Here is a 55,565-nt window from a genome sequence, read left to right on the forward strand (position 1 = left end):
CGCACAGCCCGAGGCAATAGACCGGCTCCAGTGTAACAGAATTGTCCTTGGCCGTCTCGTGGAAGCCGATGCCAAGCGCCTGCTTGACCTTGGCGGCGATCACGTCCGAACCCATCGACTGGCAGGCCTCGGCCTGGCAGAGCTTCAGCACATGGCGGCCGGCCGGCTGCTTGCGGTAATCGTGGTAGAAGGTGGCGACGCCGTGAACTTCGGCGCGGGAGAGGTTGAGCGCCTCGGCGATCACCGGCAGCGCTTCCTGCGGCACGTAGCCGAACTCTTCCTGGATGCCGTGCAGGATAGGCAGGAGCGGCCCCTCGAGGCTCTTCATTTCGCCGATCAGCGCGGCGGTGCGTGCCGCTATCTCGGTACTTGCAGGCTGCATCGTCATGCAGCGCCCTCCCTGACACGACGCCCTTTGGGCGCCTTTGGTCTATTAAACGCGATGCAAACCCTTGGAATCAATAAAGCTGTTTCGTCGTATGATAAAAATTTTCTATCGATTGCGGGTCGGCTGAACCTTAGCCGCGGCCTCGCGGCGCAGATCGCCTGCCAGCGCCGTCGCCTCGTCCAGCAGCGCCTGCACCAGCGGTGTCTGTGGATCGCGTGGCGCCGTCACCAGCCCGACGGCATGGCGTGCGTCCGGCTCGACGATCGGGATCGCCCGGATCGGTTCGGAAAAGCCGAATGTTTCCGCGAGGTTGAGCGGCATGATCGACGACCATTTGCCGGTCCGGATATGCGAGAACAGCACGATCATGGAGTTGCTCTCCAGCGTCGGGCGCACCTGCACGCCGGCATCCGCCAGATGCTGGTCGATGATGCGGCGGTTCTGCATGTCGGGCGTCAGCAGGCAGAGCGGCAGGCTCGACACCTCTTCCCAGGTCACCTTTTCGCGATCGGAATATTCGGTCCCGGCTGCCGTGATCAGCTGATAACGCTCGTCATAGAGCGGCACGCTTGTCACACGGCCGAGCGGCTCGTTGTCGAGATAGGTGATGCCGGCATCGATATCGAGATTGCCGAGCAGCGACAGCACTTCGATCGAGGTGCGCGACAGCACCGAGAAGGTGACGCCGGGATGCTTTTCGCGGAACGGTGTGGTCAGCCTCGCCACCATGGCGAGCGCGGTCGGAATGGCTGCGATGCGGATGCGGCCGGACAGACCGTGCTTGGCCGCACGCATCTCTTCCTTCATCGAGCGCGTGTCGCTGACGATGCGCCGCGCCCAGGTCAGCACCTGTTCGCCTTCCGGCGTCAGGCCCTGGAAGCGCGAGCCGCGCTTCACCAGCATGACGCCGAGCTGGTCTTCCAGCTGCTTGATGCCGGCCGACAGGGTCGGCTGTGTCACCCCGCACATCTCGGCCGCACGGCCGAAATGCTCCTCGCGAGCAAGGGCGATGAAAAATTCCAGCTTGTCGATCATGCGGTGTGTTTAATGTGAACCATCATTGAAACTCTTGTTTAAAGCAATTCCAGGAAAAGTGCGCAGCGGTTTTCCGTCCGGAATTGCGTGAAAACAAAGAGCTGGAGCGTTTCCGCGTTTCCTTCAAAAACGGAAACGCTCTAGTCGTGGACGACACCATCTTTGAAGGCAAGCGGGGGCTGCCAGGGGATAAGGTTGCCGGCATGTGCCGTGCGGGCGACCTTTGATGAACGGGAGCCCGAGAATGGATGCAGTGCAGGCCGATCTGGACATGCGCGAGGCGGCACGCCTGGCAGCACTTGACCGGTATGATTTCCTCGACACGCCGCGTGAAGCCTCCTTTGATCGCATCGTGCGGTTGATCCGGACGATCCTGGACATTCCGGTCGCCATCGTTTCCGTCATCGACGCTCATAGACAATGGTACAAGGCCTGCGACGGCCTGGGCGGCTCGGAGGCAGGCCGACGCAACACGTTCTGCCGCTATACGATCCTGCAGGATGAACCCCTGGTCGTGCCGGATGCCCGGCTCGATCCCCGATTCGCCGAAAATCCCTATGTCGTGGGCGATCCCCATGTCCGCAGCTATGCCGGCGTACCGCTGCGCACCAGCGATGGCCACAACATCGGCAGCGTCTGCGCCATCGGCTTCGAGCCGCGTGGTTTCAGCGAAAAGGAGCTTGGCATCCTGGTTGATTTCGCGGCCATGGCGATGAACGAGATCGAGCTGCGCCAGCGCGTTTCGACAGACATGCTGACAGGCATCCTGTCGCGTCGTGCTTTCATGGAGGTCGCCAGGCGGGATTTCGCGCTGGCGCAGCGCCAGTATGGCAATGTCGCCGTGATTGCCTTCGACATCGATCATTTCAAATCGATCAACGACACGCTCGGTCACAGCGCCGGCGACACCATGTTGCAAAGCGTGGCCGAGCATTGCGCCAACACGCTGCGCGAAACCGATGTCTTCGGCCGGATCGGTGGTGAGGAATTCGCACTGCTGGCCCATGCCGGCCGCAATGGCGCTTTCGAGACGGCTGAGCGTCTGCGCACGACCATCGAACGGATGCGTGTCCGGCACGGCGATATCATGCTTCAGGCGACGGCAAGCTTCGGCATAGCCCTGCTCGATCCGGCCGCGCCGAACCTCGAGGCGCTCATCGAACGGGCGGATGCAGCCATGTACCAGTCCAAGCAGGCAGGGCGTAACCGCTGCACGCTTTGGCAGTCCGCCCAAGCGCACGCCTCGCGCCGGCGTGTCCTGAAGGCCGGGTCGATCATCTTCAACAACCGCTCATCGACCATCGACTGCACCGTGCGCGGCATTGGCGAGGATGGCGCCACATTGGATATCTCCAGCGCCATCGGTATCCCCAACCGTTTCCATCTGGCCATCGCGTCCGACAGGTTCGAGGCCCAATGCCGGATCCTGTCGCAACAGGAAAAGCGGCTGGAGGTCGCCTTCGTCTAGGGCTCACGACCGCCGCCGTGCCGGTTACTGGTCTATGAGGTTCAGGATGTTGCCGTCCGGATCCTTGAACCAGGCGACCTTCATGCCGTGGCCGACATGGATGTCGCCGTCCAAAGTGGTGCCCGGCATGTCGTAGTGCTCGAACGATACGCCTTTCGACCTCAGCTCCTTGACGATGTCGTCGATCTGCGGGCCGACGGCCCATGTCACGGAAGTCGCCTTGTTGGTGCCGGCGAATTCGGAACGGTAGACCACGAGCACAGTCTCGCCGCTCTTCAGCACGACGACGTCGTCGTCCATGTGCGAGACCTCTTCCAGCCCCAGTATGCCCTGGTAGAAGGCGCGCGCGGCCTTGACGTCGCGGACAGCGATGTTGGCGGCTGCATTGTTGTTGGCAAGCATCTGCAATCTCCCTTGCTCTGGTTGGTTCGCCAAAAGCATGCCGGCGAACTGATTGTGTGCTTCCCGAGGACGCATGAACTGGCCCTATCCCGACGGAACGGGCCGAATTATGTGTTGGTCTGGTGCAGGAAGTGCACTATTTCAGGCCCAGGCAACAGACAGAAGAAGCAGCGCATGTCCGTAACCAAGGAAGCCGTCATCGATCGCCTGAAGACGATCAGCGGGCCGGATTTCTCCGGCAACATCGTCGATCTCGGCATGGTATCGGAGATCTTCATCGCCGATGCCAAGGTCTTCTTCTCCATCACGGTCCCGGCTGCCCGCGCCCAGGAGATGGAGCCGCTGCGTGCGGCGGCCGAGCGCGTCGTGAAAGCCATTCCAGGTATTGCCGGTGCGGTCGTGGCGCTGACAGCCGAGAAAAAGAGCGGCGGCATGGAAGCGCCGGTGCCGCAGCGTCCAGTCCCGCCCCGTCCTGCCGCGCCGCCCGCCGCGGCAGCGCCCGCACCGCGACAGGCGCCGCCGTCGCAGAGCTCCGGCAAGCGCGGCGTTCCCGGCATCGAGGCGATCATCGCGGTCGCTTCCGGCAAGGGCGGCGTCGGCAAGTCCACCACCGCTGTCAACATTGCGCTCGGCCTCGCCGCCAACGGCCTGAAGGTCGGTGTTCTCGACGCCGACATCTATGGACCTTCCATGCCGAAGCTGCTCGGCATCCACGGCAAACCCGAGACGGTCGATGGCAAGGTGTTGAAGCCGAAGGAAAATTACGGCCTCAAGGTGATGTCGATGGGCTTCCTCGTCGATGAGGAAACGCCGATGATCTGGCGCGGTCCGATGGTGATGTCAGCGCTCACCCAGATGCTGCGCGAGGTCGAATGGGGGCCGCTCGACGTGCTGGTGGTGGACATGCCGCCCGGCACCGGCGACGCCCAGCTGACCATGGCGCAGCAGGTGCCGCTGGCCGGCGCGGTGATCGTCTCGACGCCGCAGGACCTGGCCCTGATCGACGCCCGCAAGGGTTTGAACATGTTCAGGAAGGTTGACGTGCCGTTGCTCGGCATCGTCGAGAACATGAGCTATTTCATCGCCCCCGACACCGGCAAGCGCTATGACATCTTCGGCCATGGCGGTGCGCAGAAGGAAGCCGAGCGGCTCGGTGTGCCGTTCCTCGGCGCGGTGCCGCTGGAAATGGGCATTCGCGAGAGCTCGGATGCCGGCGCGCCGGTGGTCGCTGCCAAGCCCGATGGCGCGGAAGCGAAGATCTACAAGGATATTGCCGCGAGGACCTGGGCGCAGCTGCAGGCTGGAAAGAGCGCTGCCGAAGCCGGGCCCAGCATCGTTTTCGAGTAGGCAGCCAGTCGCGCTACAGGCGCGAAAGACTGCTGCAGGACACCTCGCGTTCGTTGTCCTGGAACGAGGCATCGCCGACACGGTAGGGGCCGTCGCTGCCCAGTTCCTTCGCTGCCCAGGCTTTCAATTGCTCGGTGTCGGCTTTGGTGACGAAGCTAAGCTCCGTTCCCGGCGACGTGCCGGGTCCGCGATAATAGAGCTTGGGGAACAGGTCGATCAGCAGTGGATCTTCGGCCGACGCGCAGACATGCGTGAAAGACAGGCCGCGGATATCGAGGGCCGGCTTCAGCGCCCAGCAGGTCTGGCTGTCGACGCGGTCTCCGGCACTCAGCTGGATGTGCTTGTATTTGTTGAGGTAGAGCAGCGTCGCGGTCGGTTCGGGATCGCTCTTGCAGGACAGTTGCCCTACGACATGGTCGGCGAACACCTCGTTGTCTTGCGCAGCCACCGCCGGCAGCGCTGCCGTCAATGACAAAGCGACAAGCCATTGGCGTTTCATAGCTCAGCCGGCAGCCCCTACCTTCTTGCCGAAGGTGGAGAAGAATTCACCGGCGAGTTTCTTGGACGTCGAGGTGATCAGGCGGCTGCCCAGTTGCGCGATCTTGCCGCCGACATCGGCCTTGGCGGCATATTTCAGCAATGTCGCGCCGTCACCGTCGGCGGTCAGCGTCACATCCGCGCCGCCTTTGGCGAAACCGGCGATGCCGCCCTTGCCTTCGCCCTGGATGGTATAGGAGTGCGGCGGGTTGAGGTTCTTCAGCGTCACTTCGCCATTGAAGGTCGCCTTGATCGGTCCGATCTTCAGCACCACGGTCGCAGCCATGTCGGTGGGGGACTTCATTTCCAGGCTCTGGCAGCCGGGAATGCTTCCCTTCAGCACCGCCGGATCGTTGAGCGCGGCCCACACCTTCTCCACCGGGGCCGCGATGCGCTCTTCGCCTTCGATCACCAGAGCCATGAAATCCTCCCGCTGTGACGGCCTGAACGGCCCTCATTCCTTGTGGAGCATGGTCTTTTCGCAAAACCGGTGGCCACTTTTTGGGATCATGCTCTGGTCAAAGCCGTAACGCAGTGCATCAATGCTGTCCATCGCACCAAAGTCCGGGTCATGGCCTTGCCCGAACGCGCGCGATGACATATCCAATTGTCGGACAAATGCGGAGACAGCCATGGCAGGCGTGCCTAGCGATAAGAAGAAGTTCCGGTCGCAGGAATGGTTCGACAATCCCGACAATCCGGGCATGACCGCGCTCTATCTGGAGCGCTATCTGAACTATGGCCTCACCCGCGCCGAGCTGCAGTCGGGCAAGCCGCTGATCGGCATTGCCCAGACAGGCTCCGACCTTTCACCCTGCAACCGTCATCATCTCGAACTCGCCAAGCGCGTGCGCGAAGGCATCGTCGCCGCCGGTGGCATTCCCTTCGAATTCCCCTGCCATCCGATCCAGGAAACGGGCAAGCGCCCGACCGCCTCGCTCGATCGCAATCTCGCCTATCTGTCGCTGGTGGAAGTGCTCTACGGCTATCCGCTCGACGGCGTCGTGCTGACCATCGGCTGTGACAAGACCACGCCGGCCATGCTGATGGCGGCGGCCACCGTCAACATCCCGGCGATCGCGCTGTCTGTCGGGCCGATGCTGAACGGCTGGCACAAGGGCAAGCGCACCGGTTCCGGCACCATCGTTTGGGAATCGCGCCAGCGCCTGTCGGCGGGCGAAATCGACTATGACGAGTTCATGGAGATCGTGGCTTCGTCCGCGCCTTCGGTCGGCTACTGCAACACCATGGGCACGGCCACGACCATGAACAGCCTTGCCGAGGCGCTCGGCATGCAGCTGCCGGGCTCGGCCGCCATTCCGGCGCCCTATCGCGAACGCGGCCAGATCGCCTACGACACCGGCAAGCGCATCGTCGACATGGTCTATGAAGACCTGAAGCCGTCGGACATCATGACGCGCGAAGCTTTCGAGAACGCCATCGTCGTCAACTCGGCGATCGGCGGCTCGACCAACGCACCGATCCATCTGAACGCGATTGCCCGCCATCTCGGCGTCAGGCTGGACAATGACGACTGGCAGGCGATCGGCCACAAGGTCCCGCTGCTGGTAAACCTGCAGCCTGCCGGCGAATATCTGGGCGAGGACTATCATCATGCCGGCGGGGTGCCCGCGGTGATCGCCGAATTGATGAAGGCGGGCCTGCTGCCGCATGCTGGCACCATCACCGCCAATGGCAGGACCATGGGCGAGAATTGCGGCAAGGCCGAGAACCTCGACCCCAAGGTGATCCTGACGGTGGCCGATCCGCTGAAAAAGGAGGCCGGCTTCATCAATCTCAAAGGCAATCTGTTCGACAGCGCCATCATGAAGACCAGCGTGATCTCGAAGGAGTTCCGCGACCGCTATCTGTCGAACCCGGATGACCCCGAGGCCTTCGAAGGCAAGGTCGCGGTGTTCGACGGGCCTGAGGATTATCATGCCCGCATCGACGATCCCGCCGAGGCCATCGATGAACACACCATCCTGTTCATGCGTGGCGCCGGTCCGGTCGGTTATCCGGGTGGCGCTGAAGTGGTGAACATGCAGCCGCCGGCCTATCTCATCAAGAAGGGCATTCACTCGCTGCCCTGTATCGGCGATGGCCGCCAGTCCGGCACCTCCGGCACGCCGTCAATCCTCAACGCCTCGCCGGAGGCGGCGGTCGGTGGCGGTCTGGCGCTGCTGCGCAAGGGCGACCGCGTGCGAATCGATTTGCGCAAGGGCACCGCCGACATGCTGGTGCCAGAGGACGAACTGGCGCGTCGTCGTGCCGCGCTCGGCAGCAATGGCGGCTATCACTATCCCAGGCACCAGACGCCGTGGCAGGAAATCCAGCGCTCCATGGTCGACCAGTTCTCGGAAGGCATGGTGCTGAAGCCGGCCGTCAAGTACCAGGACGTTGCCCATACCCAGGGCGTGCCGCGCGATAACCATTGATCCGTGGGCGGCGCAATTCCGCGCCGCCTTCACCACTCCTATCCGTGCGGCATCCCGTCGAAGGCAGGCAGCGACGGGTCAAGCGTGTCCCATACATGGCCACGCGCAGCATAAGTGACCACCTGCGGCTTGAACTGGCCGGGGTCGTCCAGGCTGGCCGCAGAGACCGCGATGAAATTCGGCATGGCGATGGTTGATAGATACACCGGCGCGCCACAGGTCGGGCAGAAAGCGTAGATCTTTTCGTTGCCGCTGTCGCTTGGGACACGCCAGCTGCTCGTCTCCCCCGTCATGGTCATGTCGGCCCGGCTGGCAAAGGTCAGATAGGAGGCGTGTCCCGTGCCGCTTTGCTTCTGGCAGTCGCGGCACTGGCAGTGGTTCTCGAATATGGGCTCGCTTGTCGTCTCATAACGGACCGCGCCGCAGGCGCAGCCGCCGCGATAGATCTTGGTCATCGGAGTGCTTTCCTTGATGTCTCGGGTTCAGGCCGCTTTCGGCTTGCCGAAAATGTCGAGGCCGCGGCCGGTTTCCAGGAAGGATTTCAGACTGGAGAGAACGGCTGGCCAGCCCTGTGTCACGGTCGCCGCCGTATCGCTGCCAGCTTCCAGTTCGTCGTGGGTGACGGTCAGCCGGACCATGTCGCCATACTCCTCGATCGCGAAGGTCACCCGGCTATGGCTTGCCGTGTCGGCGGCGTGCTCTGGAGCGGCCCATGTGATGACGAGGCGGGTCGGCGGCGTGGATTCGACGACCTTGCCGACGACCTTGACGGTGCGCTGGTCATTGGCGCGGACATGTTCCCAGCTTGATCCGGGCCGCCAGTCGGAAACATTCTCATGGCCCCAGTAGCGTCGCGTGACCTCCGGTCTGGCGATGGCCTCGAACACCTTTTCCGGTGTTGATAGAATATATGTCACGTAGACGAAGCTGGTCGTCTCCTTGGTCATGGTCACTCTCCTTCGAGTTCCTGCTTCAGGTCATGCAGCAGATCGAGCCGCTGACGTTCGAATTTGCGTACCCACCGCTCGTAGACTTCGTGGAGCGGCACGGGATTGATGAAATGCAGCTTCTCCCGGCCACGCCTGACCGTGCTGACCAGATTGGCCTCTTCGAGGATGCCGAGGTGCTGCGTGGCCGATTGCCGGGCCATGTCGAGGTTCTCGCAAAGCTGGCCGAGCGTCTGCCCGTTCTTTTCGTAAAGAAGGTCGAGCAACCGCCTGCGGGTCGGGTCGCCCAGCGCCTTGAAAACCTTGTCAGCGTCCATCGGTCTCACTCGAGTATGGGGTCATATACGCAGGCAAATACCTGCATGTCAACGTCGTGCAGGTATTTGCCTGCCATTTGTCGTGTCGAGGATCGCGACGGAGATTTTTTGTTTCCGCATGTCGAGAAAGGTCGTGCCCGATCGTCTTCAAGCTGAGCGATGAAGGAGAGGCCGATGCATTTCACCGATGACGAGCTGCTGAATTTCGATGCGAATGGTGCCATGCCGCTTCCTGTGGCGACGACGGAAGGGTTCGTTGAAAACGACGGCGCGCGCCTCTGGCATGCCGTCTATGGTTCCGGTCCGGCCGTCATCCTGCTGCATGGCGGACTGGGCAATGCCGGCAACTGGGGGCACCAGGTGCCGGCCTTCGTCCAGGCGGGCAGGACGGTGGTCGTCATCGACAGCCGCGGCCATGGCCGCAGCACGCGTGACGCCGCGCCGTTCGGTTACGAGCGCATGGCGGGTGACGTGCTGGCTGTCATGGATCACCTTGGCCTGGAGAAAGCGGCGCTTGTCGGCTGGAGTGATGGCGCCTGTACGGCATTGATCCTTGCCGACAAACATCCGAAGCGGGTTGCAGGCGTCTTCTTCTTCGCTTGCAACATGGATCCCAGCGGCACGCTTGAGTTCAAGCCGACGCCGCTGATCGACCGCTGTTTCAGCCGTCATAAGCAGGACTACGCGGCGCTGTCGGCGACACCCGATGACTTTGATACTTTCGTGGCGGATGTCGGACGCATGATGGCGACCGAACCGAACTACAGCGCCGGTCAGCTCAGAGGCATCAGGGTGCCTGTTGTCGTCGTCATTGGTGAGCATGACGAATTCATCCGGCAGGACCATGCCGACTATCTGGCGCTCAGCATTCCCGGCGCCGAACTTGTCGTGCTTGCCGGCGTCAGTCATTTCGCGCCGCTGCAGCGCCCGGTCCAGTTCAACCGTGAGGTGCGCCGGTTTCTCGACAGGATCAGATAGGCTGCGACGGCTCCGGGCAGGTCGCCCGGTATTCATAGGTGCGTTTCCGTGAAAAATGGAAACGCTCTAGACGCGCCGCTTGTTCAGCTCGACAAGGTTCGCCTCGATGATGAGGCTGCGCAGGTTGCTGGCCACCACGCGGTTCCGCCCCTGGCGTTTGGCCTGGTAGAGGGCCGCATCGGCGGCCTCGAACAGCGAGCCGTCATCATCGGCGAAAGCGGGGCGGACGGTCGCGCAGCCGACGCTCACCGACACGATGCCATATTCGCTGGCATCATGGCGTATATTGAGGTCGCGCACCGCCGCGCAGATATCCTCGCCGACCTTCAGGGCGCCGGGCGTGTCGGTTCCCGGCAACAGCACGACGAATTCCTCGCCGCCGTAGCGTGCACAGAAGTCGTCCGGCCGTTTCAGCACCTTGCGGATGGCGGCACCCACCTCTCGCAGGCACTTGTCGCCCTTTGCATGGCCATAGACGTCGTTGTAGGCCTTGAAGAAATCGATATCGATGACGTGGAGCGTGAGAAAGTCGCTGTGCCGTGCGGCCAGACGCCATTTCAGGCGGCTTTGCTCGTTGAGCTGGCGGCGGTTGGGCAGCCCGGTCAGAACGTCGACGGTTGCCATCTTTTCCAGTTGCTGTTCGCGCAGCACGCGGGCCGTCACGTCCCGCGTCGAGCCGACGACGTAGCGCGGCCCGTCCTTGGCGGTAGCGGTCGACAGGCGTGCGCGGTTTTCGAACCACAGTTCTGTTCCGCCGGCATCGAAGGCCCTGAACAGATAGTCGACATCCTCTTCGCCGGCGCGCACCCGTTGCAACGCGGCGTCTATGGTGCCCAGATCTTCCGGATGTATGTGGTCGCGCCAGTCGAAATCGTCGAGCGCGCCCTCGGCAAAACCCAGTACCCGTGCGGCGATCGGCGAGATGAAGACGATGCGCCCTTCGAGATCGCAGACGAAGGCCATGTCGCCAGATTGGCGGGCGACCATTTCGTAGATGTCGCGATCGGCCTGGGCCATGCGCTGCAGCTGTTCGCGCTCGTGCAGCAGCGCGGCGATCATGACGACGACGATGAAGGTGAGCACCAGGAACACGCGGCAAAGCAGCAGCGCATGATGGACATCGGCTGCGCCCTGGCTGGCGCGCGCCACGTGCAAATTGTCTATGGCGTAGAATGGACCTTGTCCCGCTCCGGTCAGGAGCACCGCTATCGGAACCAGCAGCGCCATGGCGACGGAAAGCCCGATGAATCCGACACGGAACAGGATGATGATCAGCGGCGGCAGGATCAGGAACAGCGGCAGCACGGATTCCTGCGTGAAGATCAGTGCGGCGAACACGCCGAATCCGGCGATCAGGGCGATAGCTTCCGGCAGTTTGCCGCTGCGGTAGAGATCGCGCCATTGCTTTGGGCGGGCGCGCAGCACTGGCGGCGTCAGCACCAGATAGGCCAGCGCGACGTTGGAATAGACATTGAACCAGTATTGCGCCGAACTGTATCCCGCCGGCGGGATGCGCACGGCGGCAAAAACGGTGGCGCAGAAGAGCGGTAGTGCCACCACGGTGACGAAACCGGCCGTTGCCCAGGCTCCGAGCTGGTCGGAACGGCCCTCGACCCAGTCCCGGTCGCGCGAAAGGATGGCAGCACCCACCGTGGCGGCGAGGATCGACGTCGCGGTGCTGACCAATGCAAACAGGCTGGTCAGTTCCGAGGCCGAGCCGATCGCCAGCGCCCGCACGATCAGCAGCATCGGAAACGCGGTGATCAGGTAGGCCGGCCATTGCCGTCGGGGCGTCAGAAGCAGGATTGCCAGCAGCAGGGCATAGGTGAGCTGCAGGGCGACCATGCCTTCGATGCGGAACAGCGAATTCGACAGGTAGTTGGCGAGGCCCAGCAAGGCGGTCCAGAACAGGAACCGTGCCATGGTTCCCGCTTTCCGACCGGAGCCAAGTATTTGTATTTGTTGCATTAGCCGCGCGTGATCGAATGCACCCCCTGCCCAGCTTCTATGTAGCCCGCCGTCTTTAAGAATGGGATGCCGTGCGAGGCCGCATTTTAATCAAATTCAATGAATGGCCGATCGACTTCTTGAGCATCTGCAGGTCTGGGCTTTGGCCCGACATCAGTCGTCCGGTCGGGAATCAGATTAATTTTACCCGGGTAATATTGACGTTGCCCGGAAGCTGGTGCATAGGCCTGCTGTTTCAACAGCGGCAGTATTTTCGCTACAGTCCCCGGGACGGCGGAATCAGGAACGATTGGCCATGAATGACAAGACAGCACCTCGCCGTCCGCGTGACCTCACCAGCGGCCCGATCGCCTCGACACTGCTGATGTTCGCGCTGCCGGTGCTCGGCTCCAATGTGCTGCAATCGCTCAACGGCTCGATCAACTCGGTCTGGGTCGGCCGCTTCCTTGGCGAAACCGCGCTGGCAGCGACCTCCAACGCCAATCTTGTGCTTTTCCTTCTGCTCGGCACCATGTTCGGCATCGGCATGGCGGCCACCATCCTGGTGGCGCAGTCCGTCGGCGCCCGCGACATGGCGGAGGCGCGGCGCATCGTCGGCACCAGCGCGACATTCTTCTTCCTGGTCTCGCTGGTCTTTGCGCTCGGCGGCTGGCTGTGGGTGGACCAGATACTCGGGCTGCTCGGCACGCCCGCCGATGTGATGCCGCTGGCACGCGCCTATCTGGTCATCATCTTTGCGGCGGTACCGGCAGCCAACCTGCTTTCCTTTGTCATGACCATCCTGCGTGGCGCCGGCGATTCCCGCACGCCGTTCTATTTCATGGCGCTCGCCGTGCTGCTCGACATCGTGCTCAATCCGCTGCTCATCATCGGCTATGGCCCGATCCCGGGTTTCGGCATCGCCGGTTCCGCGCTCGCCACGCTGATCGGCCAGACGGTGAGCGTGGCCGCGATCCTGATTCTGCTCTACCGGCGCAAGCATCCGCTGCGGCTGGCGGGGGCCGATCTCGCCTTGCTGAAGCCCGATCCCAGGCTGCTGCGCATCGTTGTCACCAAGGGCATCCCGATGGGGCTGCAGATGATCGTCATCTCGATGGCGGCGCTGGTGCTGATGGGCATGGTCAATGGTTACGGCTCGCAGGTGGCCGCCGCCTACGGAATTGCCGCGCAGCTCTGGACTTATGTCCAGATGCCGGCTCTGGCGATCGGCGCCGCCGTGTCGTCGATGGCGGCGCAGAATGTCGGCGCCCGCCGCTGGGATCGTATCGGGCGCATCGCCGCCGCCGGTGTCGGCTTCAACCTGCTGCTCACCGGCACGCTGGTGCTGGTGCTTTATGTCTTCGACCGTTCCCTGCTCGGCCTGTTCCTGGCCGCCGACGGTGCCGCGGTCGACATCGCCCAGCACATCAACAATGTCGCCTCCTGGTCGTTCATCCTGTTCGGCGTCACCATCGTGCTGTTCGCCACTGTTCGTGCCACCGGCGCGGTGATGCCGCCGCTGATCATTCTCGTCATCTCGGTGCTGTTCATCCGTACCGGCTTTGCCTATGCGCTGCGTGACACGTTCGGGCAGGAAGCCTTGTGGTGGAGTTTCCCGGCTGGCTCGATCGCTTCGCTGGCATTGGCGGCTGCTTACTACCGTTTCGGCAGATGGCGGACCATGCACATGATCGAAGAGGAGCGCCCTGCTGCCGGCGAGCCGCCGGACACCGGCCTCGGCGTGCCACGTGGACGCGCCGGCCTGGCGCCGCAAGGAGAGAGCTGAGGCCTATCGCTTCGCGACAGCGTTTTTCGGGACGAAACCATCGAGCAGGAAGTCGAGGCCGTTCCTGAACACCCCGTCCCAGTCATTGTCCAGCAACAGCCGCGAGCGTTCGATCGTCGGATAATGTTCGTTGAGACCCGCGAGGCGCTGCTGCGCGGCAGCCAGGTCGTCTTCCGAGCGGTCGAAGCTTGCCCGGGTGATGGTGGCACCCATCACGTAGTTCCATAGCGACCAGACCGCGACATTCAGGTCGGCGTCCGCGACGCCGGCTCCCGACAGCGTCCTGCTCATCAGTTCCAGGCGGCCGAGGATGTTCGGGCCGAGCGTACGGCTCGGCAGCAGCGATGCCGACCAGGGGTGGCGCAGCATGCTGGCGCGCCAGTCTTCGAGCAGATGCACGATGTCCTTGCGCCAGTCATGCGCTTCTGCGTGTTGCGGCGGCTCGCGATATGCGAGCATGGCATCGAGCGCCAGATCGAACACCTTTTCCTTGTTGTCGACGTGCCAGTAGAGGCTCATCACACCCGAGCCGAGGCGATCGGCCAGTCCGCGCATCGTCAATCCGGCAGCGCCCCTGTCGTCCAGCAATTCGATCGCCGTCGCCACGATGCGCTCCAGCGAAAGGGGCGGTTCGCCGCGCGGTGCAGGTTCCGGTTTTCTCCGTTGCGGCCGCTTGTTCTGGGCGCCGCTGCGTCTGGCTGCCATGCGTCGTTTTTTCCTTGCCGGTCTGGCCGCGAGTTTGGCAGGCGGCGTCAGCATTGTCGATGTCGGGCGCTTGACTCGTACATTGTACCAGACAATGAATCGTATATCGTACGAGTCGATTGTCGGCCAGCATCGATCGCGCTGCCCGCAACGTCCGTCGCTCACAACCCGCGGAGCCAATCATGTCACGCGTTATCAACCATCTGCTTATCGGAGGCCTTTTCATCATGACCACGGCAGTTTCCACTGCGGCGACGGCGAATGATCTCAAATTGACCATCGTCAATCCGAAATCCCTCTACGATCCCTCGCCGAACGGCTACAGCACGGCGGTCATCACGCCTGCCGGAGCCCGGGTGGCTTATATTTCAGGGCAGGGCGGCCAGGACGCCACGGGTGGCCTCTCGCCCGATTTCGCCGTTCAGGTCCGGCAGGCTTATGCCAATCTGAAGGCGGCCCTGGACGGGATAGGCGCCCGGCCGGATCAGGTCGCCAAGCTCACGATCTTCGTTGTCGATCACGACATGTCCAAGCTCGGTGTGCTCACCCGGAACGTCAAGGAAATGTTCGGCGAGAGGCTGCCGGCGCAGACGCTGGTGCCGGTCCCCAAGCTTGCGATCGACCCGATGCTGTTCGAAGTCGAGGCCATTGTTGTGCTGGAATGATGGAGCGTTGGGACAGCGTTCCCTTCGCCCCTTGAGGGAGAGAGCTTGGCGACGCTCCCCGCCCTTGCTCCTTCACCGCAAGCCGCTAGGATCGCCGCCGCACACGGGGGCGAGGCGCATGGTGGCGGCGGAAAATGATGAGGCGTCCGGATCGCGCGTCGCCGAGGTGTTCCGCGCCTTTCTGCACCTTGGCCTGACCTCCTTCGGCGGGCCAATCGCCCATCTCGGCTATTTCCGCGACGCCTTCGTGGTGCGTCGCAAATGGATCGACGAAGCCGGCTATGCCGATCTCGTTGCGCTTTGCCAGTTCCTGCCGGGGCCAGCTTCCAGCCAGGTCGGCTTTTCGCTCGGCGTGCTGCGCGGTGGCGGGCTCGCCGGCGGGCTTGCGGCCTGGATTGGTTTCACGCTGCCTTCGGCGGCACTGCTGATCGCCTTTGCCTATGGTGCCGCAGCCCTCGACAACCCTGTCGGCGAAGGCATCCTGCACGGGCTGAAGCTGGTGGCGGTGGCCGTGGTCGCTCAGGCGCTGTGGGGCATGGCGCGCACCCTGACGCCTGATCGCCAGCGTATTGCCATCGCGCTCGCCGCGCTCATCTTTGCCAGCATCGTCGGCGGCTGGCTTGGACAGGTGGGTGCCATTGCCGCCGGCGCGGTCGCCGGACTTTTTCTCTGTCGAGGCGAAGCCAGTCCGGCGTCGGCGCATCCGGTTTTCCCGGTCAGCCGCCGGGCCGGCATTGTGGCGCTTGTCCTGTTCGCGGTTCTGCTGGTCGCCCCACCTGTACTCCTTGCCTGGACCGGCAGCCATGTGCTGGCTTTCTTCGACGCCTTCTACCGTTCGGGCGCGCTGGTATTCGGTGGCGGACACGTCGTCTTGCCGCTGCTGGAAAACGCGGTCGCCGCGCCCGGCTGGGTACCGCTGCAGGATTTCCTTGCCGGTTACGGTGCGGCGCAGGCCGTGCCCGGCCCGCTTTTCACCTTTGCCGCCTATCTTGGCGCCGTTTCTGGCGTCGTGCCCAACGGCCTGCTTGGCGCATCGCTGGCGCTGATCGCGATCTTCCTGCCGGGCCTTCTGCTCGTTTATGGCGCGCTGCCGTTCTGGGATCATCTGCGCGCCCTGCCCAGGGCGCAGGCTGCCATGCGCGGCACCAACGCCGCCGTGGTCGGCATCCTGGCCGCGGCCTTCTACGATCCGGTGCTGACCAGTGCCATCGTCCAGCCAACGGATGCCGTGTTCGGTCTCGGCGGCTTCCTGCTGCTGGTCTTTGCCAGGATGCCGCCCTGGATGGTGGTGATCTTGCTGGCCGCGGCGGGAGCGGCGATGCAAGTTCTATTTGCCGGCTAAGGCAAGGGCAGGCACCAGATCGCAAACAGCGGCTGGTCGCCCGAGCGCATGGCGTGGACGATGTTGGCGGGGTTGTGGATGAGGCCGCCGATGCCTGGCTCCACCCATGGATCGTCATCCTGCCGCCAGTGCCCCCTGGACAGGGCGATATAGACTTCCTCCGGCGGATGGCGGTGGTTTGGATAGTCCGTGTTCGGGCTCAGGATGGAGGCGCCGATCTCGACCCTTGCGCTGGAGATGGCGCCGCCGTCGCCAACGATCGTCGCCTCGGCGTAGTTTTCGGCAAGCGTGTCGGAGATGCGTCGCTCGGCGCGGCTGCTCCAGGCCAGCAGCGGTTCGATTGCCTGGAACGAGGCGGCCAGCTTGCGAAGTCCGGCATTCTCGAGATTGCGATAGCTCGCCTCGAGGTGGATGCAGGCCGGCCGTCGGGCCGGCTCGGTCGTCCCGGTCTCGAAATCGCTGCGAGGAATGCTGTCTGCAACGCGTCGCCAACCAAGCGCCAGAGGTGTGTCGCCGGTCGCTTTCGGTGCGATCGCTGCTGCGAGATCGTTGAGGAAGGTGGCCAGGTTCTCCTGGTGTGATGTTGCCATGGTGCTGCTCCGGCGTTACCGCCACACTGTTCCATGACTGCCTGGGCGGAGGCAACGGTGCGCAGGATATCTCGGAGCACGCGGCGTCGCTCAGCTCCGTCACGCCTGCAGTAGCGCCTGCGACGACAGATCCTCGATGAAGGCGCTCACCACCGGATCGGCCTTGTAATCGCGACGCAGCGCAAGGTGGAAATCGACGCCGTAGGACAGCGTATCGGGATTGAGCGGTGCGAGGTCTCCCGCCGTGCAATAGGGTTCGGCGAAATGATCCGGCAGGTAGCCGAGATGTTCGCCGGACAGGATGAGGATGAGATTGGCTTCCATGTTGTCGGCCGATGCGGTCATGCGTGAATTCGGCGGCAACTGCGGCGCCGTGGGCACCGGATAACGCCGCGACGCCCAGCTTTGACCGGACAGCTGCTCCATGGTGCAGGTGCCGCTGTTCGCAAACAACGCATGGCCGCGCCCGCAATAGGCGACCTGGCGTTCGGAAAACAGGTGCCGGTATTCCAGCACCGGCACGCGGCGCCAGAAGTAGCCGATCGCCGCATGCAGCTGGCCGTTTTCCAGCAGGTCTTCGATGAGGTCCGGCGAGTTGATCGTCACATTGATCTGGACAGCCTCGTCGCGCCTGCGGAACCGCGAGATCGCCCGGCTGAGCAGGGCGTTCTGCGCCGCCGGCGCGTTGCCGATCAGGCCGAGATTGAGGATGCCCACCAGTTCGCGGTCGATGTTGCGTGCCTCGATGTTCAGCTCGCCGAGCAGGTTGAGATAACGCCGGGCCACATGCAGGAAGCGCTCTCCCTTCGGCGTCAGCCGGAAGCCCTTGCGACCGCGCTCGCACAGCCGGTAGCCGAGCCGCATCTCGAGGTCGGCGATATGGCTGCTGATCGTCGGCTGGCGCATGTTGAGTGCATGCTGCGCCGCCGAAAGCCCGCCGGCATTGACCACCGCGAAGAAGATGCGGGTCAGCCTCAGGTCCAGGTCGGTGGAGATTCCGGTCATTACATAGGCTCCTGTCTATGAATGCATACCGAAATCAGGATTGAAAACCAATGCAAGCTGCCTCCCAAATGGCGACGAGGAGAATAGAGGGGGGAGACTATGAATACGGCTTACGAGGCGGCTGCGCCGCTGGCCGCGGCACCTGCCGCCATGAAGATCGAAACCCACGGCATCGATATCATTCCCGACCATGAGCGGCACGCCACGGTGTTCGACTTCATGCGCATCGAATGGGGCGGCGCGAACTCGCTGGCGACGGCGGTGCTCGGCTCGTTTCCGATCATCTTCGGCCTTTCCTTCTGGCAAGGCGTCGCCGCCTGCATCACCGGCGTGGTCATCGGCGGCCTGATCCTGGCGCCGATGGCGATCTTCGGCGCCATGAACGGCACCAACAATGCCGTTTCCTCCAGCGCCCATTTCGGCGTCGTCGGGCGCATCGTCGGCTCGTTCCTCGCCTTGCTCACCGCGATCTGTTTCTTCGCGATCAGCGTCTGGTCCAGCGGCGACGCGCTTGTGGGAACCTTGCACCGGCTTTTCGGCGCGGTCGAAAGCGAATGGCTCTACGGTCTGGCCTATGGCCTGTTCGCGGGGGCGATCCTGCTGGTCTGCATCTATGGCTTCCAGCTGATGCTGGTGGTGAACCGGATCGCGGTCGTGGTGGTGACCGGCCTGATGATCATCGGGCTGATCGCCTTCTGGCCGCAGTTCGACCAGAGCTTCGCCGGCGCCGGGCTCGCCGTTGGCGGCGAGGGCTTCTGGCCGGCCTTCATCGGTTCGACGCTGATCGTCCTGTCGAACCCGATCTCGTTCGGCGCCTTTCTCGGCGACTGGACCCGTTACGTTCCGCGCCAGACCAGCAAGTTCAAGCTGACGGGCGCGGCCTTCCTGGCGCAGGTCCTGACCTTGCTGCCTTTCCTGTTCGGCCTGATCACCGCGACGGTGGTTGCCGCCGCCGCTCCCGACTACATCACCAACGCGAATTATACCGGCGGGCTCATCGCCGTGGCTCCGGCATGGTTCCTGCTGCCGCTGCTCTGCCTTGCCCTGGTCAGCGGCATGTCGACCGGCACCACCTCGCTCTACGGCACGGGCCTCGATTTCTCGAGCGTTTTCCCGGCGCTCAGCCGGGTGCAGGCAACCTTGCTGATAGGCATCATTTCGATCGTGCTGATCTTTGTCGGCCGCTTCAGCTTCAGCCTGATTTCCTCCATCACCACGTTGGTGACGCTGATCATCGTCATGACCACGCCGTGGATGTCGGTGATGATCGTCGGTGCCTTCCTGCGGCGCGGCTATTATCTTCCCGAGCACATGCAGGTGTTCAACCAGGGCAAGACCGGTGGCGCCTACTGGTTCCGCAACGGCTGGAATATCGCCGGCATCACCGCCTGGATCCCGACCGCGCTGCTGGCGCTGGCGACGGTCAACATTCCCGGCCAGTTCGTCGGCTGGCTCGGCAACCTGTTCGGCGGTGTCGATGTCTCGCTGATCGTGGCACTGGTGCTGCCGGCGATCATCTATCCGGCGCTGCTGTTCGTTTTCCCGGAGCCGCGCGCCGTCTACGGCCCCAAAGGCCCGCGCCTCGTTCCCGTGTCGGACGAAGCAATCGCGCCGATCACTTGAGCGACAATCACAGGCGAACCGGAGAATGAAGGAATTGTCGATGGATCAGGATGCGGTTGCTGCCGCGGCGGACCGTCTGGTGGCCGCGTTCGGGCGGCATGACACCGAAGCTTATTTCGCGGCCTTCGCGCCGGACGCCACCTTCATCTTCCACAATCATCCGGTGGTGCTCGCCAGCCGCGGGGATTATCGCCTCTTGTGGAAGGACTGGGAGACTTCGCTCGGCTTCAAGGTTCTCGACTGCAAATCGTCCGGACGCGACATCAAGGTTTTCGGCGACATGGCGATCTTCACGCACCAGGTCGAAACCCGGGCGATGTTTGAAGGGCAAGCCGTCACCAGCCATGAGCGGGAAACCATCGTTTTCAGGAAGGACGGCGGCCAATGGCTCGCCGTCCATGAACATCTCTCGACATTGCCGGTCGCCTGAGGTTTTTCTCCCACCCACTCCCAACAGCACAAGCAGGCCTCATCGTGACCAGACCCTTCAATCAGCCGCTTGGCGGCAACGATATGCCGCGGTTCGGCGGCCCGGCGACGATGATGCGCCTGCCGACGCAGCAGGATGCGGCGGGTCTGGATGCCTGCTTCGTCGGCGTGCCGCTCGACGTCGGCACGTCGAACCGTGCCGGCACCCGCTTCGGACCCCGGCAGATCCGGGCCGAATCCTGCATGGTCAGGCCCTACAACATGGCGACGCGCGCCGCGCCCTTCGACAGCCTGATGGTGGCCGACATCGGCGACGTGCCGATCGACACCTTCAACCTGCCGGCCTGCATGGACATCATCACCCGCCACTATGCCGGGATCATGGAAGCTGGCTGCATTCCGCTGACGCTGGGCGGTGACCACACGCTGACCTATCCGATCCTGCGCGCGATCGCCGAGAAGCACGGCCCGGTTGGGCTGATCCATGTCGACGCGCACGCCGACATCAACGACCACATGTTCGGCGAGGCGATCGCGCATGGGACGCCGTTCCGCCGTTCGGTCGAAGCGGGCGTGCTCGACACGCGCCGCTGCGTCCAGATCGGCCTGCGCGGCACCGGCTATGCGGCTGACGACTTCGACTGGCCGCGCCAGCAGGGCTTCCGTGTCGTCCAGGCCGAGGAGTGCTGGCACAAGTCGCTGTCGCCGCTGATGCAGGAGGTGCGGCAGCAGATCGGCGACGGCCCGGTCTACATCTCCTTCGACATCGACAGCCTCGATCCCGCCTATGCGCCGGGCACCGGAACGCCGGAGATCGGCGGGCTGACCACCATCCAGGCACTTGAGATCATCCGCGGCTGCGCCGGGCTCAACATCGTCGGCTGCGACCTCGTCGAGGTCAGCCCGCCCTACGACACGTCAGGCAACACCGCGCTCGTCGCGGCCAATCTGCTGTTCGAAATGCTTTGTGTCCTGCCGGGTGTCCTGACGCGGGTGTAGTGACTAAGCGACACGGCGCCCCTTCTCCCCTTGTGGGAGAAGGAAACGGCCGCGTCTCAGCCGCCCATGCCGGAACGGGGCAGGTGGATGATGCCGTCGAAGCGTTGCCGCAGCCGATCATCGATGGCGCGCGGCACGTGATGCGGGAAGCGCTCGGCAAGGATGCGTTTCTTTTCGGCGATGGCGCGCTGCAGGATGTCGGGCTTGCCCTTTTCGTTCCATTCCTTGGGCGAGAAGCGGTCGCCGATGGCCGGGTAGAAGTATTCCGTCTGCATCAGCTTCAGCGTCTGGTCATTGCCGAGATAATGACCGGGGCCGTTGAGGCAGACTTCGGTGATGGTGTCGATCGACAGCGCTTCGTCGCTGACTTCGATGCCGCGCACGCAGCGCAGGCACTGGCCGATCATGTCGTTGTCGATGATCAGGCTTTCCAGGCAGAAGCCGAGCAGGGAAGCATGCATGCCCGCGGATTCATAGACGAGGTTGAGGCCCGACAGGCCTGCCATCACGTCGGTGATGCCCTTTTCGAAGCCGGACTGGATGTCGGGCAGTTTGGAATCGGCCATGCCGGCGGCCGAGCCGCCCGGCAGGTCGTAGAACTGCGCCATCTGCGCGCAGGCCGCCGTCAGCAGCGCCTGCTCGGCGGAGCCGCCGGACATCGCGCCGGTGCGCAGGTCCGAGACGAAGGGCCAGGTGCCGAAAATCGCCGGGTGGCCAGGCTTGAGCGCATTGACATAGACCAGCCCGGCCAGCACTTCGGCCACCGCCTGCACCACTGCGCCGGCGATCGCCGCCGGTGCGGTCGCGCCGGCCTGGCCGGCGGAAAGCAGCAGGATCGGGATGCCGCCCTCGACACAGGCCTCCAGCACGCCGCAGGCATCCTCGGCGAACTTCATCGGCGGCACGACGAAACAGTTGGAGTTGGAAACGAAGGGCCGGGCGCGGAAGTTCTCCTCGCCGCCGGCGATGGCGTAGAGCATTTCCAGCGCCGGCTTCACGTTCTCGCGCACCGTGAACGAGGTGCCGACATGTTTGGAGGTTCCCATCACGCAGGCGTAGAGCGTGTTGAAATCCATCTCGAGTGGATCGGGGATGTCGCGCGGCACCATCGGCCGCTGGAAGAAGTGGATGTTGTCCAGTCCATCGACGATGCGGGCGGCATCGTAGATGTCCTGCAGCAGGCTCTCGCGGTATTCGCGCTTCTCGACATCGACCAGGTGCACGGCGGCGCCCGCCGTGCCGTAATGCACGCGCTTGCCCTGGATCAGCATGTCGTGCTTCGGGTCCTGGCCATGCAGCGTGAAGTTACGCGCCGCATTGCGGATGGTGTCGAGCACCAGCGCTCGCGGAAAGCGGATGCGGCCATCCTCGCTGTAGCTGGCCCCGACCCTGGTCAGCGCTTCGATGCATGAGGGAATGGCATTGGCGAAGCCGACCGTTTCCAGCAGCGTCAGCACTGCCTCATGGATGCGCTCCAGGTCGTTCTGGGCCAATGGACCGTAACGCCCACCCTCCAGTCCGGCTCTCACTGGCCTAATGTCGTCAGCCAGCGGTGCCGCGCGTATGGCCCGTCGCGCTTCGCGCCCGCCGGATCGTCGAGACCCGCCATTGCCTTGCAAATCCTGCTTTTCCGCCGTCATAGACATGGAAAACCTCCGCTTTTTGTCCCGAAGCCTTGCATGTGGTGGTTGGTCCACCATCAGCGAGCTTCTTCCCCTTGTTCGGGGAACTATGCCAATCGCATTGGCACAGCATATGAGCCAAACCTGCCCGGCCAGTGGACCAGTCATGGAGGCGCGCCAGCCGGCTTTTGCCCTGTCATAATCTGTCGCCGTCTCCAAAATAAGGCTTGAGCCGGACCTATGGTCATAGCTTACAGCGGTCTTCAGGAGCTTTCATGGACAAGCCGGCAAGAGACATCGCCGAGACCGAATGGCTGACTGCCGCCGAATGCGCTGGCCGCATCGGGCTGACGGTACGGGCGCTAAGGCTGTACGAACGTTATGGCCTCATTGCACCGCGCCGCACCGACAAGGACTGGCGGCTTTACGGGGCCGCCGATGTTGCCCGCCTCACCGAGGTTCTGGCGCTGAAGCGGCTGGGTCTCAGCCTGTCGGCCATCGCCGGCCTGCTGGCGGGAAAGGCAACCGACCTGGAGCGCCTGTTCGTCATGCAGCAGGCAGTGCTGCGTGAGACGCGTGAGCGGGTCGAGCAGGGCCTTGCCATCGTCGAGGCGCTGCGAGCCAAGCTTGCCGGAGGCGAGCGTGTTTCCATCGACGATCTCGTCAGACTGGCAAAGGAGACCCAGATGACCGACACCTCATCGGAGGCCATCGCCTGGCGCAGCTACGAGCAGGCAAGGCCGCGCACCGCGGTCGAGATCGACCCTGCTCTCTATACCGACTATGCCGGCCACTATCAGTTGCAAGACGGGCCGGATCTGGCCGTAGTCCATCGCGACGGGCATCTCTTCATCCAGGTGACCGGCCAGCCCGAGGTGGAAGCCTTTCCCGAGAGCGGCGACGCCTTCTTCCTCAAGCTGGTCCCGGCCCAGATCACCTTCCTGCGCTCTGAGACGGGGACGGTCGACCGGCTGGTGCTGCACCAGGGCGGACTGGATCTTCCCGCGCAACGCATCGACGAGAGCGTCAGCCATGTGATCAGGGCGGCGCTGGACAGGCGTATCCGCGACAGGATTCCGCTGCCGGGCAGTGAAGCGCTGCTGCGTGCCACCATCAGCGATCATATGCGTGGGGAGCCCGATTACGAGCGGATGAGCCCGGCATTGGCGGCAGCGGCGCGCGTGCAGAAGGACGTGATCGCCAAGGACCTGGCGCGTCTCGGTGCCTTGCTCGGCGTGACATTCCGCGGTGTCAGCCAGGAGGGCTGGGACGTCTATGACGTGCAGTTCGAACATGGTCAGGTGGAATGGAGCTTCGCCCTGACGCCCGCGGGCAAGTTCGGCGGCATGCTCCTGCGACCGAGGCCCTAGAGCATTTTGTAGCCAAGTGGAATCACTTGGCGTAGCAAAAATGCGACGAAAACAAAAACTTAGAGCGTTTCCGCGTTTCCGTGAAAAACGGAAACGCTCTAGACAAAGAGCGGGCGCCTCGTCCGGTCGCCATCGCGACAATCAACGAATGCATTGAAGGGAACCGGCCCAATGGTCCTCGGCTGGACTATACGTGTTCGCGCGCAATCGCGCCGTTGGGCGACAATCTTGCCGATCGTCGCCGGATCTGGCCTTTCTCTGGCCCAATCCGACCGGAGCCGGGGTGACCGCTCCACGGCTGGATGTCTGGGCAGACTGCTGGCGTGGACTGGCGTTCTGGTTACCGTCGCGCTGCTGACAGCCGGCGTCTGGTGGCTGCTGCCATCGTGGCTGCCTGTGTCCTTTGCCTTGCGTCTGCATTGAAACCTGGCGACGACTGTCGCCCCTGGCTGAACAGTTGAGGAATTGCCGTCGCCGCCAACCGATCGATGCGGGTCTTGCGCCGGCTAATTCGTCCTTGGCTCCTTGTCCAAAAAGAAAGCCGCCCGGTGCTGGACCGGGCGGAGGTGAGCCGTCGGGAGGATGCGGCTAAGCGGCTGCCGGTCGCCGGCCCGCTGCGGTAGCGAGCTCTCGGATGCCGGGTTCGATATGTTGCAGCGAGATGGACGATATGCCCAGTCGCATGAAACGCGACGGTTTGTCGGCGCGGTCGAAGAAGCGGTCGCCCGGTTCGATGATCACGCTGCGGCTGGCCGCTGCGGCGGCAAGATCGCGCGAGTCGCTGCCGCGCGGTCCTTCCAGCCACAACGAGGTGCCGCCGGCCGAGTCGGTGGCGCGCCAGTCCGGCAGGAACGCCGAGATCGCATGCACCAGCCGTTTGCGCCGTTCGTCGAAGGCCGTCGACAGGCGCCGCACCAGCGCCTCGTGATGGCCGAGCGACAGGAACAGGGCGACGGCACGCTGGTTGTTGGCCGGCGGATGGCGCAGCATGAAACGACGCAGCGCGCGCAGCTCGGCGATCAGGCCGGCAGAGGCCACGATGTAGCCGAGGCGCAGGCCAGGTGCCAGCGTCTTCGACATCGAGCCGACATAGACGACGCGGCCGGACCGGTCGATGCTCTTCAGTGCCTGCTGCGGTGCCTCGTCCAGCAACTGGCTGTCGTAGCCGTCCTCGATGATGATCTGGTTGTTGCGGTTGGCACGGGCCAGCAGGTCCTGGCGGCGCTCCTGCGACAGCGGCACCATCGTCGGGCACTGGTGGCTCGGCGTCACGAACACGAAGCCGGAATCGGCAGGGATCGCAGAGGTGACGATGCCGGACTGGTCGACCGGGATCGGCTGGATGTCGGCGCCGGCCAACCGGAAGATCGAGCGGGCATCCGGATAGCCGGGGTCTTCCATCGCCACCTTGGAACCCTTGGTCATCAGCAGCGTGGCCAGCATGTAGAGCGCGTTCTGCGCCCCCAGCGTCACGATGATCTCGTCCGGATTGGCGAAGATGCCGCGCCGCGGCAAAAGCCGCGCCTGGATCTGCTCGATCAGCAGCGGGTCGTCGCGATCGACCATGTCGGAGGCCCAGTTGCGGATCTCCAGCACGGCCAGCGCCATGCGGTTGCATTCGCGCCATTCGGCGGTCGGGAACAGTGCCGGGTCGAACTGGCCGTATACGAATGGATATGACGACTTGATCCAGTTGTCGTGCTTGTTCGGTGGCGGCATGTCGCTGGCGGCGATCTGGCGCAGCTTCTTCCAGTCGATCTCGTTGGCCTGTTCCGGTGCCTTCTGCGGCCGTGCCGGCGTTGCCAGGACTTCAGGGTTCACGAAGTGGCCGCGCCGTTCGCGCGCCACCAGGAAGCCCTGGTCGACGAGTTGCTGGAAGGCGAGCACCACCGTGCCGCGCGCGACGCCGAGCTTTTCGGCCAGGATGCGGCAGGAGGGAAGCGGCATGGATGCGGCGATCTGACGGTCGAGAATCGCTGCCACGATCGCCTGGCGGATCTGTGCCTGCAGGGTCTGGCCGGACTCGGCCGAAATCCTGAACAGGCCCGACCATATCGCTGTGTCGTTACGCTGTGGCATATTCGGGCGCTCCTCGTTGGTCAGTCTTTTTTGTTTTGTGGACCATTGGACTGTATGATTGGTCCAAGGGTTTGCGCCAATCAATTTTTCTGATCGCTGGGATTTATGCCAGTGATCCTTCATTCCCGCCGGTGAACACCAAAAAGTAGAAATTTCCCGCTCTGGTTGGCACCATGGCATGTTTGCGCAGACCCGTTTCATGCCGACGCAAAACGTGCGCGAACGCCGACTTGAACCGATTGAAATTCCTGTTAGAGCGTTTCCGTTTCAACGGAAACGCGGAAACTCTCCAGCGTTTGTTTCGCCGCAATTCCGGACGGAAAACCGCTACGCACTTTTCCTGGAATTGCTCCAGATAAGTTCGGTGCAAACCTCTCGCTTGCCGCATTTGCTCTGCTAGACTGCCGCCAAACAGCCCATCATCCTCCGGAGATCGCCGTGGACCGCACCGCTTTCGACAAACAGCTCGCCGCCCTGCGCGCCCATCGCGCGGCAACACCGATGAACATGCGCGAGGCCTTTGCCGCCGATCCGGACCGCTTCAGGCACTTTTCGGCGCTCGACGGCGACATGCTGCTCGATTGGTCCAAATGCGCGGTCGACGAAGAGACGATGAAACTGCTCGAAGGCCTGGCCAGGGACGCCGACCTCGAAGGCCGGCGCGCCGCGATGTTTTCGGGCAAGCACATCAACATCACCGAGGATCGTGCCGTGCTGCACACGGCGCTCCGCAACCTTGACGGCAAGGGCCTCACCATCGACGGCCAGGACGTGCAGAAGGATGTCCGTTCGGTCCTCGACGCCATGAGCGTCTTTGCCGATGCCATCCGCTCCGGCAAGGCGACCGGTTACACCGGCCAGAAAATCACCGACGTCGTCAACATCGGCATCGGTGGCTCGGATCTCGGCCCGGTCATGGCGACGCTGGCACTTGCCCCCTATCACGACGGGCCGCGCACGCATTACGTCTCCAACATCGACGGCGCCCACATGCACGACACGCTGAAGGGCCTGTCGCCGGAAACGACGCTGATCATCGTCGCCTCCAAGACCTTTACGACCGTCGAGACGATGACCAACGCCGAGACGGCGCGCAAATGGGTCGAGGCCAAGCTCGGCAAGGAAGCCGTCGGCAAGCATTTCGCCGCCGTCTCCACCGCGCTCGACCTGGTTGCCAAATTCGGCATCGAGAAAGATCGCGTCTTCGGTTTCTGGGATTGGGTCGGCGGCCGTTATTCGGTCTGGGGCGCCATCGGCCTGCCGGTGATGATTGCCGTGGGTCCCGCAAATTTCCGCGCCTTCCTGGCCGGCGCGCATGACATGGATGAACACTTCCAGTCGGCGCCTCTGAACAGGAACCTGCCGGTTCTGCTCGGCCTGGTTGGCTTCTGGCATCGCGTTGTCTGTGGGTATCCGGCCCGCGCCGTCATTCCCTACGACCAGCGCCTGTCGCGCCTGCCGGCCTATCTGCAGCAGCTCGATATGGAATCGAACGGCAAGAGCGTCATGCTGGATGGAGAAAAGGCAGTGACGCTGACCGGCCCTCTGGTGTGGGGCGAGCCCGGCACCAACGGCCAGCACGCCTTCTTCCAGCTGTTGCACCAGGGTACCGACATCATCCCGGTCGAGTTCATCGCCGCCGCTGTTGGCCACGAGCCGGACCTGAAGCACCATCACGACCTGCTGCTCGCCAATGTCGTGGCGCAGTCGGAAGCGTTGATGAAAGGCCGCACGCTGGAGGAAGCGCGCGCTCAGATGCTGGCCAAGGGCATGAAACCCGAGCAGGTCGACAGAATCGCGCCGCATCGCGTCTTTTCCGGCAACCGGCCTTCGCTCACCATCCTCTACCGCAGGCTCGACCCGCGCACCTTCGGGCGGCTGATCGCGCTCTACGAACACCGCGTCTTCGTCGAGGGCACGCTCTACGACATCAATTCCTTCGACCAATGGGGCGTCGAACTCGGCAAGGAACTGGCCACCAGCCTGCTGCCTGTCGTTGAAGGCAAGGAGAATGCCGCCAGCAGAGATGCCTCGACGGCGGGGCTGGTGGAGCATATCCACCGGCTAGCGTCCTGATTCTACAATTCGTCACCGCTCGATAAAGGTCGCCATTCCGGCGGCCTTTGTTTATTTAGGCGGTGAACGAATAGCAGAATCGCCGGGACCCCGGCAGGTTGAGGTTCCAGCGTCATCCGTTCCTTCGTTTCGCCCACGTGCAATTCCAGGAAGCGGGAGAACGGCGAAATGACGACACCAGGCAGACGGGAGTGAAGGGTTTGGCGGGCATCAAGGGCATCCTTTTCGACAAGGACGGAACACTGATCGACTTCCACGCCACCTGGGCGGGCGTAGCCGATCGCATGGCGCTGGAAGCGGCCAATGGCGACCGTGCCAGGGCTGACGAGCTGCTGGCCAAGGCCGGCTACGACCCGGAAACAAAAGGTTTCAAGCCGGACTCCGTCTTCGCCGCAGGCACCAATGCCGATATCATCGCGCTTTGGTTCCCCGAACTGTCGGCGGCCGAGCAGCGTGACGCGCTGGATCACTTCAATGCAATCAGCACCGAACAGGGGTCGGCGCTCGCCGTGCCGCTGCCCGGCATTGCCGAGTCGCTTGCAGCATTGCACGCGAAATCCTACCGGCTCGGCGTCGCCACCAACGATTCCACCGCCGGCTGCGAGCGTACGCTGTCGGCCATCGGCATGGCGCAGCTGTTCGACGCCGCCTATGGCTACGACGCGGTCGCCAACCCGAAACCCGCGCCGGACGCGGTCATCGCCTTCTGCGACCTCACCGGCCTGAAGCCCTCCGAGGTCGCCATGGTCGGCGACAACCGGCACGACCTCGACATGGCCCGCGCCGGCGGCTGCGGCCTGGCGGTCGGCGTGCTGTCTGGTACTGGCACGCGCGAGTCCCTTGCACCGCTGGCCGATGTGGTGCTGGCCTCCGTCGCGGATTTGCCGGCGTTCTTGGCCGGGAGAGGGTGAAGGCCGTATCCTATCGCGAGCTGATCTACTTCCTCCCTTGCGGGGGACTAGGCGCATCACGCCAAAGCTGATGCACAATCTGGCGTAAACCTGAAGCCCTTGACGCCAGGCTCGGTCTGTCGTCGGGATCTAACGACAGATGCGCAGCCTGAATGATCGCTAATCGGCGGCGGTTGAAGACCCGCATTATTAGAATCGATGCGACGAGCGTAAACATCAAGCTCGCTAGGAGCGGCAACGCACTCCATCCGCTGGTCAGCCAACCGAGCAACGTTACAAGGATAAGAATTGCAAAAGGAAATGCCGTCAGGCTCTCCAGAAAATTGAATCTGCGGACTTCTTCAGACTGTTTTCGGTTGAGCATACGCGTTCCGTCTATGGTCGGATATTGCAGTAGCGGCAGATCAGTATTTGTCTCAGGCATTTGATATGTTGGCCCGTTGAAGCCCGTGGTGCGCAGAGTATCGAAACATAAAAGAGTAAAGACGTCGCAGGAAATAAGGTTAAAATCTCATCCAAACGAGATGAGAAGATGCACGATCCCTTCCAGCATGCCACCCTTGGCGTCGGCGTCTTCTACCGTGATCCGTGGGCAGCGCTCGAATGGCTGGAGCGTGCCTTCGGCTTTCGGCGCAGCATGCTGGTTACCGATCCATCGGGCCGGTTGGTGCATTCGGAGATGCGTTTCGCCGACGCCTATATCGTCGTCGACCACGAATGGTCTGACGATGTTGCCAGCCCCGTATCAGTTGGCGGCAGGAATACGCAGCTTGTCTACCTGAAGCTGCAGAGCGGACTTGACGAACATTGTGAACGGGCGCGCCTCGCCGGCGCCGAGATCGTGCAGGAGCCTGCTGATCAGTTCTATGGCGAGCGCACCTATCGGGCGCGTGATCCGGAAGGCCATGTCTGGACCTTTGCCGAAACCGTCAGGCGTGTCCCGCGTGATGAAGCGGAACGACTGAGCAGCTGTCGGATCGAGGGCTGGCACCGGGAATAGCAAGTCTATCGCCTTTTGCTCGCCACTTCCTTTGAAACAGCCTTCACATTCCTCTGGCTTGATGGCCGCGGATCGGAGATTGTCGGCGTCTCGGTTGCGTCGGCAGGTGCCGGCGAGCAGGGCGATCGGGCAGGCCAATGTCAGCAAGCAGGATGGAAATATGCAGATCGGAATGATGGGACTGGGCAGGATGGGCGCCAACATGGTCAGGCGCCTGCAGCGCGACGGCCACGAATGCGTCGTCTACGACATCAATCCGGCCAGCGTCGACGCGCTGGTCAAGGAAGGGGCGACCGGCGCCGGGTCGCTGGAAGACTTCATCGGCAAGCTGGCCAAGCCGCGCGCCGTCTGGCTGATGCTGCCCGCCGCCATCACCGGCAAGGTCGCCGACCAGGTGGCCGCCCTTCTCGACAAGGGCGACATCATCATCGACGGTGGTAACTCCAACTACCGCGACGCGGTCGATCTCGGCGCCCGCTATGCCGAAAAAGGCCTGGCCTTCGTCGATGTCGGCACCAGCGGTGGCGTCTGGGGCCTGGAGCGCGGCTACTGCCTGATGATCGGCGGCCCCGACGCCGCGGTGAAACATCTCGATCCGATCTTCGCTTCGCTGGCGCCAGGTGCAGACAATGGTGCGACGCCTGACAAGGCCGCCGGCACTGCCCCCTTCGGTTACCTGCATTGCGGCCCGAGCGGCGCCGGTCACTTCGTCAAGATGGTGCACAACGGCATCGAGTACGGTGTCATGGCCGCTTACGCCGAGGGCGTGAACATCCTCAAGGCCGCGAATTCCGGCAAGGCCAAGCGCAGCGCCGATGCCGAGACGACGCCGCTGTCCGAGCCGCAATATTACCAGTTCGACATCGACCTGCCGGCGGTCACCGAAGTGTGGCGCCATGGTTCGGTCATCGGCTCCTGGCTGCTCGATCTCACCGCCGGCGCGCTCAAGGCCGATCCCGCACTGGCCGGCTACGGCGGCCGCGTCTCGGATTCCGGCGAAGGCCGCTGGACGCTGAAGGCCGCCATCGACACCGGCGTGCCGGCGCCGGTGCTATCGGCAGCGCTGTTCGATCGCTTCTCCTCGCAGGGCGAGTCGGCCTTTGCCGACAAGCTGCTGTCCGCCATGCGTTATGCCTTCGGCGGCCATCTCGAAAAGCCGAAAGCCTGAGGGGGGTAAGGATCATGGCTGCAGCGGCTGAAACCCGATCGGACGTGCTTGTGCTGTTCGGCGCCACCGGCGACCTGGCGCACAAGAAGATCTTTCCGGCGCTCTATTCAATGGTCGAACGCGACCACCTGAAGGAGCCGATCATCGGCATCGCCTATGACGACTGGACGGTGGAGAAACTGGCCGAGCGCGCCCATGACGGCATCAAGGCGGCCCTTGGCAAGGTGGACGAGAAAGTGTTCGCCAGGCTGGTCGGGCTGTTGCGCTACGTCAGCGGCGATTATCGCAACCAGGCAACCTTCGACAAGTTGAAGGAAGAGCTGAACGGCTTCCGCCACCCGCTCTACTATCTGGCCGTGCCGCCTTCCATGTTCGAGCCGGTGGTTCAGGGGCTGGAGCAGTCGGGCGGCGCCGTCGGCGCCAGGCTGATGGTGGAAAAGCCGTTCGGGCGCGACCTGCAGTCGGCACGCTGGCTGAACCGGGTGCTGCACATCGTCTTCGACGAGAACTCGATCTTCCGCATCGACCATTATCTCGGCAAGGAAGCGATCCAGAACCTGCTCTATTTCCGCTTCGCCAATTCCTTCCTGGAGCCGATCTGGAACCGCAACTATGTCGAGAGCGTGCAGATCACCATGGCGGAGAATTTCGGCGTGCAGGGGCGCGGCAAGTTCTACGACGAGGTCGGCTGCATCCGCGACGTCATCGAGAACCACCTGCTCAACATCATGCTGCTTCTGGCCATGGAGCCTCCATCGGGCCGCTCGGCGGAGGATCTGATCGATGAGAAGGTGCAGGTGCTGAAGGCCGTGCGCACGCTGACCAGGGACGACGTGGTGCGCGGACAGTTCGCCGGCTATCTGCAGGAGCCGGGCGTCGCGCCGGGGTCGACCGTCGAGACTTTCGCCGCGGTGCGTTTCTTCGTCGACACCTGGCGCTGGCAGGATGTGCCCTTCTTCATCCGCGCCGGCAAGAACCTGCCGGTGCGCGCCACCGAGGTGGTGGTCCGCCTGAAACGCCCGCCGCTCGATGTCTTCGACACGATCGCGCCGGACGAAGCCAACTATGTCCGTTTCCGCATCAACCCGGAAATATCCATCAGCATCGGCGCCCGCCGCAAGCAGGCCGGCGACGAGATGGTCGGCGAGCAGGTCGAGCTTTCGGCCGTGGACGATTCCGCCGGTGACATGGAGCCGTATGAGCGCCTGATCGGCGATGCCATGAACGGCGACGTGCGCCTGTTCACCCGTCAGGATGCATCGGAAGCTGCCTGGCGCATCGTCGGTCCGATACTCGACGACAAGAGCCAGCCGGCGATCTACGAGCCGGGCACCTGGGGGCCTGCCGAAACCATGGCCAAATTCGGACCGCCGAACGGCTGGGTCGACCCGGCAAAATAGAGCCCGAGAAACAGAGCACAGAAAAAAGCCGGGACGACTGGCGCCCCGGCCGAAGCAGAGGCTGAAAAGCCTCTTGGGAGGGAAGAACACAACCGGTGGTACGGGAGGAATCACCGGATGATTATTTCAGCTTGCAGCAAGATTCCTGCTCACGCGAAGCATGGGATTCTGTTTTTAAGACAATCCACGCAAAAATTGGCGCTATTCTTCCGGGCAATCGCAGGTGGCGTGGAAAGTGAGTCCCTTCGCCTGGGTTGAATTAGCTTTCCCGAATGAAAGCAAAGACGGTTGCCGGGGTCGCCGCACCCGCCGCGCCGAAGTCGGTCACATGGTATTCGGCGATGGTCTTGAGCCGCCTGCGCGGCAAGTGCGTGCGCCCGGGATCGCCGACCAGGACCGTAATGCCCGCGGCAAGACAGCGGTCGAGGAATGTCGTGACGCGGCGCGCGAGCCGGCGTTCGTAGAACAGGTCGCCGACCAGCGCCAGGTCGACATGCGGCGGTTCTTCGGCTGTGAGGTCCACCAGCAAAGTCTCCACGGTCACATCGTTCAGGACGGCGTTGAGGCGCGTTGCGGCGATCGCATGCGCGTCGATGTCCGCTGCCACCACCTTGGCGGCGCCGGCCTTGGCCGCGGCGATGGCGACGAGGCCGGAGCCGGTGCCGAGGTCGAGCACGGTGCGCCCCCGCACCGTTTCGGGACGGTCGAGCAAATGGCGGGCCAGCACCGCGCCGCCGGCCCATTGATAGGCCCAGTAGGGCGAGAGCCTGCTGCGCTGTTCGACGACGCGGCGCAAATTGCTGCCCGCATGCGCGCCATGCAGCCGGATTTCGGGAATGCCCGGAACAGGCGCGACCGGCAGGTTGGCGGCGATGAAGGTCGCGATCTCGCCAGCCGTGTCGACGGCAGGCTCGATCCGGCTGCGTTCTACCATTCCCGCCATTCGCTTGTGACGTCTTCGCCCTCGGCCAGATTGAAACCTGTGGTCCTGACGACGTGGTCGATCAGGTCGCCAAGTTCGTCGCGCTCCAGGGTTTCGATCATCCCGCTTTGCGTATTGATCTGATTTAGCCCGAGAACGAGATGCTTGACCGCCGCGTAGATGGCCGCTGCATCAGCTTTACCGGTTGCGTCCTTGACCCTGTCGATGAAGGTGTTGAGCAACGCGTCGGCTTTTGCGATATCGGCTTCGTTGAAAAGATCGTCGCCGTCATCCATTGCCTCCCGCCAGCGAGGAGTGGGAATTCTGGCCCGAAGCGCTTCGATCTTTTCGACGTTGCCTGGGATGATTTCATACTTGTCCAGAGAGGCGCGGCGGCGCTCTGCGCGAAGCGTGTTTCGATCGGCTTGCTGAAGGTAAACCGCCATCAGCCGATGTCCACCGTCGTATTTGGCGATGACGTGCAGACGATCGACGGCATACCAGAACACGAAACGTTCCGCCGAATAGTCGGGTAATGTCGTACTTTTCTCCTCGCGAAACGGCAGTACATCCAGCTTCTTGGCCACGATGTCGGTGCTGTCGCCAAATGCCAGCCGCAGGGGCAGTATCGATGTGTAGGCTCGCTGCTGGTTATTAATGGTATCAGGTCCGGTAAAGGACAGCTGGGTGACAATCATCTCCTCGTCGTCTGGAAGGTTTCTTGATCGGATTTCCTCGTATTGCGAGAGGTAAACGCGAAGAGGGTCAGACCGCAGGTTGAACCCGCTATTCGGCCCACCAAAACTACCGATCTCGGTGTATTTGCGAAAATCGGTTGGGTCCAACAGTTCATGATCGGCCAGATAAGACGCCACCACCGGGTCGGCGATGCTGCGGCCAAGCATATCGATGTGGTTCATTGTTTTCCCCTGTTCGGGCATTCAGGCAGTCAGGCTTCGCGGTCGATTGTCGCCCGGCAGACCATACATCAATCGAGGACATGGCGAGTGCCGACCTTGCCTCGGAGAAGCGAACAAAGCGGCGTCATGTCCATTCCCGGCGGCAGTACTCCCGTTGGGGTGGTTGTGTGAGATGCAGACTTGGGTCCTCTCTGGACCCGTCGCCGCAATTCGATTAGATGACCAACTGATAATCAGGCATTGCGCTGGCGCCGCGCTCTCCCGCCATGGACGTGCCGGACCACGCGTTGAAGGAAGCTCATGAGCATTCCTCATATCATTGGGGCGAACTCTATCATAGCGCTGTCTGCGGCTGCTTTTATTGCTGCGAGACGTTCGATTTCAATGAGATCGAAGACTGGACCGACAAAGGCGTCACCGCGCTTTGCCCTGAATGCGGGATAGACGCGGTCATCGGTGAGGCGTCGGGCTTTCCTGTCGACGATATCGGGTTTCTCCAGGCCATGAACCGTTACTGGTTCAGCTAGTTCGCCACAGAGAGAGACGCAAATTCGGGCGTGGATCACGCCATGAAGATCAGCCCCATGCCGGCCACCACCAGGGCGGCGCCGGTCCAGGCGCCTGCCGCCGGCCGTTCGCCGGTGCGCAGCCACAGCAGCGGCAGGATGATGACGGGCGAGGTTGCCGACAGTGTCGAGACGATGCCGACCTTGCCGCCCGATAGCGCGAACAGCAGCAGCGTCATGCCGATTGCCAGCGCGAGGATGCCGGTCAGCGCGGTCATGGCCGCCACCTTCCAGGTCAGCGGGTTCCTGGGCTTCAGCGCGGGAATGGGCAGCTGGATCATGACGGTGAGAAAAGCTGCCGCGATGCCGACCCTGAGCATGGAAGCCACGAACGGGTCGATGCCGGTTTCCATCACCGGCCGCGCGATGATCGAGCCGATCGCCTGGCCGGTTGCGGCACCCAGCCCCAGCGCCACGCCGATCCACAGCGGGCCTTTCACTTTCTCCCACTGATGCAGCTGCGCACGGCGCTTGCCGAACAGGATGGCCAGCAGCACGCCGGCGACGACCAGCGCCATGCCGGCGACTGCCTTGGTGGTCAGCGTCTCGCCGAGCAGCAGCCAGCCGAGGATCGCCGCGATCGGCGCGTTGAGCGCGAACAGGATGCCGGAACGGCGCGGGCCGACACGGTTCAGCGTGGCAAACAGCAGCGTGTCGCCGATGAAGATGCCGATGAAGCCGGAGGCGAGAAGCGGCAGCACATTGGCCGCCTCGAGCTCGCGCCAGGAACCGGTCGCCAGCACATAGAGCGCCAGCATTGCGGTGACGAAGATCTGGCGCAGACGGTTGAAGGCCGGCGCGCCGAGATGGCCGGCCGGTCCCGCCGAGATGATGCCGGTCAGCGCCCAGCAGGTTGCGGCGCCGAGGGCTGCGAGTTCATGGATGGGCATCGGTCCTCGGTCGTTCGATGTGGGCGGGCAGGCCGTGTCGGCGGTTCATGGTGCGTGGAAGCGGCAGGCCAGGCATTCGCCTGCAAGCGTGTATTCGGCCTTCCAGTAATGCGGGTCGCCGATCTCGCGGAATTCCATGCCTTTCGCAAGCGGGTAGATGGCGTGGAACGGTTGCGCCAGCACGACGAGCAGCCGGCAGTGCGGCGGCCAGTCGCCGACCTCGGCGATCCAGTTGCCGCGCGCGAGCTCGGCCTCGAGGATAGCCTGGAGCGGTGGTGCCATCGTCGCGCCTTTCCGCCTAGCTCTGCGCATGGTAACAAGCCGGCTCGTGGGATAACCGAAGCATAGCCTCGAAACCCGATACGCAACACCACGCCGTATCGGAGGCACTTCCGTCGCGGCGCAACGCGCAACGGAACGGGCTCATGGACTTTCGGATCTTCCTGCTGGCTTTGGCCACCTTCGTCACCGGCACTGCGGAAAACATCGTCATCGGTATCCTGCCGGAGGTCGCTTCAGGCCTTGATATCCCGATCGGCCTTGCCGGCCAACTGACGGCCGTCTTCTCGATCACCTTCGCGCTGATCGCTCCGATGGCGCTCTTCGTGGCGACGCGGCTGGAACGCAAGGCCATGCTGTGTCTGGCGCTGCTGCTGTTCATCGCCAGCAACCTGCTGGCCGCGGCAAGCGCCAGCTATGCCGTTCTGTTCATGGCCCGCATCGGCATGGCCGCCGCCAGCGCGGTTGCCTGCCTCGTTGCGACGATGCTGGCGGCGGAACTGGCCGGGCCTGCCATGCGCGGCAGGGCCATCGGCATCATCTTCATGGGCATCAGCGGTTCCATGGTGCTCGGCGTGCCGGTTGGGATGCTGATCGGCGGCCATTTCGGCTGGCGCGCGGTTTTTGTCGCGCTTGCCTTGCTTGCCGCGGCCGTGTTGCTGATTTGCCTGCGCACGCTGCCGACGGTCGGGCATGGCCAGCCGGCGGCATCGGGCTATCGGCAGCATCTGCGCTCGTTGCCGCTGGTTGCCGCCCAGCTCGTTTCCATCCTGATGATCGGCGGCCATTTCATGCTGTTCGCCTATCTCGCGCCTTACCTCACCGACGTGGTCGGCGTCGCTCAAGGCAGCATCACGCTGTTCTTCCTCGCCTTCGGTATCGCCGGCGTGTGCGGCGGCTATTGCGGCGGCTGGCTGGCCGATGTCGCCGGGCCGCGTCTCGCCATTGTGGCGACGCCGCTCGCCTATCTGGTCGCGCTTCTCGCAATACCGTTGGCGGCGAAAGTGCCCGGGCTTTTCATCATCGCGATGATGGCCTGGGCAATGATCAGCTGGATGATCTCGCCCGTCGTGCAGAGTTTCCTCATAGCCACCGGACCGCAGACGGCGGAAGCCGGCGTCGGCCTCAACCTGTCGGCCATGCATGTCGGTGTCGGCCTCGGTACGGCCTTGGGCGGCTCTGCCCTGGCCTGGTTGCCTCTGCAGAGCCTGCCCTGGCTGGGCGGGGTGCTGGCGACGGGAGCCGTGGCTGCGGCCTTTGTCGCAGTGCATCGCGGCGCGCAGACGACGTGGATGCCGCAGCCGGACCTCTGAGTATTTCCACTGCGGCCCGCTATCCTGTCATCGCCACTGGCTTTTCTAACAGTTGACGCAAAACGCACCTTTTATTTTAACGTCTGGGCAAGTGGCGAACCCGTAGGAGGGGGCTTCGCCCGGGACATTGTGATGAAACTCGACTTCCTGACGCTTTACATCGTCATCCTGCTCAACTCGCTGACGGTGGCCGTCATCTGGGGCGCGATCGCCTACCGCTACCGCAATTTCGCGGCGGCACGCGTGTGGCTGGCCGGCTGCGTGCTTTCCACCATCGGCGGCTGCGTGCTGGCGCTGCAGGGCAATGAGGGCAGCTACGGGCCTGCCGTGATCGGCAACGGCTTCGTCATCTTCGGCTTCTGCATGTTCTGGGTCGGCGTGCGCGTCTTCTATGGCCAGTCCGGCGGGCTGAAGGCGAGCATGGCCATCACCGCCGGCAGCCTGTTCCTGCTTCTGCTGTTGTTCGGCAGCCTGCAGGGCCGCAATCTCGTCTATGCCGGCGGCCAGTCGGTGCCGCTGGTGCTCGCCGCCTGGTACCTGCTGCGCTGGCATCGCAGGGATCTCGGCGCGATGATCGCGGCCACCGCCATGATCGTCGGCATCCTCGGCCATCTCATCGAAAGTGCCTTGAACGTCGGGTTGATGCTGGGCCGCGTCGACCAGGATTTCTACTCCACGGTGGAATCCTACGCGCTGCTGTGCGTGATCTTCTCGGGCGTGGTGTGGAACTTCGGCTTCACCGTCATGTCGATCGGGCGGCTGCGCGAGGAGCTTGCCGAGCTCGCCCAGACCGACGATCTCACCGGTGTCCCCAATCGCCGTCACTTCCTGGCCTTGCTGGAGGCCGAGGACAAACGCACGCGCCGCACCGGCCGCCATTTTTCGCTGATGCTGATCGACATTGACCATTTCAAGCGCTTCAACGACACTCATGGCCATGCCTTCGGCGACCGCATCCTGCGCCAGTTCGCCGAGATCGCCAGGGCGATGATACGCGGCAGCGATACCGTTTTCCGGCTGGGCGGCGACGAGTTCGCGATCCTTTTGCCGGAAACGACCGCACGCCAGGCGGAAAAGGTTGCCTCCGTTCTCGTCGCCACCGTGCGTGAAGGCAGCGGCAGGCCGGAAGACGAGGAACGTTTCACCATCAGCGTCGGCATCGCCGAATGGACGCCGGACATCTATGTCGCCGCTGTCGACCTGACCGCCAGGGCGGATGAAGCGCTCTATCGCGCCAAGGAAGCCGGTCGCGACGGCTATGCGATCTCCGGCATGAAGAACCGTCGGCCGACCGGACAGAGCCATCTGAAGCTGGTGGTTTCGTAAGGGCATTGGCTGGTTCCTTCTCCCGCAAGGGGAGAAGGTAAGGGGATATCGTCCTAGCCGAACCGTTCGCGGTATTCGCTGGGGGTGATGCCGAGCGCACGCATGAAGGCGCGGCGCAATCCTTGCTGGTCACCGAAACCGCTCTTCGTGGCAATGCTTTTCATCGACTGGGCGCTGTCTTCCAGCATGCGCTTGGCGGCTTCGAGCCGCAGCGCCTCCACGGCTGCCGCCGGTGTCTGGCCGACAGTGGCGTGGAATTTGCGGGCAAAGCTGCGTGGGCTCATGGCGGCGCGCGCCGCCAGCGCCTCGACCGACAGGTCTTCGGCAAGATTGTCCGCCGCCCAGGCGATCAACTGCGAGAAGGCCTCGCTGCCCTGCAGGGCGAGCGTGGAACTGAACTGCTTCTGGCCGCCCGGCCGGCGCAGGAACACCACCAGCGCCTTTGCCACCATCATGGCGAGGCCGCGGCCATGATCCTGCTCGACCAGATGCAGGGCGAGGTCGATGCCGGCGCTGACCCCGGCCGAGGTCCACACTGGGCCGTCCTGCTGGTAGATCAGCTCCGGAACGACGGTGGTGGAAGGGTACCGTGCCTTCAGCATGTCCGTGGCGCGCCAGTGCGTGGTTGCCTTGCGCCTGTCCAGCAGTCCGGCGGCAGCGAGCAGGAAGGCGCCGACACAGATCGAACAGATGCGTCGCGCCCGCCCGGCATTCTGCACCAGCCAGTCGACGAGAGGCCGTTCCGCTTCGTCCTCCAGGCTGGACCGGCCGCCCGGTACGACGATGGTGTCGACAGTGTCCATGTCGACCTCGGCAAGCGGCTGCGTGCCGATCGTCAGGCCGGAGCGCGTGCGCACCATGCCGCCGGCGATCGATGTCACCACGATCGTGTAGATCGGCTGGCCACCGTTTTGCTCGGCCGCGCTGGATGCGGTCGAAAACACCTGGATCGGACCGACGAGGTCGAGATCGGTCACGCCGTCGAAGGCGAGGAACAGGATGGTTCTTGTCATTTTGGCAGGAAATGAAGCTTCGTTGTCATCCTGCCAATTAGCACGTTCCGCTATCCACGTCCCGACCAAACGAAAGGACGATGACGATGCAGAGACGCGACGTGTTGCAGATGCTGGCCCTGGCGGCGCTTGCCGTGCCGGCGCTGCAGGTGCCGGAGGCGCAGGCCGGCATCCAATTCGATCCGAATGCGCCGAAGCCGAAATTCGTGATGCTGGTGCATCCCGACATGGTGCTGCTCGATCTCGTTCCGGCACTGACCGCCTTCAAGCTCACCATGGGTGACGTGCAACTGGTGTGGAAGGATCGCAACCCGGTCAGCACCGATGTCGGTCTCGACATCCGCCCGACCGCCACTCTCGCCGACGCCCATGCCGCGCCCGACGTGCTGTTCGTTCCGGGTGGGATCAGAGGGACGGTTGCCTGCATGCAGGACCCGGACGTGATTGCCTTCGTGGCAAAGACCGGTGCGTCGGCGCGCTTCGTCACCAGCGTCTGCACCGGCTCGCTGCTGCTCGGTGCGGCGGGCCTGCTCAAGGGCTACCGCGCCACCGGCCACTGGCAGTCGCGGCATGTGCTGCCGCAACTCGGCGCCATTCTCGAAGACGGGCGCGTGGTGCGCGACCGCAACCGCATCACGGCCGGTGGCGTCACCGCCGGGCTCGATTTCGGCCTGGTCATCGCTTCGGTCATCCGTGATGAGGAATGGGCGCGGTCGATCCAGCTGATCCTGGAATATGCGCCGGCACCGCCCTATGACGCCGGTACTCCGGCGCGTGCCGGCACCGAACTCACCGCGCTTGTCTCGGACCTGCTGAAACCCTCGCTGGCGCCTCTCGACAAGGCGGTGGCGCATGCGCGCACGCGGCTGCAACTGTAGCCGCGTCAGGGCGCGAGGCGCCTCGGAAACCTGTTCCCGGGCATGATTTCGAACTCCGAAACGCCGTATTGACAGGGTTTCGATGCCCGTCTAACGTTTCCTTCGCCTGTTAAGCAGGCAGGTGGCAACGGGGCCACCCAATCAGATCAAGGCAAGAAGGCCTCCCTTTGACTTCGGAAACGAAGCCATCGGGAGGCCTTTGTCGTTTTGGCGATACCGACCGAGATGCCGATGGGGAACCGGCGCCGGACGGCTGTGACAAGGGGCTTGCGCCGGCGAACCGGAAGGTCGCGCCGCGCGCCTTTCGGACCATGGCCTGAATGCGCTTCCACCGGGGAAAGCGGGTGAGGACAAGGATGTCCAATCGCGACGACAGCCGCACACGCAACGCGATTGACCCCTGGGAGGGTGGCATGAACAACAAGACGGAGATCGAGGCGCTCGATAGCGTCGATCACATACTGGGAGAAGAATACGAACATCAGCCGGTGCCGATGGCGGCGCGGCGCTCGACCTTTTCGGTGACGACGGTCTGGATCGGCTTTCCGATGATCATCACCGGGGCCATGACCGGCTCGATCCTCGTGCTCGGCATGGGCTTCACCAGCGCATTGTGGGCGATGGTGATCGGCAACCTCATCATGTTCGCCTATGTCGGCGCGCTCGGGCTTCTCGGCACCAACCGCGGCATGAACTTCGCGCTGCTGGCCTCGATCGTGTTCGGCCGCAAGGGCTACGTCTTCGCCTCCGGCCTTTTGTCGACGCTCCTGCTCGGCTGGTACGCGGTGCAGACCGGCATCACCGGTGCGCTGATCAGTTCGGCCTATGACCTCAACTATGTGGCGATGACCATCATCGCCGGCCTGCTCTACATCGGCATCACCTTCGTCGGCGTGCACGGGCTGCATCTGGTCGGGCTTGTCTCGGTGCCGCTCTTCGTCATCCTCGGCGGCTGGGTGGTGTTCGATGCTGCTTCCGCCACCAGCTGGCAGGCGATCATGGCCTATCCCGGCAACAATGGCGCAGCCACCATGTCGATGGGCGTCGGGCTGACCGTGGTCATCGCGCTGTTCATCGACGCCGGCACGGTCAGTGCGGACTTCAACCGCTGGGCCAAGGATGGCAGGGCCTCGCTGATCGCGACCTTCAGCGCGTTCCCGTTCGCCAACCTGATCGCCATGCTGGTCGGCGGCATCATGACGGCGGCCCTTGCCGTTCCGAATGCCAATCCGTTCGGCGCCGACAACATGTTCGGCTACATCAACGGCAAGCAGGTGGCCTTCCTCAGCGCGCTTGCTTTCGTCTTCCTCTACCTCAACCTGGGTTCGGTCTGCGCGCACTGCCTCTACAACGCCGCCACCGGCTGGTCGCGCATCTTCCACACCCGCATGCGCGTGATGGCGGTCATCCTCGGCGCCATCGGCATCGTCGTCGCCGCCGGCAATGTCTGGGCCTTCTTCATCCAGTGGCTGTCGCTGCTCGGCATCCTGGTTCCGCCGATCGGCGCGATCATCCTGGTCGACCAGTATCTCGCCCGCAGGAATGCCGAGATCGACCGCGACTGGCGCCCGACCGCGTTCATCGCCTGGATCATCGGTTCGGCAGTGGCCGTCATCGTCGAATTCTACCTGCCGCATTTCTCGACCGCCATCAGCGCGGCGCTCGCCGGCGGCATTGCCTATGCCGCACTGTCGCTGCGCGCATCGCCGGAGCGGGCAACCGCATGATCTTTCGGGCGGGGCCTGACGAACAGGCCTCGCCCACCTTCTGTTCGCAAGTAAAGGAAACTGCCTGATGCCTGACTATGAGATCTACTCGCTGGGCGATCTTGTCCTGCAACGCGGGGCGACGCTGCGCGACGCCAAGCTTGCCTACAAGACCTTCGGCAAGCTGAACGCCAGGAAGGACAACGTCATCGTCTTTCCGACCTGGTATTCCGGCCAGCACGTCGACAATGAATGGCTGATCGGCAAGGGCATGACGCTCGACCCGGCCAAATATTTCATCATCATCCCGAACATGTTCGGCAACGGGCTGTCGTCGTCGCCCAGCAACACGCCGGAACCCTACAACAAGTCACGCTTCCCGCAGGTGACGGCCTACGACAATGTCCGCGCCCAGCACCAGCTGGTCACCGAGAAATTCGGCGTCAAGAAGCTGAAGCTGGTGGTCGGCTGGTCGATGGGCGCCTTGCAGACCTTCCACTGGGGGGCGATGTATCCCGATATGGTCGAGCGCATCGCGCCGTTCTGCGGTTCCGCCAAATGCTCGCGCCACAATTTCGTGTTCCTGGAAGGCGTCAAGGCAGCACTCACCGCCGATTCCGCCTGGAACAATGGCTGGTACGACGACAAGCCGGAGAAGGGTCTGCGCGCCATGGCCCGCGTCTATGCCGGCTGGGGCTTCTCGCAGGCCTTCTATCGGCAGGAGCTCGACCTCAAGGCGCTCGGCCATTCCTCGCTGGAGGATTTCCTGGTCTCCTTCTGGGAAGGTTTTTTCCTGCCCAAGGACGCCAACAACCTTTTGACCATGTTGTGGACCTGGCAGAACGGCGACATCAGCGACAACGAGCTCTACAGGGGCGATTTCAAGAAGGCGCTCAAGGCCATCAAGGCCAAGGCCTTCGTCATGCCCGGCCGCACCGATCTCTACTTCCCGCCGGAAGACAGCGAGTTCGAAGTGGCCAACATGCCGAACGCCAGGTTCCTTCCGTTCGAGTCGGTCTGGGGGCATTTCGCGGGCGGGCCGGGAACCAGCCCGAACGATGTCAAATTCCTCGACGGCAAGCTGAAGGAACTTCTGGCCAGTTGACCCGTAGGGCGGCCGGCCCCAAGCTGCGCGGCCGGCCGCGGCATGCATCAAAAACAAGAACCAAGCGGCACTGGGGAATCGTGGGAGCGTATATTGGCGAGATCAAGCAATACCTCCGAACCGTGGCGCGTCGGCGTCCTCTTCTCGCGTACCGGCTTCATGGCCGTGATCGAGGAGACGCAGCTGCGCGGCACGCTGACGGCGATCGAAGAAATCAACGCTGCGGGCGGTATCAACGGCCGGCCGCTCGAGCCGGTGGTTTACGATCCCGGCTCAGAGGCGAGCGCCTTCGGCCGCTATGCCAAGAAGCTGATGGTCGAGGATGGCGTCTCGACCATCTTCGGCTGCTACACCTCGTCCAGCCGGAAGGCTGTGCTGCCGGTGGTCGAAAGGCTGAACGGGCTGCTGTGGTATCCGACGCTCTATGAGGGTTTCGAGTTCTCGCCCAACGTCATCTACACCGGGGCGACGCCGAACCAGAACAGCGTCGAGCTGTGCCGCATCCTGATGGAGCGCTACGGAACCCGCTTCTATTTCATCGGCGCCGACTACATCTATCCGCGCGAATCCAATCGCATCATGCGTGAATTGATCCGCAACAGCGGCGGCACGGTCGTCGGCGAATCCTATGTGCGCATGGGCGCTTCGCGGGAGGAGTTCCTGCCGGTGATGCGCGACGTCAAGCGCGCGCAGCCAGATGTCATCTTCTCCACCGTCGTCGGCGACGGCACCGTCTATCTCTACCAGGCCTATGCCGATCTCGGGCTCGACCCGAAGGTCATGCCGATCGCGTCGCTGACCACGACGGAGGCCGAGATCCGCGCCATGGGCTTCGACGTCGGCGAGGGTCACATCACCGCGGCACCCTATTTCCAGGGCGTCGGCAATGAACGCAATTCATCCTTCGTGCGTGACTACAAGAAACGCTACGGCGATGACGAGCCGACCAACATGTGCCTGGAAGCTTCCTATTTCCAGGTCAACGCCTTCGCCAAGACGCTGGAGCAGACCAACTCGATGGACACCGAGATCCTGCGCGCGTCGGTGATGGGATCGGAGTTCGAAGCGCCGCAGGGCGATGTCGCGATCAACCCGATCTGGGGGCATGCCGACCTGTGGACGCGCATCGGTCGCGCCAACCGGCAAGGCCAGTTCGACCTCGTCTATGAATCGCCATCCTGCGTCCTCTCGGACCCCTATCTGCTGGGTTACGGGCGCAGCCTTGGCCAGAAAAATCTCGAGCTCGCATAGCGCGGCGGGGAGGAGAGAATGCAGGAAACCATCGACATCGCAAGATTTGCCCGCGAACGGCAGGGCGCAGGCACCAGGAAGGACGCGGGCGGCCGTGACGCGCCTTCCGGCCCGTCATCATCGCGTTCGTTCTGGAACCTCAAGGTTGCGGTCATCGTCGACCGCAACGACGACGGCGAACGGCTGATCCGCGAATTGCAGCGTCTGCGCTGCGACGTGCATCACGAATGGCCGATGCCCTCGCAGATACCGGCGCAGTATGACGTCGTCTTCTGCGTGCTTTCGCCAGACCTGCCGCAGCGCCTGCCCTGGATCCCGGGCGAGCCGGCCTCGGCCCTGGTGGTCATCGATCCGGGCGCCGGCATGCTCGACCTCAACCTGCTGCACAATTGCGCGGCCCATGGCGTGCTGCACTACCCGGTGACGCCGCGCTCGGTGCAGTCGACCCTGGCGCTGGCGCGCGGGCATTTCCTCTACGAGCGCCGGTTGCGTGGGCGCATCGAGAAGCTGGACGAGAGCCTGCGCACCATGCGCAGCGTCGAAAGGGCGAAGTCATTGCTTATGCGGCTAAAGAATGTCAGCGAGGAAGAGGCCTACAACTATCTCAGGCGCCAGGCGATGGAGCGGCGCGTGACGATCGGCGCGGTGGCCAGCGCCATCATTGACTCCTACGAACTTCTTGGCTAGCGTTCGGGTATCGGCAGCAACGACGCTGCCGGCGAAATAAAGGTAACGGAACCTCACGACTTTCGCGGAAGCGGGACGTGGGGTTTTTTGTTGCGTACGACCTTACTCTAGCGAACCTTCATGGGTCGCAGCGGCGTTGCTGCCGCGAAAAAACAACAGGGCAATACGGCCTCGAGACGGTCTGCTTCGGCAGCTCGCTTCGGGGCCTTTTTTGTTTTCAGGGGAGAAGAAGGTGAAAAGCAATCGTCGCAGTTTTCTGAAGGCCACTGCCGCTTTCGGCACCGTGTCCCTCGTCGGTTTCCCGCATATCTGGAGCAAGAATTCGTCGCTGGCCTATGCCGCCGACGGCGAGATCAAGGTGGGCGTGCTGTTTTCGCTCACAGGTACCACCGCCATCATCGAGGAGTCGCTCAACAAGGCGACGATCATGGCCATCGAGGAGATCAATGCAGCCGGCGGCATCAACGGCAGGAAGATCGTGCCGGTGGTCGAGGATCCGGCTTCCGATCCGGCGACCTTCGCCGAAAAGGCGCGCAAGCTGGTGCTGTCCGACAAATGCGTCTCGGTTTTCGGCTCCTACACTTCGGCCAGCCGCAAGGCGGTGCTGCCGGTGTTCGAGAAGCAGAACAACCTCTACTGGTACCCGACCCTCTATGAGGGTCGTGAATGCTCGAAGAACGTCATCTACACCGGCGCCGTGCCGAACCAGCAGCAGGATGATTTCGTGCCATGGCTGGTCGAGAAGTTCGGCAAGCGCTGGTATCTGATCGGCTCGAACTACATCTATCCGAAGGAAGAGAACAACTACTGCAAGAAGCTGCTGGCCGAGCTCGGCGCCGAGGTGGTGGCCGAGGAATATGTGCCGCTCGGCCATTCCGAATTCTCGTCCGTCATCAACAAGCTGAAGGCCGAGAAGCCGAACGTCATCTTCTCCACGGTTGTCGGCGATTCCGTCGTGGCGCTGCACCGCCAGTACCATGCCGCCGGCCTCGATCCCGAGAAGATGCCGATGGCCAGCCTCACCACTTCCGAAAACGAGGTGGCTGCGATGGGCGGCGAGGCGGCCGCGGGCCACTTCACCTCGGCGCCTTACTTCATGGTGTGGGATTCGCCCGAGAACCACAAATTCGTCGACGCCTACAAGAAGCGCTGGGGCGGCGACAAGGTCACCCACTTCGTGTCCGAGCCGTCCTATTTCCAGATCTATCTGTTCAAGCAGGCGGTCGAGAAACTGGCCGGCTCCGACATCTCGCCTACCGCCATCCGTGAAGCGGTCAAGGGCCAGGAACTTGTCGCCCCGCAGGGCAAGGTGCGCATCGAGCCGGAGAACCTGCACAGCTGGCTGTGGCCGAAGATCGGCCAGTGCCAGGCCGACGGCCAGTTCAAGATCCTGAAGCAGTCGGCCAACTGGCTCGAGCCTTCGCCCTATAAGGCCTATCCCAACCAGCATTGCACGGCCGAAGGCCTGAAGCAGAGCTGACAATGCGATACCCGGTGGCGGGTTTCGCACCGCCACCGCCTCTCCATTCGGGAAGAAGCGGCGCCATGGAAATCTTCGTCTCCCAGATCATGACGGGCCTGAGCATCGGCTCCATCCTGCTGTTGGTCGCGCTCGGCCTCGCCATCATCTACGGCGTCACCGGCGTCATCAACCTTGCCCATGGCGAGTTCGTCATGCTCGGCGCTTACGCGGCCTGGTTCCTGCAGACGCAGTTCGGGCTCGGCCTGCTGGCGAGCCTGGTGCCGATTTTCCTGCTTCTCGCCTTGTTCGGCTGGCTCATCGAGGCGCTGGTGATCCGCCATCTTTATGACCGGCCGCTCGACACCATCCTGGCCACCTGGGGCATCGGCGTCATGGCGCAGCAGGCGATACGCCTGACCGCCGGCGGTGAGCTGCGCTATGTGCAGATGCCGGAATCGCTGTCGCAGAGCGTCAACATCCTTGGCGCGACGGATTCCGCCTACCGCCTGTTCATCCTGTTCCTGTCGCTCGGCCTGTTCGCGCTGACATGGGGCATCTACCGCTACACCAGTTTCGGCCTGAAGCTGCGTGCCATCACCCAGAACCGCGCGGTCGCCTCGTCCTTCGGCATCAATGCCGGCCGCATCTATCGCTCGACCTTTGCTTATGGGGCGGGCATGGCCGGCCTTGCCGGCGCGCTGGTGTCGCCGCTGAAGAGCGTGTCGCCGGAGATGGGCACCACCTATGTCGTCGACGCCTTCATGGTGGTGGTGCTCGGCGGCACGCAGAGCCTGATGGGCACGCTGGCCAGCTCCGGCATCCTCGGCGAGCTGTCGGGTTACCTCGCCTTCTACTCCAACGACACGATCGCCAAGGCGCTGGTGCTGCTCGCCATCGTCGTCCTCATCCGCTTCCGGCCGCAGGGCCTGTTCACCGCCCGTGTGCGTGCCTGAGGCGACGATGTCCAATCAAGGAAACAACAGAGTGCCAGAGCAAATCCAGGAAAAGGGCGTAGCGGTTTTCCGTCCGGAATTGCGTGAAAACAAAGAACTGGAGCGTTTCCGCGTTTCCGTGAAAAACGGAAACGCTCTAGCCAGAACGAAGACCGAAATCGCGCTCTACGCGGCGGTGTGCTTGGCCATCCTGCTGGTGCCGGTGTTCCTGCAGGATGCCTTCCTGCTCAACAAATACGCCCGCTACCTCGTCTTCGGCATGCTGGCCGTCTCGCTCAGCCTGTCCTGGGGTTATGCCGGCATCCTGAACCTCGGCCAGGCCATGACCTTCGGCATCGGCTCCTACTGCATGGCGATGATGCTGAAGCTGAAGACCATTCCGGTGCACACCGGCGCCGATGGCTTGCCCGACTTCATGGTCTGGAACAACGTCACCGAACTGCCCTGGTTCTGGACGCCCTTCCATTCGCCGTTGTTCGGCGTGCTGGCGGGCATCCTTTTGCCTGCCGGCGTCGCGGCCCTGCTCGGCTGGTTCGTGTTCAAGGGCCGGGTGACCGGCGTCTACGCGGCCATCATCACGCTTGCCGCCATGGTGGTGGTGCAGCTCGTCATCATCGACCAGCAGGCCTTCACCGGTGGCTTCAACGGCATCACCGATCTCGGCCAGTTCGACATCGCCGGCATCACCTTCGATGCCTATGGCTCGTCGAGCTATTATCTCGTCGCGATCTGCCTGGCGGTCACGCTGTTCGTGGCGCTGGCCATCGCCAAAAGCAAGACCGGGCTGATCATTCAGGCGATCCGCGACGAGGAGGATCGCGTCCGTTTCTTCGGCTACGACGTTGCGCTCTACAAGATCTTCATCTTCTCCGTTTCGGCGGCGATCGCCGGCCTTGCCGGCATGCTCTACACCATCGTCATGGAGTTCGCCTCGCCGACCTTCCTCGGCGTGCCGCTGTCGCTCTCGGTCGTGATCTGGGTCGCGGTCGGTGGCCGCCAGAGCCTGCTCGGCGCCATGCTCGGTGCCCTCATCGTCACCGGCGTCCAGGGCGCGCTGTCGGAATCGGAAACCTTCCTCGACACCTGGACGCTGATCATGGGCCTGCTGTTCGTGCTGGTCGTGCTGTTCCTGCCGCAAGGCATTGCCGGCGCCTTCGCCAGCCTCGCCAAACGCTTCGAGCGGCACCGCCCGACGGCGGTCCCAAAGCCGGTGCAGCACACAGAACCGATGCCAAACGGCCGTGAGATCGAGGGCACGCGATGACCAGTGAAAATCAGTTGATCGTCGAAAACGCCAGCGTGTCCTTCAGCGGCTTCCGCGCCGTGTCGGACCTCTGCCTCAAGGTCCGTGCCGGCGAGCTGCGCTGCCTGATCGGCCCCAACGGCGCCGGCAAGACCACCGCGCTCGATCTGATCTGCGGCAAGACAAGGCTGTCGGGCGGCGAAATCATGTTCAAGGGCAAGCCCATTCACCGGCTCAGCGAACACGCCATCGCGCGTGCCGGCATCGGCCGCAAGTTCCAGGTGCCCAGCGTGTTCCGGGCGCTCAGCGTGCGCGACAATCTGCATATCGGCCATTCGAGAAAGCCCGGCGTGCTCGCCAATCTGGCGATCTTCGGCCAGGGCGGCGACACCGACGACACAGAGCGGCTCGCCGAACTGGTCGGCCTGGAGGACGAGCTCGACACGCCGGCCGCGCATCTTTCGCATGGGCAGACCCAGTGGCTGGAGATCGCGCTGATCCTGGCGCAGGACCCGTCGCTGATCCTGATGGACGAACCGACCGCCGGCATGACGGCGCAGGAAACCAGGAAGACGGCGCAGCTCTTCAACCGGCTCGGTGGCCGCCACACGCTGATCGTCGTCGAGCACGACATGGGCTTCGTGCGCGACATCGCCCAGACCATCTCGGTGATGCATCAGGGCAAGCTGCTGGCTGAAGGCAGCATCGCCGACATCGAAAGCAACCAGGCGGTGCGCGACGCCTATCTCGGTTCCGGAGGGATCGGCCATGCTTGAGTTAGCCAATGTCGATGGCTTCTATGGCCGCAGCCGCGCCCTGCAGTCGGTGTCCATGACGGTCGAACAAGGCGACTTCTTCTCCGTGCTCGGCCGCAACGGCGTCGGCAAGACCACGCTGCTGCGCACCATGCTCGGCCTGATGAGCCGCACCTCCGGTTCGATCCGCCTCGACGGCGAGGAACTGGTGGCAAAGCCAACCCATGAGCGCGCGCTGGCCGGCCTTGGCTACGTGCCGCAGGGGCGCGGCATCCTGCCGGGCTTCACCGTGCGCGAGAACCTGATGGTCGGCACGTTCGCCGCCAAGGGTGGTGGTGGCCGTATCGCCGAATGGGTGCTCGACCTGTTCCCGATCCTCAAGGAATTCCTCAACCGCCGCGGCGGCAACCTGTCCGGCGGCCAGCAGCAGCAACTGGCGATCGCCCGGGCGCTGCTGTCGGAACCCAAGGTGATGCTGCTCGACGAGCCGACCGAAGGCATCCAGCCCAACATCGTCGAGCAGATCGAGGAGGTGCTGATCGACCTCAACCGCAAGCAGGGGCTGACCGTCGTGCTGGTCGAGCAGAACATCGCCTTTGCCCGCCGCGCCTCGAAGCATTTCGCGATCCTCAATCGCGGCAGCGTCGCCGTCGGCGGCGCCATTCACGAACTAAGCGACGACCTCATCCACAAACATCTCGTCGTCTAGGCACCGGAGCACGACCCCCAGGGATCATGTCCCAACAAAACGTTCAGCAACCACAGGAGGAGACTGAAAAATGTACCATGGCGATATTTCGAGCAGCAACGACACCGTCGGTGTTGCCGTCGTCAACTACAAGATGCCGCGGCTGCATACGCGCGAAGAAGTGCTCGCCAATGCCCGCAAGATCGCCGACATGGTGGAAGGCATGAAGCGCGGTCTGCCCGGCATGGATCTGGTGATCTTCCCGGAATATTCCACGCACGGCATCATGTACGACCAGAAGGAGATGTACGAGACCGCCTCGGCCGTTCCAGGCGAGGAAACCAGGATCTTCGCCGAGGCGTGCAGGAAGGCGCGTGTCTGGGGCGTGTTCTCGCTGACCGGCGAGCGCCATGAGGAGCACCCCAACAAGGCGCCCTACAACACGTTGATCCTGATGAACGACAAGGGCGAGATCGTGCAGAAATATCGCAAGATCATGCCCTGGGTACCGATCGAGGGCTGGTATCCCGGCGACTGCACCTATGTCTCCGATGGCCCGAAGGGGTTGAAGATCTCGCTCATCATCTGCGACGACGGCAACTATCCCGAGATCTGGCGCGATTGCGCCATGCGCGGGGCAGAGCTGATCATACGCTGCCAGGGTTATATGTATCCGGCTAAGGAACAGCAGATCCTGATCTCGAAATCGATGGCCTGGGCCAACAACGTCTATGTCGCGGTCGCCAATGCCGCCGGCTTCGACGGCGTCTATTCCTATTTCGGCCATTCGGCGATCATCGGCTTCGACGGCCGCACGCTCGGCGAATGCGGCACCGAGGAGAACGGCATCCAGTATGCCCAGCTGTCGACCTCGCTGCTGCGCGACGCGCGCCGCAACATGCAGTCACAGAACCATCTCTTCAAGCTGCTGCATCGCGGTTACACCGGCCTGATCAATTCCGGTGACGACACCCGCGGCCATGCCGTGTGCCCGTACAACTTCTACCACCAGTGGATCACCGATCCGGAAGGCACGCGCGAAAAGGTCGAGGCAATGACCCGCCAGACGGTCGGCACGCCGGAAAGCCCGATCGAAGGCATTCCGAACAAGGTGGCGGCGCACCGCTGAACGGCGCGGCCACTGGCGTGTCGCGGCAGGCGAGGGGTCGCGGCACGCTTTGGCGTCGAATTTTCTCATAGGCACTCTCCATGGCGGCTCATCCGGCGTCTCCTCGAGGGAGGAACGTGGGTGAGAAATTTGACCAGTATTCGCATCGAGGTTGGAAATGCACAGCACCGGCGGCGCCAAATCCGCTCACGATCCCGCGCTCGACGATTTCAGGATCGACCGGGAACCCTATTACCGCTCTGTCGGGCACGAGGTCGCGCTGTTCGAGGCGGCCTATGGCGCGCGCATGCCGGTCATGCTCAAGGGGCCGACCGGCTGCGGCAAGACCCGCTTCGTCGAACACATGGCCTGGCGGCTCCAGCGGCCTTTGGTCACCGTTTCCTGCCATGAGGACATGACCGCTTCGGATCTCGTCGGGCGCTATCTGCTCGATGCCGACGGCACGGTCTGGCATGACGGGCCGCTGACGCTTGCCGTGCGTTCCGGTGCCATCTGCTATCTCGACGAGATCGTCGAGGCGCGGCAGGACACCACCGTCGTCATCCATTCGCTGACCGACGACCGCCGCATCCTGCCGCTCGAAAAGAAGAACGAGGTCTTGAGGGCGCATCCCGATTTCCAGCTCGTCATCTCCTACAACCCCGGCTACCAGAGCGTGCTGAAGGACCTGAAGGAATCGACCAAGCAGCGTTTCGCGGCGATCGCCTTCACCTATCCCAACGCCGCGATCGAGGCGGAGATCGTGGCCTCGGAAGCCGGCGTCAAACGGCCGGTCGCCGAAACGCTGGTGCGCATTGCCCAGCGCTCGCGCAATCTGAAAGGACACGGGCTGGAAGAGGGCGCCTCGACGCGCATGCTGATCAATGCCGGCCAGCTCGTCGCCGGCGGCATCGCGCTCGATCAGGCCTGCGAGGTGGCGCTGGTGCTGCCGATCACCGACGATGCCGACATGCGCGACGCGCTCAGCGCCGCGATCGCGGCCTGTCTCTGACGGCGATGATCGCTGGGCAGAAGACGACCATGCAGCCGGACGCCGCTTTGCGTTCCGCCTTTCCCGGCGATCTCTACGAATCCTGGGGCGAGGTCTGCCGCCGCCTTGCCGGCGCCGGTTACGGCGATGTCGTCACCGACAGCTATCTGAGGCATTCGCCCGAACTCGCACGCCTGGCCTCGCCGCAGGCGGCGATCGCCTTGGCCGCGATCGTGTCGGGCCTGGCGATCCGCGCCGGCCGCCGCGCGGCGTCTCTGGCGCCTGTCGCGGCGATCGTCGCGGCAAGACGCTATACCGATGCCGCATCGCTGCAGGAATGGCTGCGGCTCATCGAGCAGGTCGGCGAGCAGGCACCGGAATCGGCGGGAGCGCTGCTCGACCAGACCGCCAGCCTGACCGCGCGCCTCGACGTGCGGGCGCTGGCGTCCTGGATGCGGATCGGCCTGCGTTCGAACCATGGCGAGCCGGAGCGGCGCCTGCGCTTCTTTACGCTGGAAGATCCCAATGCGCGGCGCTGGCTGCTACGCGAAAGCGGCGAGGTCGGCTTTCTCGACCTCGAGGCGAGGCTCAAGCCCTATCTGGCCGCCCTGTGGGGCGAGACGCCGCCGATGCGCGAGACACCGGCCAATGCGCCCGAACAGGCGAGGCGCAGGCCAGGTTTCGACGGCAGCGTCGTCAGGCTGCCTGCCGCCTATCCGGGCTTCTCCGGCAGCGACAGCGAAAAACTCTACCGCGCCGCCGTCGCCCATATCGGCGCCCACCTCAAACTCTCGCACGAACGCTTTCCGGTCGGCGCCCTGAAGCCGGCGCAGATAGCGCTGGTGTCGCTGATCGAGGATGCCAGGGTCGAGCGGCTGGCGATGCGCGAGCTGCCGGGGCTCAGCCGCCTGTTCACACCCTTCCATGTGGCGGAAGCATCCGGCACCGCCACCGCGCCCGGCCTGTTCGCGCGGCTGGCGCGGGCACTCGCCGATCCGGCTTATGACGATCCCGATCCCTGGGTGCAGAAGGGCCGACGCGCCTTCTTCGAGGCAGAGGCCGAGTGGGGCAACCAGCAGCTCAGCCGCCGCATCGGCGACCTGCTCGGCAACGATCTCGGCCAGATGCGCGTGCAGTTCGATCCGAAGAACTATGTCGTGCAGCCGCCTTATCGCGACGATAATCTCGGCCTGTGGGATTTCGGCGACGACGACCAGCAGCAATCGTCGGAAGCCGAGCAGGTGCTGTCTTCGGCACGCATCCGTCAGGAGCTGGACGACAGCCGTCCGCCCGATCGCACCGAAACCGAAATGGGCGACACCGGTGGACGCGTCGAGGTGATCGAGCAGGCGCAGGACGGCGTGCTCGTCGCCCGTTATCCCGAATATGACTATGTCGCCGCGCGCGATCAGCCCGAATGGACATCGGTCAAGGAATACGCCCCGAAAGTCGCCGCCAACGGTGCGGTCGCGCGGCTTGCCGAGGAGCATGCCGATCTCGTCGCTCGGGTGAAGGCGCTGATCCGCTCCGCCCGTGTCAGTCGCGCCGAACGCCTGCGCCGCCAGCCGGAAGGCGAGTTCCTCGACATGGACGCCTGCATCGAGGCGACGGTCGCCCGTCGCATCGGCGAGGCAGCCGACCATCGCATCCATGGCCGCTATGAGCGGCGCAGCCGCGACCTGTCTGTGCTGCTGCTGCTCGACATCTCGCAGTCGACTGCCGAGAAGGTGCGCGGCTCGATGCGCACGGTGCTGGATGTCGAGCGCCAGTCGGCGGCCCTGCTGGCCAGGGCGATGGCCGGACTGGGCGATCCCTTCGCCATCGCAGCCTTCTGTTCCGACAAGCGCGATGATGTACGCTATCTCCGCATCAAGGATTTCAGCCAGACCTATGACGATCTTGTCGATGCGCGGCTCGATGGCCTGGAAAGCGGGCTCTCCACCCGCATCGGCGCCGCCATGCGCCATGCCGGCTCCGATCTTGCCCGCGAGCGCAGCTACCGGCGCCTGCTGCTCGTCGTCACCGACGGCGAGCCGTCCGATATCGATGTCGAGGACCGCCAGTATCTGGTCGAGGATGCGCGCAAGGCGGTGCATCACCTGAATCGTTTCGGCATCGATACGTTCTGTGTCGGACTGGATTCGAATGCGGACTCCTATCTCGGCCGCATCTTCGGCCAACGCAACGCCATCACCATCGCAGCGGTCGAGCGGCTGACCGATCTTTTGCCGAAACTCTATCTGACGCTGAGCCGATGACACGCATCGCGGGAGCGCCGGGAAACCAGTGAAGGGGAAGCAGATGCACCATACGGAAACCGCCGACATCGCGGCGCGACTGCTGGGCCTGCGCCAGCTCCGCAACGTCACCCAGATGGAGCTGGCCACCCATATCGGCGTTTCCTACCAGCAGCTGCAGAAATACGAACGCGGCCGCAACCGCATCTCGCCGGCAATGCTGCAGCGCTGCGCCGCCTATCTCGGCGTGCCGATCGACTATTTCTTCTCCGAGCATGCGAGGTTGTCCAATCTCGCCACCCGCGTGCGCAGAGGCGGCAGCGCCGCAAGAGATGGCATTGCCGGGCTCGACCCGTCGGACTGGAAGATGTGGCAGGAGTTCTCGGCGTTGCCGTCCACCATGCAGCAATCGATCCGTTCGCTGGTCGCCGACATCCACGATATGCATCTGGGACAAAAGGGAGTTGACGAGCGAAAGCCGGCGCGTCCCACGCGCGCTGCTGCTGTCGCGTAGGCGGGTCGGGTGTCGCGGTTGCCGGGACTATGCATCCCGGCAACCGGTGAGCGCCTTAGGAACGCTGCTTCTTCTTGCGCCAGGGCGCGTTGACTTCCCAGTCTCCGGCCATGATGCAGCCATAGGGCAGCACCTCGTCGACGATCTCGGCGAGATCGTAATGTTCGATCTGCCGGCGGACTGC

At 63.6% G+C, this 55,565-nt stretch carries 54 protein-coding genes (2 of these 54 cut by a window edge); 33 read left to right on the forward strand and 21 right to left on the reverse strand.

All coding sequences use genetic code 11. The features are described 5' to 3' along the window. Both ACFWYE_RS14140 and ACFWYE_RS14145 read right to left on the reverse strand, forming a co-directional pair. Positions 1-388: the 5' portion of a formate dehydrogenase subunit gamma gene (locus ACFWYE_RS14140; RefSeq protein ID WP_379112125.1), read on the reverse strand. It extends 92 nt beyond the left edge of the window; the window shows 388 of its 480 coding nt (coding positions 1-388); the start codon lies at positions 386-388; its stop codon lies beyond the left edge, outside the window. 105 nt (positions 389-493) lie between these two features. Next, a complete protein-coding gene (locus ACFWYE_RS14145; RefSeq protein WP_379064413.1) occupies positions 494-1,423 on the reverse strand; it encodes a LysR family transcriptional regulator in 930 nt (309 codons plus the stop codon). A gap of 244 nt (positions 1,424-1,667) precedes the next feature. On the opposite strand from ACFWYE_RS14145, the gene ACFWYE_RS14150 reads away from it, so the two are divergent. After that, the gene (locus ACFWYE_RS14150) at positions 1,668-2,891 is read left to right on the forward strand and encodes a diguanylate cyclase (RefSeq protein ID WP_379112127.1); all 1,224 of its coding nucleotides are present in this window, start codon (positions 1,668-1,670) and stop codon (positions 2,889-2,891) included. 24 nt (positions 2,892-2,915) lie between these two features. Here ACFWYE_RS14150 and ACFWYE_RS14155 read toward each other — a convergent pair whose 3' ends face one another. Continuing rightward, the gene (locus ACFWYE_RS14155) at positions 2,916-3,293 is read right to left on the reverse strand and encodes a VOC family protein (protein WP_379112129.1); all 378 of its coding nucleotides are present in this window, start codon (positions 3,291-3,293) and stop codon (positions 2,916-2,918) included. Between the two features lie 174 nt (positions 3,294-3,467). Between ACFWYE_RS14155 and ACFWYE_RS14160 the strand changes: the two genes are divergently transcribed. Next, a complete protein-coding gene (locus ACFWYE_RS14160) occupies positions 3,468-4,640 on the forward strand; it encodes an Mrp/NBP35 family ATP-binding protein (RefSeq protein ID WP_379112130.1) in 1,173 nt (390 codons plus the stop codon). A gap of 13 nt (positions 4,641-4,653) precedes the next feature. Here the strand turns inward: ACFWYE_RS14160 and ACFWYE_RS14165 are convergent, their stop codons facing one another. From ACFWYE_RS14165 to ACFWYE_RS14175, 3 genes are read right to left on the reverse strand one after another with little or no spacing between them, the layout of a single operon-like run. After that, positions 4,654-5,139: a hypothetical protein gene (locus ACFWYE_RS14165; protein WP_379112132.1), complete on the reverse strand. Its 486-nt coding sequence runs from the start codon at positions 5,137-5,139 to the stop codon at positions 4,654-4,656. 3 nt (positions 5,140-5,142) lie between these two features. Continuing rightward, positions 5,143-5,598, reverse strand: a complete 456-nt coding sequence (locus ACFWYE_RS14170; protein ID WP_379064405.1) for a carbon monoxide dehydrogenase subunit G — start codon at positions 5,596-5,598, stop codon at positions 5,143-5,145. Positions 5,599-5,631: 33 nt separating this feature from the next. Beyond that, positions 5,632-5,811: a hypothetical protein gene (locus ACFWYE_RS14175; protein WP_379064403.1), complete on the reverse strand. Its 180-nt coding sequence runs from the start codon at positions 5,809-5,811 to the stop codon at positions 5,632-5,634. Here ACFWYE_RS14175 and ACFWYE_RS14180 point away from each other — a divergent pair. Then, entirely contained in the window at positions 5,810-7,615 is a 1,806-nt protein-coding gene (locus tag ACFWYE_RS14180; protein WP_379112134.1) for an IlvD/Edd family dehydratase, read from the forward strand. The genes ACFWYE_RS14175 and ACFWYE_RS14180 overlap by 2 nt on opposite strands. 38 nt (positions 7,616-7,653) lie before the next feature. On the opposite strand, the gene ACFWYE_RS14185 is transcribed toward ACFWYE_RS14180, so the two are convergent. The 3 genes from ACFWYE_RS14185 to ACFWYE_RS14195 are packed head-to-tail and all read right to left on the reverse strand — an operon-like array spanning position 7,654 to position 8,879. Further along, on the reverse strand, positions 7,654-8,070 hold the full coding sequence (locus ACFWYE_RS14185) for a GFA family protein (RefSeq protein WP_379064400.1): 417 nt from the start codon (positions 8,068-8,070) through the stop codon (positions 7,654-7,656). Positions 8,071-8,097: 27 nt separating this feature from the next. Continuing rightward, entirely contained in the window at positions 8,098-8,562 is a 465-nt protein-coding gene (locus ACFWYE_RS14190; RefSeq protein ID WP_379112136.1) for an SRPBCC family protein, read from the reverse strand. A gap of 2 nt (positions 8,563-8,564) precedes the next feature. After that, positions 8,565-8,879 (reverse strand): ArsR/SmtB family transcription factor, encoded by a 315-nt coding sequence (locus tag ACFWYE_RS14195; protein WP_379112138.1) that lies wholly within the window; start codon positions 8,877-8,879, stop codon positions 8,565-8,567. 174 nt (positions 8,880-9,053) lie between these two features. Between ACFWYE_RS14195 and ACFWYE_RS14200 the strand changes: the two genes are divergently transcribed. After that, complete coding sequence (locus ACFWYE_RS14200; protein ID WP_379112140.1) at positions 9,054-9,857, forward strand: alpha/beta fold hydrolase; 804 nt, start codon at positions 9,054-9,056, stop codon at positions 9,855-9,857. Positions 9,858-9,923: 66 nt separating this feature from the next. Here the strand turns inward: ACFWYE_RS14200 and ACFWYE_RS14205 are convergent, their stop codons facing one another. Beyond that, positions 9,924-11,780 carry a diguanylate cyclase gene (locus ACFWYE_RS14205; protein WP_379112142.1) on the reverse strand — a complete coding sequence of 619 codons (1,857 nt, stop codon included), beginning with the start codon at positions 11,778-11,780 and terminating at the stop codon, positions 9,924-9,926. A 340-nt stretch (positions 11,781-12,120) separates the two neighbouring features. Here ACFWYE_RS14205 and ACFWYE_RS14210 point away from each other — a divergent pair, with 340 nt between their 5' ends. Next, a complete protein-coding gene (locus ACFWYE_RS14210; protein ID WP_379112144.1) occupies positions 12,121-13,590 on the forward strand; it encodes an MATE family efflux transporter in 1,470 nt (489 codons plus the stop codon). A 3-nt stretch (positions 13,591-13,593) separates the two neighbouring features. Here the strand turns inward: ACFWYE_RS14210 and ACFWYE_RS14215 are convergent, their stop codons facing one another. Further along, entirely contained in the window at positions 13,594-14,295 is a 702-nt protein-coding gene (locus ACFWYE_RS14215) for a TetR/AcrR family transcriptional regulator (RefSeq protein WP_379112146.1), read from the reverse strand. A 182-nt stretch (positions 14,296-14,477) separates the two neighbouring features. On the opposite strand from ACFWYE_RS14215, the gene ACFWYE_RS14220 reads away from it, so the two are divergent. Both ACFWYE_RS14220 and chrA read left to right on the forward strand, forming a co-directional pair. Beyond that, the gene (locus ACFWYE_RS14220; RefSeq protein WP_379112147.1) at positions 14,478-14,960 is read left to right on the forward strand and encodes a RidA family protein; all 483 of its coding nucleotides are present in this window, start codon (positions 14,478-14,480) and stop codon (positions 14,958-14,960) included. 118 nt (positions 14,961-15,078) lie between these two features. Beyond that, the gene (gene chrA / locus ACFWYE_RS14225; protein ID WP_379112149.1) at positions 15,079-16,302 is read left to right on the forward strand and encodes a chromate efflux transporter; all 1,224 of its coding nucleotides are present in this window, start codon (positions 15,079-15,081) and stop codon (positions 16,300-16,302) included. On the opposite strand, the gene ACFWYE_RS14230 is transcribed toward chrA, so the two are convergent. Further along, entirely contained in the window at positions 16,299-16,892 is a 594-nt protein-coding gene (locus ACFWYE_RS14230; protein WP_379064382.1) for a dimethylsulfonioproprionate lyase family protein, read from the reverse strand. The genes chrA and ACFWYE_RS14230 overlap by 4 nt on opposite strands. A 99-nt stretch (positions 16,893-16,991) precedes the next feature. Further along, a complete protein-coding gene (locus tag ACFWYE_RS14235; protein ID WP_379112150.1) occupies positions 16,992-17,897 on the reverse strand; it encodes a LysR family transcriptional regulator in 906 nt (301 codons plus the stop codon). A 99-nt stretch (positions 17,898-17,996) separates the two neighbouring features. On the opposite strand from ACFWYE_RS14235, the gene ACFWYE_RS14240 reads away from it, so the two are divergent. The 3 genes from ACFWYE_RS14240 to speB are packed head-to-tail and all read left to right on the forward strand — an operon-like array spanning position 17,997 to position 20,948. Beyond that, entirely contained in the window at positions 17,997-19,520 is a 1,524-nt protein-coding gene (locus ACFWYE_RS14240) for a purine-cytosine permease family protein (protein ID WP_379112151.1), read from the forward strand. Positions 19,521-19,560: 40 nt separating this feature from the next. Continuing rightward, positions 19,561-19,950, forward strand: coding sequence for a nuclear transport factor 2 family protein (locus ACFWYE_RS14245; RefSeq protein ID WP_379112152.1), 390 nt, complete (start codon positions 19,561-19,563; stop codon positions 19,948-19,950). Positions 19,951-19,994: 44 nt separating this feature from the next. After that, complete coding sequence (speB, locus tag ACFWYE_RS14250) at positions 19,995-20,948, forward strand: agmatinase (protein WP_379112153.1); 954 nt, start codon at positions 19,995-19,997, stop codon at positions 20,946-20,948. A 56-nt stretch (positions 20,949-21,004) separates the two neighbouring features. On the opposite strand, the gene ACFWYE_RS14255 is transcribed toward speB, so the two are convergent. Continuing rightward, positions 21,005-22,594, reverse strand: coding sequence for a trimethylamine methyltransferase family protein (locus tag ACFWYE_RS14255; protein WP_379112154.1), 1,590 nt, complete (start codon positions 22,592-22,594; stop codon positions 21,005-21,007). Positions 22,595-22,845: 251 nt separating this feature from the next. Between ACFWYE_RS14255 and ACFWYE_RS14260 the strand changes: the two genes are divergently transcribed. Then, positions 22,846-23,940, forward strand: coding sequence for a MerR family transcriptional regulator (locus tag ACFWYE_RS14260; RefSeq protein ID WP_379112155.1), 1,095 nt, complete (start codon positions 22,846-22,848; stop codon positions 23,938-23,940). Between the two features lie 588 nt (positions 23,941-24,528). On the opposite strand, the gene ACFWYE_RS14265 is transcribed toward ACFWYE_RS14260, so the two are convergent. Then, a complete protein-coding gene (locus ACFWYE_RS14265; RefSeq protein WP_379064371.1) occupies positions 24,529-26,019 on the reverse strand; it encodes a PLP-dependent aminotransferase family protein in 1,491 nt (496 codons plus the stop codon). Positions 26,020-26,457: 438 nt separating this feature from the next. Here ACFWYE_RS14265 and pgi point away from each other — a divergent pair, with 438 nt between their 5' ends. The 5 genes from pgi to zwf all read left to right on the forward strand — a co-directional run bounded on the left by pgi (position 26,458) and on the right by zwf (position 32,574). Beyond that, entirely contained in the window at positions 26,458-28,095 is a 1,638-nt protein-coding gene (gene pgi, locus ACFWYE_RS14270) for a glucose-6-phosphate isomerase (RefSeq protein ID WP_379112156.1), read from the forward strand. A gap of 200 nt (positions 28,096-28,295) precedes the next feature. After that, positions 28,296-29,006, forward strand: a complete 711-nt coding sequence (locus ACFWYE_RS14275; RefSeq protein WP_379112522.1) for an HAD family hydrolase — start codon at positions 28,296-28,298, stop codon at positions 29,004-29,006. A gap of 532 nt (positions 29,007-29,538) precedes the next feature. Beyond that, the gene (locus ACFWYE_RS14280; RefSeq protein WP_379112157.1) at positions 29,539-30,006 is read left to right on the forward strand and encodes a VOC family protein; all 468 of its coding nucleotides are present in this window, start codon (positions 29,539-29,541) and stop codon (positions 30,004-30,006) included. 160 nt (positions 30,007-30,166) lie between these two features. Continuing rightward, complete coding sequence (gene gnd / locus ACFWYE_RS14285; RefSeq protein ID WP_379112159.1) at positions 30,167-31,174, forward strand: phosphogluconate dehydrogenase (NAD(+)-dependent, decarboxylating); 1,008 nt, start codon at positions 30,167-30,169, stop codon at positions 31,172-31,174. A 14-nt stretch (positions 31,175-31,188) separates the two neighbouring features. Continuing rightward, positions 31,189-32,574 carry a glucose-6-phosphate dehydrogenase gene (gene zwf, locus ACFWYE_RS14290; protein WP_379112161.1) on the forward strand — a complete coding sequence of 462 codons (1,386 nt, stop codon included), beginning with the start codon at positions 31,189-31,191 and terminating at the stop codon, positions 32,572-32,574. Between the two features lie 259 nt (positions 32,575-32,833). Here the strand turns inward: zwf and ACFWYE_RS14295 are convergent, their stop codons facing one another. Both ACFWYE_RS14295 and ACFWYE_RS14300 read right to left on the reverse strand, forming a co-directional pair. Next, complete coding sequence (locus ACFWYE_RS14295; protein ID WP_379112163.1) at positions 32,834-33,508, reverse strand: class I SAM-dependent methyltransferase; 675 nt, start codon at positions 33,506-33,508, stop codon at positions 32,834-32,836. After that, positions 33,502-34,416, reverse strand: a complete 915-nt coding sequence (locus ACFWYE_RS14300; protein ID WP_379112165.1) for a hypothetical protein — start codon at positions 34,414-34,416, stop codon at positions 33,502-33,504. The genes ACFWYE_RS14295 and ACFWYE_RS14300 overlap by 7 nt, the downstream gene beginning before the upstream one ends. Before the next feature lie 287 nt (positions 34,417-34,703). Here ACFWYE_RS14300 and ACFWYE_RS14305 point away from each other — a divergent pair, with 287 nt between their 5' ends. After that, complete coding sequence (locus ACFWYE_RS14305; protein WP_379064355.1) at positions 34,704-34,943, forward strand: cytoplasmic protein; 240 nt, start codon at positions 34,704-34,706, stop codon at positions 34,941-34,943. A gap of 35 nt (positions 34,944-34,978) precedes the next feature. Here the strand turns inward: ACFWYE_RS14305 and ACFWYE_RS14310 are convergent, their stop codons facing one another. Then, positions 34,979-35,872, reverse strand: a complete 894-nt coding sequence (locus ACFWYE_RS14310) for a DMT family transporter (protein ID WP_379064353.1) — start codon at positions 35,870-35,872, stop codon at positions 34,979-34,981. Between the two features lie 45 nt (positions 35,873-35,917). Beyond that, complete coding sequence (locus ACFWYE_RS14315; RefSeq protein WP_379112167.1) at positions 35,918-36,154, reverse strand: hypothetical protein; 237 nt, start codon at positions 36,152-36,154, stop codon at positions 35,918-35,920. A gap of 143 nt (positions 36,155-36,297) precedes the next feature. Here ACFWYE_RS14315 and ACFWYE_RS14320 point away from each other — a divergent pair, with 143 nt between their 5' ends. Then, the gene (locus ACFWYE_RS14320) at positions 36,298-37,464 is read left to right on the forward strand and encodes an MFS transporter (protein ID WP_379112168.1); all 1,167 of its coding nucleotides are present in this window, start codon (positions 36,298-36,300) and stop codon (positions 37,462-37,464) included. A 132-nt stretch (positions 37,465-37,596) separates the two neighbouring features. Further along, positions 37,597-38,790 (forward strand): GGDEF domain-containing protein, encoded by a 1,194-nt coding sequence (locus tag ACFWYE_RS14325; RefSeq protein WP_379112170.1) that lies wholly within the window; start codon positions 37,597-37,599, stop codon positions 38,788-38,790. Between the two features lie 53 nt (positions 38,791-38,843). On the opposite strand, the gene ACFWYE_RS14330 is transcribed toward ACFWYE_RS14325, so the two are convergent. Next, positions 38,844-39,803, reverse strand: coding sequence for a GlxA family transcriptional regulator (locus tag ACFWYE_RS14330; protein ID WP_379112172.1), 960 nt, complete (start codon positions 39,801-39,803; stop codon positions 38,844-38,846). Between the two features lie 80 nt (positions 39,804-39,883). Between ACFWYE_RS14330 and ACFWYE_RS14335 the strand changes: the two genes are divergently transcribed. The 14 genes from ACFWYE_RS14335 to ACFWYE_RS14400 all read left to right on the forward strand — a co-directional run bounded on the left by ACFWYE_RS14335 (position 39,884) and on the right by ACFWYE_RS14400 (position 55,381). Continuing rightward, positions 39,884-40,681 (forward strand): DJ-1/PfpI family protein, encoded by a 798-nt coding sequence (locus ACFWYE_RS14335; protein WP_379112174.1) that lies wholly within the window; start codon positions 39,884-39,886, stop codon positions 40,679-40,681. A 413-nt stretch (positions 40,682-41,094) separates the two neighbouring features. Beyond that, on the forward strand, positions 41,095-42,408 hold the full coding sequence (locus tag ACFWYE_RS14340; protein ID WP_379064341.1) for a purine-cytosine permease family protein: 1,314 nt from the start codon (positions 41,095-41,097) through the stop codon (positions 42,406-42,408). 67 nt (positions 42,409-42,475) lie between these two features. Continuing rightward, positions 42,476-43,492: an alpha/beta fold hydrolase gene (locus tag ACFWYE_RS14345; protein ID WP_379112176.1), complete on the forward strand. Its 1,017-nt coding sequence runs from the start codon at positions 42,476-42,478 to the stop codon at positions 43,490-43,492. A gap of 42 nt (positions 43,493-43,534) precedes the next feature. Continuing rightward, positions 43,535-44,743, forward strand: coding sequence for a transporter substrate-binding domain-containing protein (locus tag ACFWYE_RS14350; RefSeq protein ID WP_379064337.1), 1,209 nt, complete (start codon positions 43,535-43,537; stop codon positions 44,741-44,743). An 18-nt stretch (positions 44,744-44,761) separates the two neighbouring features. Continuing rightward, complete coding sequence (locus tag ACFWYE_RS14355) at positions 44,762-45,430, forward strand: ANTAR domain-containing response regulator (protein ID WP_379112178.1); 669 nt, start codon at positions 44,762-44,764, stop codon at positions 45,428-45,430. Positions 45,431-45,662: 232 nt separating this feature from the next. Beyond that, positions 45,663-46,910 carry a transporter substrate-binding domain-containing protein gene (locus ACFWYE_RS14360; protein WP_379112180.1) on the forward strand — a complete coding sequence of 416 codons (1,248 nt, stop codon included), beginning with the start codon at positions 45,663-45,665 and terminating at the stop codon, positions 46,908-46,910. Positions 46,911-46,975: 65 nt separating this feature from the next. After that, positions 46,976-47,845 carry an urea ABC transporter permease subunit UrtB gene (gene urtB / locus ACFWYE_RS14365; protein ID WP_144377591.1) on the forward strand — a complete coding sequence of 290 codons (870 nt, stop codon included), beginning with the start codon at positions 46,976-46,978 and terminating at the stop codon, positions 47,843-47,845. Between the two features lie 31 nt (positions 47,846-47,876). After that, on the forward strand, positions 47,877-49,109 hold the full coding sequence (gene urtC, locus ACFWYE_RS14370) for an urea ABC transporter permease subunit UrtC (protein ID WP_379112182.1): 1,233 nt from the start codon (positions 47,877-47,879) through the stop codon (positions 49,107-49,109). After that, positions 49,106-49,864: an urea ABC transporter ATP-binding protein UrtD gene (gene urtD / locus ACFWYE_RS14375; protein WP_379112184.1), complete on the forward strand. Its 759-nt coding sequence runs from the start codon at positions 49,106-49,108 to the stop codon at positions 49,862-49,864. The genes urtC and urtD overlap by 4 nt, the downstream gene beginning before the upstream one ends. Continuing rightward, complete coding sequence (gene urtE / locus ACFWYE_RS14380; RefSeq protein WP_379112186.1) at positions 49,857-50,552, forward strand: urea ABC transporter ATP-binding subunit UrtE; 696 nt, start codon at positions 49,857-49,859, stop codon at positions 50,550-50,552. Before urtD ends, urtE begins: the two co-directional genes overlap by 8 nt. A gap of 70 nt (positions 50,553-50,622) precedes the next feature. Further along, a complete protein-coding gene (locus ACFWYE_RS14385) occupies positions 50,623-51,660 on the forward strand; it encodes an aliphatic amidase (RefSeq protein ID WP_379064328.1) in 1,038 nt (345 codons plus the stop codon). Between the two features lie 157 nt (positions 51,661-51,817). Further along, complete coding sequence (locus ACFWYE_RS14390; protein ID WP_379112188.1) at positions 51,818-52,651, forward strand: CbbQ/NirQ/NorQ/GpvN family protein; 834 nt, start codon at positions 51,818-51,820, stop codon at positions 52,649-52,651. 29 nt (positions 52,652-52,680) lie between these two features. Further along, the gene (locus tag ACFWYE_RS14395; protein ID WP_379112190.1) at positions 52,681-54,888 is read left to right on the forward strand and encodes a nitric oxide reductase activation protein NorD; all 2,208 of its coding nucleotides are present in this window, start codon (positions 52,681-52,683) and stop codon (positions 54,886-54,888) included. Between the two features lie 43 nt (positions 54,889-54,931). Next, entirely contained in the window at positions 54,932-55,381 is a 450-nt protein-coding gene (locus ACFWYE_RS14400; RefSeq protein ID WP_379112191.1) for a helix-turn-helix domain-containing protein, read from the forward strand. Between the two features lie 55 nt (positions 55,382-55,436). Here the strand turns inward: ACFWYE_RS14400 and ACFWYE_RS14405 are convergent, their stop codons facing one another. Continuing rightward, positions 55,437-55,565, reverse strand: partial view of an RtcB family protein gene (locus ACFWYE_RS14405; protein ID WP_379064323.1) — the end only. It continues 1,260 nt past the right edge of the window; only the last 129 of its 1,389 coding nucleotides appear in the window; the start codon falls outside the window, past its right edge — the gene reads right to left on this strand; the stop codon is at positions 55,437-55,439.

The sequence above is a fragment of the Mesorhizobium sp. NPDC059025 genome (genome assembly GCF_042739655.1).
Lineage (GTDB): Bacteria > Pseudomonadota > Alphaproteobacteria > Rhizobiales > Rhizobiaceae > Mesorhizobium.

Excerpts from the sequence above, each read along its gene's own strand:
- ACFWYE_RS14145 (WP_379064413.1), bottom strand. The coding sequence starts at position 1,423 with ATGATCGACAAGCTGGAATTTTTCATCGCCCTTGCTCGCGAGGAGCAT.
- ACFWYE_RS14150 (WP_379112127.1), top strand. The coding sequence starts at position 1,668 with ATGGATGCAGTGCAGGCCGATCTGGACATGCGCGAGGCGGCACGCCTG.
- ACFWYE_RS14155 (WP_379112129.1), bottom strand. The coding sequence starts at position 3,293 with ATGCTTGCCAACAACAATGCAGCCGCCAACATCGCTGTCCGCGACGTC.
- ACFWYE_RS14160 (WP_379112130.1), top strand. The coding sequence starts at position 3,468 with ATGTCCGTAACCAAGGAAGCCGTCATCGATCGCCTGAAGACGATCAGC.
- ACFWYE_RS14165 (WP_379112132.1), bottom strand. The coding sequence starts at position 5,139 with ATGAAACGCCAATGGCTTGTCGCTTTGTCATTGACGGCAGCGCTGCCG.
- ACFWYE_RS14170 (WP_379064405.1), bottom strand. The coding sequence starts at position 5,598 with ATGGCTCTGGTGATCGAAGGCGAAGAGCGCATCGCGGCCCCGGTGGAG.
- ACFWYE_RS14180 (WP_379112134.1), top strand. The coding sequence starts at position 5,810 with ATGGCAGGCGTGCCTAGCGATAAGAAGAAGTTCCGGTCGCAGGAATGG.
- ACFWYE_RS14175 (WP_379064403.1), bottom strand. The coding sequence starts at position 5,811 with ATGGCTGTCTCCGCATTTGTCCGACAATTGGATATGTCATCGCGCGCG.
- ACFWYE_RS14185 (WP_379064400.1), bottom strand. The coding sequence starts at position 8,070 with ATGACCAAGATCTATCGCGGCGGCTGCGCCTGCGGCGCGGTCCGTTAT.
- ACFWYE_RS14190 (WP_379112136.1), bottom strand. The coding sequence starts at position 8,562 with ATGACCAAGGAGACGACCAGCTTCGTCTACGTGACATATATTCTATCA.
- ACFWYE_RS14195 (WP_379112138.1), bottom strand. The coding sequence starts at position 8,879 with ATGGACGCTGACAAGGTTTTCAAGGCGCTGGGCGACCCGACCCGCAGG.
- ACFWYE_RS14200 (WP_379112140.1), top strand. The coding sequence starts at position 9,054 with ATGCATTTCACCGATGACGAGCTGCTGAATTTCGATGCGAATGGTGCC.
- ACFWYE_RS14205 (WP_379112142.1), bottom strand. The coding sequence starts at position 11,780 with ATGGCACGGTTCCTGTTCTGGACCGCCTTGCTGGGCCTCGCCAACTAC.
- ACFWYE_RS14210 (WP_379112144.1), top strand. The coding sequence starts at position 12,121 with ATGAATGACAAGACAGCACCTCGCCGTCCGCGTGACCTCACCAGCGGC.
- ACFWYE_RS14215 (WP_379112146.1), bottom strand. The coding sequence starts at position 14,295 with ATGGCAGCCAGACGCAGCGGCGCCCAGAACAAGCGGCCGCAACGGAGA.
- ACFWYE_RS14220 (WP_379112147.1), top strand. The coding sequence starts at position 14,478 with ATGTCACGCGTTATCAACCATCTGCTTATCGGAGGCCTTTTCATCATG.
- chrA (WP_379112149.1), top strand. The coding sequence starts at position 15,079 with ATGGTGGCGGCGGAAAATGATGAGGCGTCCGGATCGCGCGTCGCCGAG.
- ACFWYE_RS14230 (WP_379064382.1), bottom strand. The coding sequence starts at position 16,892 with ATGGCAACATCACACCAGGAGAACCTGGCCACCTTCCTCAACGATCTC.
- ACFWYE_RS14235 (WP_379112150.1), bottom strand. The coding sequence starts at position 17,897 with ATGACCGGAATCTCCACCGACCTGGACCTGAGGCTGACCCGCATCTTC.
- ACFWYE_RS14240 (WP_379112151.1), top strand. The coding sequence starts at position 17,997 with ATGAATACGGCTTACGAGGCGGCTGCGCCGCTGGCCGCGGCACCTGCC.
- ACFWYE_RS14245 (WP_379112152.1), top strand. The coding sequence starts at position 19,561 with ATGGATCAGGATGCGGTTGCTGCCGCGGCGGACCGTCTGGTGGCCGCG.
- ACFWYE_RS14255 (WP_379112154.1), bottom strand. The coding sequence starts at position 22,594 with ATGTCTATGACGGCGGAAAAGCAGGATTTGCAAGGCAATGGCGGGTCT.
- ACFWYE_RS14260 (WP_379112155.1), top strand. The coding sequence starts at position 22,846 with ATGGACAAGCCGGCAAGAGACATCGCCGAGACCGAATGGCTGACTGCC.
- ACFWYE_RS14265 (WP_379064371.1), bottom strand. The coding sequence starts at position 26,019 with ATGCCACAGCGTAACGACACAGCGATATGGTCGGGCCTGTTCAGGATT.
- ACFWYE_RS14280 (WP_379112157.1), top strand. The coding sequence starts at position 29,539 with ATGCACGATCCCTTCCAGCATGCCACCCTTGGCGTCGGCGTCTTCTAC.
- gnd (WP_379112159.1), top strand. The coding sequence starts at position 30,167 with ATGCAGATCGGAATGATGGGACTGGGCAGGATGGGCGCCAACATGGTC.
- zwf (WP_379112161.1), top strand. The coding sequence starts at position 31,189 with ATGGCTGCAGCGGCTGAAACCCGATCGGACGTGCTTGTGCTGTTCGGC.
- ACFWYE_RS14295 (WP_379112163.1), bottom strand. The coding sequence starts at position 33,508 with ATGGTAGAACGCAGCCGGATCGAGCCTGCCGTCGACACGGCTGGCGAG.
- ACFWYE_RS14300 (WP_379112165.1), bottom strand. The coding sequence starts at position 34,416 with ATGAACCACATCGATATGCTTGGCCGCAGCATCGCCGACCCGGTGGTG.
- ACFWYE_RS14310 (WP_379064353.1), bottom strand. The coding sequence starts at position 35,872 with ATGCCCATCCATGAACTCGCAGCCCTCGGCGCCGCAACCTGCTGGGCG.
- ACFWYE_RS14315 (WP_379112167.1), bottom strand. The coding sequence starts at position 36,154 with ATGGCACCACCGCTCCAGGCTATCCTCGAGGCCGAGCTCGCGCGCGGC.
- ACFWYE_RS14320 (WP_379112168.1), top strand. The coding sequence starts at position 36,298 with ATGGACTTTCGGATCTTCCTGCTGGCTTTGGCCACCTTCGTCACCGGC.
- ACFWYE_RS14325 (WP_379112170.1), top strand. The coding sequence starts at position 37,597 with ATGAAACTCGACTTCCTGACGCTTTACATCGTCATCCTGCTCAACTCG.
- ACFWYE_RS14330 (WP_379112172.1), bottom strand. The coding sequence starts at position 39,803 with ATGACAAGAACCATCCTGTTCCTCGCCTTCGACGGCGTGACCGATCTC.
- ACFWYE_RS14335 (WP_379112174.1), top strand. The coding sequence starts at position 39,884 with ATGACGATGCAGAGACGCGACGTGTTGCAGATGCTGGCCCTGGCGGCG.
- ACFWYE_RS14340 (WP_379064341.1), top strand. The coding sequence starts at position 41,095 with ATGAACAACAAGACGGAGATCGAGGCGCTCGATAGCGTCGATCACATA.
- ACFWYE_RS14345 (WP_379112176.1), top strand. The coding sequence starts at position 42,476 with ATGCCTGACTATGAGATCTACTCGCTGGGCGATCTTGTCCTGCAACGC.
- ACFWYE_RS14350 (WP_379064337.1), top strand. The coding sequence starts at position 43,535 with ATGCATCAAAAACAAGAACCAAGCGGCACTGGGGAATCGTGGGAGCGT.
- ACFWYE_RS14355 (WP_379112178.1), top strand. The coding sequence starts at position 44,762 with ATGCAGGAAACCATCGACATCGCAAGATTTGCCCGCGAACGGCAGGGC.
- urtB (WP_144377591.1), top strand. The coding sequence starts at position 46,976 with ATGGAAATCTTCGTCTCCCAGATCATGACGGGCCTGAGCATCGGCTCC.
- urtD (WP_379112184.1), top strand. The coding sequence starts at position 49,106 with ATGACCAGTGAAAATCAGTTGATCGTCGAAAACGCCAGCGTGTCCTTC.
- urtE (WP_379112186.1), top strand. The coding sequence starts at position 49,857 with ATGCTTGAGTTAGCCAATGTCGATGGCTTCTATGGCCGCAGCCGCGCC.
- ACFWYE_RS14385 (WP_379064328.1), top strand. The coding sequence starts at position 50,623 with ATGTACCATGGCGATATTTCGAGCAGCAACGACACCGTCGGTGTTGCC.
- ACFWYE_RS14390 (WP_379112188.1), top strand. The coding sequence starts at position 51,818 with ATGCACAGCACCGGCGGCGCCAAATCCGCTCACGATCCCGCGCTCGAC.
- ACFWYE_RS14395 (WP_379112190.1), top strand. The coding sequence starts at position 52,681 with ATGCAGCCGGACGCCGCTTTGCGTTCCGCCTTTCCCGGCGATCTCTAC.
- ACFWYE_RS14400 (WP_379112191.1), top strand. The coding sequence starts at position 54,932 with ATGCACCATACGGAAACCGCCGACATCGCGGCGCGACTGCTGGGCCTG.